Below are 51,068 nucleotides of genomic sequence, written 5' to 3'. Positions count from 1 at the left end.
CCGATCCCCGCTCCGAAAAGCGAATCCGCCGCAATCTCCGAAAAAGCGCACAGCACATACGAACGGAGACGCGAAAGGACGCGACCCGCTACGGATCAACTGGTGGTTCTCAGGGATTGGCCGCCCCGGGACCGTCCACGCTGTTGCGTGCTCGGTGCTCCCTGTCGGGCAACTCGAAGAACTTTACACACCATCGGGGTCGGGATCAAGTGGGACTTGGAAGGCCAGGACTGCGACGTCGTCGTCGTGCTCGGCGGTGACGCCGAGGGCGCGGAGGAGGCGGGCGCAGACGGTGTCGGGGGAGGCGACGGGGCCGGCCAGGGTGTCGGCGAGCAGGTCGAGGCCCTGGTCGATGTCCTGGTCGCGGCGTTCGACCAGGCCGTCGGTGTAGAGGACGCCGGTGGTGCCGGGGAGCAGGCGGAGGGTGTGGGAGAGGTGGCCGGCGCCGCCGGTGCCGAGGGGTGGGCCGTTCTGTTCCTCGCCGCGGAGGACGGTGCCGTCGGGGCCGCGGAGCAGCAGGGGGAGGTGGCCGGCGGAGGCGTAGACGAGGGTGGTGGTGGCGGGGTCCCAGACGGCGTAGGTGCAGGTGGCGATCTGGTTGGCGTCGATCTCCATGGCGATGCCGTCGAGCAGGGTCATGATCTCGTGCGGGGGGAGGTCGAGGCGGGCGTAGGCGCGGACGGCGGTGCGGAGCTGGCCCATGACAGCGGCGGCGCGCAGGCCGCGGCCCATGACGTCGCCGATGACGAGTGCGGTGCGTCCGCCGCCGAGGCCGATGACGTCGTACCAGTCGCCGCCCACCGCGGCGTCGGCGCCGCCGGGTTGGTAGGTGGCGGCGACGTGGAGGTCGGCGGGCTGTTCGAGCTTCTGCGGGAGCAGGCTGTGCTGGAGGGTGACGGCGGCCGCGCGCTGGCGGCGTTCGGCTTCGCGGAGGCGGCCGGCGGCCTGGACCTGGTCGGTGACCTCGGTGGCGAAGACCAGGACGCCGGCGGGGGTGGCGCGCTCCTGGGGGCCGAGCGGGACGCAGGCGATGTTGTAGTAGCGGTTGCCGCCGAGGCCGAGGATGCAGCGGGACTTCACACTGCGGGGGCGTCCGCTGCGCAGGACCTGGTCGAGCAGCGGGAGGACGCCGAGGGTGGTGAGTTCGGGGAGCGATTCGGCGGCGGGGCGGCCGGGGGTGCGGGCGCCGAACAGGTCGCGGTAGGCCTGGTTGGCGTAGCCGAGCAGGTGGTGCGGGCCGTGGGTGAGGGCGACGGGGGCGGGCAGGCGGCGGAGGACCTCGCGGAGGTCGTAGAGGTGTTCGGGGTCGCGGAGGTCGGCGGCGAAGGCTGGGTCGCGGGGGCCGGGGACGGTGACGGCGTCGTCCGCGGTGGCGGGGTCGACCCGCCAAGGGGCTCCGGTGAGCCGGGCGCTCCAGCGCATGAGGTTCAACGTCGGCCGCTTCCTCGGGGACTGATGGGGGTGGTGCCTGCTCGATGGACCGTCGCAGTGTGATTATCGCAATGTGTAGGCGATATGCCACTCTCCGCAATGGCCCCGTCGGGTCGATCCTGTCAGGCTCCGGCGCGATTCCGGAAGTCGCGCCCCCGGTACGGCGCGTCTGCTGACGCGCGCGCCGGGGATGTGCTTCGGGCTCCCGCCGAATTCCCCCGGAAGGCCGGACTCCCCCGGAAGACTGTGGATCAGCCGCCCGGACCGGTGGCGGGGTCGGACTCGAATCCGGACTCGAATTCGGCCCGCGGGTGCTCGATCGTGCCGAGCGAGACGACCTCGCGCGGGAACAGGCCGCCGAACAGCCAGTCCATCAGCACCCGGACCCGGCGCTCCCGGCTCGGCAGCCGGCGCAGCTGGCGGGCGCGGTGCAGCCACCAGGCGCGACGGCCGGTGAGCCGGGTGCCGCGTCTGGTGTGGGCGACGGCGCGGCGCAGGCCGAGCGAGGTGGAGCAGGCCGGGTGCTCGGAGCGGTAGCCGGTGAGTGGGCTCCCGGCCAGTTCGGCGGCCAGGTTCTCGGCGAGCAACTTGGCCTGTGCCAGGGCGTGTTGGGCGTTGGGGGCGCAGAGTTCGCCGGTCTGGTCGGGGACGGCGGCGCAGTCGCCGGCCGCCCAGGCGTCGGGGACGGCGACACCCTCCGCGTCCACCACCCGCAGGGTGGGCAGGCAGGTGATCCGGCCGGCGCGGTCGAGCGGCAGGTCGGTGAGGGAGAGCACCGGGGCCGGGCGGACCCCGGCCGTCCAGACCAGCGTGCGGGCGGCGAAGCGGCTGCCGTCGGAGAGCACCATGAGCCGGTCGGCGGCGGACTCCAGGGTGGTGCCGACCCGGACGTCGATGTTGCGCTCGCGCAGTTCGGCGTGGGTGTGGTCGGCGAGTTCGGGGGTCTCCTCGCCGAGGATGCGGTCCTTGGCCTCGACCAGCACCCAGCGCAGGTCGTCCGGTTCGAGGTTGTGGTAGCCCTTGGTCGCGGTGCGGGCCATGTCCTCCAGTTCGGCGAGTGCGCCGACGCCCGCGTAGCCGGCCCCGACGAAGACGAAGGTCAGCGCGGCCTGGCGGAGTTCCGGGTCCCGGGTCGAGGAGGCCAGGTCGAGCTGCTCCAGGACGTGGTTGCGCAGGGCGACCGCCTCGCCGACGGTGGCGAAGCCCATGCCGTGCTCGGCGAGGCCCGGGACGGGCACGGTGCGGGAGACCGAGCCGGGGGCCATCACCAGGACGTCGTACGGGACTTCGGTGGGGAGCCGGAGTTCGCCGCGCGGGGCGGCGTCCACCCAGGCGGTCCGGGCGGCGTGGTCGATCCGGGTGACCCGGGCGGTGAGCACCCGGCAGTCCGGGAGCGCGGTGCGCAGCGGGACGACCACGTGGCGGGGGTCGATGGAACCTGCGGCGACCTCGGCCAGCAGGGGCTGGAAGGTCAGGTACGGCTGCGGTTCGACGACCGTCAGTTCGACCCGACGGTCCTTCAGCTGGGGCCGCAGCAACTGCTGGAGGCGCAGGGCGGTGCTCAGTCCGGCGCAGCCGCCGCCGATGATCAGGACTCGAATGGGGCACCTCCGGCCGGCCCTCGCGCTGTGACCCGTTTCACGTTCCCCCTATGACGCACCCGAGGGCGGCCTCTTGTCCACACTCCGGGCCGGATCGGTCCGAATCCGGTCGCCGAAAAGGGGTGCTGGACACCGTTGCGCCGCCACTGCCGGGAGGACGGCGGGGGCGGCGCGACGGGCGGGGCCGGTTCGTCAGTGCGACCAGTACGGGGCGTCCTGCCGGCCCGCCGGGGTCTTGTTCGGGAGCGGCTCCGGAGCACCGGGATCCTTGAACGGGTAGAGCTCGCCGGGGTATTTCGTCCCGTCCACCCCGGCTTCGATCTCCGCCGTTCCTCCGCTGTCGACCTCCACCGAGACCCAGGCGTTGTCGGGGCGGTGCGCGGTCACGCTCCGGCTCCGGGCGTTCGTCTGCTCCTCCCCCACCGCGTACCCCTGGCCCTTCCAGTACGTCTCGACCTGGCCCAGCAACACCCCGGCTTTCGCCGGGATGATGCGCTCCTCCAGGTGCACGCGCTTCGACAGGTCGGCCTTCCCGTTTCCGCGCCCGAACCGGTCCTGCAGTTCCTTGGCCTCGTACGAGCCGTCACGCCGCTCCACCGCCGGGGTGATCGCGCCGATCGTCCCGTCCAACAAGGAATCAACGGCCCCCTTCGCCTCGACGGGCCTGCCGAGCGGCCCGTCGTCACCGGACGTGGAGCACCCGGCGGCGAGTGGGGTCAGCAGCAGGTCCGTTCCGAACAGCAGCGCCGCCCGGCGGCCTGACGGAATAACAGGTCTCATCGTTCCACCTCTCGGGTCGGGGTCAGTGCGACCAGTACGGGTCGTCCTGCTTGCCCGGGCCGGGCGTGGGGTCGACGGTCGGGTGTGCTGTCTCCTCGGACCGGAAGGGGTAGGTGCTGCCGGGGTCCTTCACCGGATCGACGCTGGCGCCGATGTAGGCGTTTCCGGCGTCGTAGAGCTCGATGAAGACCTGGGTGCCGTCGGGCAGGGTGGCGCTCACGGAGCAAGGGTTGCGCGCGGCGGGGTCCTCCTTGACGGAGTAGCCCTGGGCCTTCCAGTAGTCGCTGGCCTGTCCGAGCAGCACGCCGGCCTTCTCCGGGGAGATCATCGGGCCGAGGTCGCGCCGCTTCCGGAGCAGTGCCTTGCCGTCGGAGTCCTGCTTCCAGTCGACGTGCACCCGCGCCTCGTAACTGCCGTCGCGGTATCCGACAGCGGGCTTCAAGGCTCCGGACGTCCCGTCCAGCACGGCGTCGATGCGGGAACGAGCCTGCTGCAGGTCGATCACGGGCTTCTCGTCGCCCCCGAACGAGCAGCCACTGGTGAGCGCCACGAGCAGCAGGGCTGTTCCGAGTGGCACCGCCCGGCGGTGTGGCGGCATGACGGATCTCATCGTTCCTCCTCTCGGGTCGGGGTCAGTGCGACCAGTACGGGTCGTCCTGGGTGCCGGGTTCGGGGGTACCCGGCGGTCGCGGGGAGGTGGAGGTGTCCCGGAGGGGGTGGTCGAGAGGTGGCGTGACCACCGGGTCGATGCCTGCGGTGATCGTCGCGCTTCCTCCGCCGAGGAACGACACGCCCACCTTTGTCCCGTCCGGGGCGGTGGCGCTCACGCCTTGGACGCCGTTCCCGTTGTTGTCCTCGTGAAGGGTGTAGCCCTGGGCCTTCCAGTAGTCCTTGAGCTGCTGGAGCAGGACGGTCCGCTTGGGCTGGGAGATCATCGGCATGAGGTGACGCTTCTTCAGGACGAGCGACTTGCCGTCGGAATCGTGCTTCCAGTCCGTGTGCTCGCGGACGTCGTACAGCTCGTCGAGGTACTGCACCGGCGGTTGCACCGCGCCCACCGTCCCGGACAGCAGGGCCTCGATGCGCGGCTTGGCCTGCTCGGCCGTGATCGCGCCCCCGCCGTCACCGCCGAACGAGCACCCTGCGGTGAGCGGTGCGCAGAGCAGGACGGCAACGACGGCGAGTGCGTACCTGCGGGGCTTCATCGCTTCTCCTGTCGGCTGACGGCCCCACCGTGTCCGGTGACCACCTGGGCCATGTTGCTCAGCGAAGTGGAGGGCTCACGGGAGTAGGGATCGGAGTCCCAGTAGTCGGAGTGGGAGTCGAACCCGATCGGCCCGTCCGCGACCCGGAAGCGGTTGGCGCCGTACTCGTTGCTGGCCGGATCCTGGCCGAACCACAGTTCGTGTGGATCGGTGGTGTGCCCGACCAGCCCGCCGATGCCGAAACCGGTGGCCATTCCAGCCGGTCCCAGGCCTGCTCCGGCAAGGGCGCCGGCGGTGGCCCAGCCGGCTTCGTTCCCGCTCGGGAGGTGGGACACCGGGTCGTTCTCGGCCGCACCGACCCACACCCGGCTCGGATCGATGCCGAGCTGCCCGGCGTGCTGGACACCGGTTCCGGGGCTGCCGACGATGATGATGTCGTCCACCGGGATGCCGCCGGGACGCTGTGCCGCCTGGCTCATCGTGAACGAGCCGTAGCTGTGGCCGAGGGCGGTCATGTGGGCGGGCTGCCCCTCGTGGGAGGCCCGGAGTCCCTGCAGGAAGCCCTGGTACGCCTCCCCGCCCTGCTCGGCGCGTTCGGTGCCCGCGACGGCAAGGCTCTCTGTGCCGACCCCGTCCTTCTGCGGCGCGTCATAGCCCAGCCAGACGATCGAGGCGACCTGTCGGCTCGGGTCGACGCCCTTCGAGGCGGACCACAGGTCCTTCGCCCGGTTGCCGTCGCCCTCCCCGACGTTGCCCACCTTCGTGCCCAGGCCCGGCACGTAGGAGACCACGTCGTCGGCGGTGTCGGGATTTCCGAACGAGATGGCGGCACGGCCCTGGCCCGTGTCCTCCAGTGCGAGCAGGTATGCCTGCGGGTTCTCGCTCGGCGTCTTCGCGCGGTTGCCGTCCTCCTCGGCCAGGCGCTCCTTGATCCGTTGGAAGCCGGCCAGTTTCTCCTGGTCCGCCGGGGAGAGGGGGTGGCGGCCCTGCATGGTGGTGATGGTGCGGTCGAGGTTGATGCGGTTGGCCCGGTCGCGGGCCGGGGACGGGATGCCGTCGCGGTTGCCGATCTCCTCGGGGTGGTGCTGGATCAGGCGTTGCTGTTCTTCCGGGGGGAGGGCCTTCCACCAGGCGTTGACCTCGGTGGGGGAGGCGTTCTTGCCGGGGATGCCGGTGCTGACGAGGTTCTCGTCCAGGCCGGCGAGGGCGACGGAGGTCATGGCGTCGGTGCCGGCGGTGGCCTGGTCGAGGCCGGCTCCGGTGCGGGCGTTGTCGGTGTAGTGGCGGAGGCGCTCGGCGGTGACCTGGTCGGCGTGGGCGGCCTCCTGGAGGATCTCGCCGATCCGGCCGCCGATCAGGGCGGCGTTGGTGTTGCGGACGGTCTCCTGGATCAGGTCGGTGCTGTCGGAGGGCGGCCAGGAGACCGAGCCGTCCTCGTCGACCCGGTAGCCGTCCTCGGCGGCGTCGGCCAGGGCGGTCCTCAGCTTGGCCTGGGCGATCAGGAAGGCTTCGGCGCCCTCGCGCAGGATGGGCGCGATCCGGCCGAGTTCGGTGCGGGCGGCGCCGAGCTTGCCGGTGGTGGCGTGCAGGGAGGTGTCGGCCCGGTCGGCGGCGTTGCCCCGCCAGCCGGAGTTGCGGACGCCGCCCTCGACGCCGGACGCCCAGACCTCGCTGTGCTGTTCGAAGGCGGTGGAGAGCCGGGCGTAGGCGTCGGCGGCGGCGAGCAGGTCGTCGGGGCGGGCGTCGCGGAGGGTTCGGAGGTCCATCAACGGGCCCCTTCCCGGGAGTTCGCGGCACCGGTCGCACCGAGGAGGCGGGCGTCCTCGGGGTCGGCCGGGGCGGGCATGGTGCGGGCGCCCCGGAACCCGTGGTCGGACGGGGCGGGCGCGCCGCTCCCGGGCGCGGTGACCGCCCGGGAGGCGTCCTGTTCGCCGGTGCGGTAGTTGACTGCGGTCTGAATCAATTTGTCGCCCTGGGAGTCCATCTCGCGGGAGAGGTCGTCCAGCAGGCGCTTCCACTCGTCGGTGCAGGCGTTGAGTTCGCCGCCGGTCTGCCAGCCGCGCAGGCCGGCCTCTGCCGTGTCCGAGGCGCCGAGGACGCCGCGGGTCTCGCCGGGGACGGCTTCGGCCGTCCGCTGAGCCGTCCGTCCGGCCTGTTCGATTTCCTCGGGCACGACGGAGAATCCGTCGCCCCCGTTCCCCCCGGTTTCCACCGGTCGCATCATGACCCCCCATGAGTTTCGCGCAGGTGCGGATGTGCAGTTGTTGTGGAGCCGAATCGGTCACGCTAGCGAATGATGATCGGCCCGGTCAGGGAAACGCATACGTTCCATCCTTGCGGGAATGGGGAAGCGGGGGTTCCGGAGCTTCTGACGGAGCGTCAAGGACGAGCAAAGAAGGGCGACTCGGGAGGAAACGCGCGGCCGGGGGCGGTGACGGAGGGCTGTGACGGGTCTCACGTAGGGTGAAACTCCGGTTCGGCGAGGGTTTTGGCCGGGGTGGAGCGGGGATCGGTCCGATCCGGGGCGTGGAGTGGTCCACTTCTGCGGCGAACTTCCCTGAACTATGGTCGGATTGTGCTTCGGGCCGCCGATGGTGCCGGTCCGTTCGCCCGGTACCGGTGGCGTCGGCGCGGACTGCCCGGCGGCCAACCGGGGAAGGTAGTGCGCGGACGTCGGACCGGAGAATCGGTGTCGACCGCGCGCGCCAGGGCGCAGTAGCCGTGCGGGTGCCCACGACGGGGCGCCTCGGGGGAGGTATCGCATGTCGGATCAGGATCAGTTGGCGGGGCGGGTGCCGGTGTCTGCGTTCGGGAGGGCCGCGGTGGATGTGGTGCCGGAGCAGCGCGGCCCGGGCGGCCGGGAGCGGTACGCCTTCCCGTCCGGCGAGCGGTCGGTGGAGGCCGGGGGGCGGGGGGCGAACTCCCGGCTGCGGGTGGACGCCCGGCGGAACCTGGAGAGCGTGCTGCGCGCCGCGCGCGAGGTGTTCGGCGAACTCGGTTACGGGGCGCCGATGGAGGAGGTCGCCCGGCGGGCCGGGGTCGGCGTCGGCACGGTGTACCGGCGCTTCCCGAGCAAGGAGGTGCTGGTCCAGCGGATCGCCGCCGAGGAGGTCACCTGGCTGACCACCCAGGCCCGGGAGTCGCTGTACGGCGGGCTGACCGGTCCGTGGGACGCGCTGGCGGGCTTCCTGCAGCGGGCCGCCGCCTCGGGCGCGGGCCGGCTGCTGCCGCCGGAGGCGTTCCGGTACGCCGAGGAGATCGGCCGGGTGCCGGAGCAGCGCGGTACCGAACTCCGGCCGTTCGGCGGCCAGTCGGCGGCGGACCCGGCCGAGCAGAGCGCGGACCCGCGGCTGCTGCTGCAGCTGCTGGCCGCGCTGGTGGCCCGCGCGGGGGCGGCCGGCGAGCTGCGGCCCGGGGTGACGGTGGCCGACGTGGTGCTGGTGCTGACGGCGGCCGTGCCGGTGCACGCGGCGGCGGCGATGCCGGTCGGCGAGTCCGGCGAGGGCAGTGCCGGGGACCGGCTGCTGCAGATCCTGCTCCAGGGGCTGCGCGCCGCCTGACCGGGCGGCGGGCCGGGGTTCCGGCCCGGTCGCGGTGCCGAACCGGGGCCGGGGGTCGACGAATTGACGAGCGGTGCGGGACGATGGCCGGGCGGGGGGTTCCGGCCGGGCGCACGTTCGGGTGACGGGTCGGAGCGGTCCGCGCTGCGGGGAGCGATGCTGTGCGAGACCGTCCGAATACCCGCGGCTCCGGCGCTGCCCGGCTCCGAACACCTCGGCGAGCGGTTGCCCGGAAGAGTGGGCCCGGGCGGAAGCGGCTACCGGTGGTCGCTGCGCTATGCCATCCTTTGCCCGTGGTTGGAGCCATTGTCCCGTTGCGTACCGTGACCGCCCTCGACGTCGAGGGGCGGCCCGTTCCGTACGCCGCGCCGCGGGGCGGTGCCCGGTGAGTCCCGAGGAGCAGGGCGAGGTCGGGGAGTTCGGCGCCGGTCCGGTCGCGCCCGGGCAGGTCCCGGACCAGGGCGGCAGCCCCGCCCGGGAGTCGCTGAGCGGGCGGGTGCCGGGCCAGGCCCCGGCCGGCCTCGGCGGGGTCGCCCCGGAGGCGTTCGTCGGCGACGAGTCCTTCGTCCCCGACGAGTTGCAGGCCCGGGCCACGGTGCCCGCCCCCGCCGACCCGGTCGACGGGGAACGCCCGGCCTCGGACGCCGAGTTGACCGCCCGGGTGCGGGCCGGCGAGGACGCCGCGTACGAGGAGATCTACCGGCGGCACGCCGACGCCGTCCGCCGCTACGCCCGGACCTGCTGCCGGGACAGCTTCACCGCCGAGGACCTGGCCGGTGAGGTGTTCGCCCGCACCCTGCAGGCGCTCAAGGCCGGCAAGGGGCCGGAGTTCGCCGTCCGCGCCTACCTGCTGACGGCGGTCCGGAACGTCGCGGCGGCCTGGGCCCGCTCGGACCGGCGGGAGCAGCTGGTCGACGACTTCACCGGCTTCGCCGAGGGCTCCGCCGCCACCATCGAGTTCGACCTCGCCGACCCGGGTGCGGACGCCTGGGCGCTGGCGCTGGCGGACCGGCGGATGGTGATGCGCGCGTACGCCGAACTGCCCGAGGACGACCGGGTGGTGCTCTGGCACACCGAGGTCGAGCGGGAGTCGCCGAAGACCGTCGCGGTGATGCTCGGCAAGACCGCCAACGCGACGGCGGTGCAGGCCCACCGGGCCCGTGACCGGCTCGCCGCCGCCTTCCTGCAGGCCCACGTCTCCGGCAGCCAGGAGTCCGGCTGCGCGGCGTACGCCAACCGGCTCGGCGCGTACGCCCGCGGCTCGCTGCGCAAGCGCGCCTCCGCGGAGGTCGGCAAGCACGTCCAGGAGTGCGACCGGTGCACGGCCGCGTACCTGGAGCTGGCCGACATCAACCACAGCCTGCGCGCCGTGCTGCCCGGCGGGGCGCTGCTCTGGATCGGGACCGGCTGGTTCTCGGTCGCGGCCGCGGCGGTCGGCGGTGCCGCCGTCACGGGCGTGGCCGTCACCGGCGCGACCGTGGTGGGCGGCACCACCGCCACCGGTGGGACGGGCACGGCCGGTGCCGCGGCCGGGGGTACCGCCGCGGGCGGGGCCGGGTCCTCCGGCAGTGGCGGTGCCGCCGCGGCTGGCGAGGGCCTGGGCACCGCCGCGAAGGCGGGCATCGCCGCGGGCATCGCGGTGGTGGCCGCCGCGGTCGCCGCGTTCGCGCTCACCGGTTCGCCCGAGCCGGCCCCGCCGGTGGCCGCGCCGCCGGCCACCACGGCGCCGGACACCCCCGCGCCGGTGCCGAGCCCCGCGCCCACGCCGTCACCGACGTCCACGCCGACCCCCGAGCCGGAGCCGACGCCGACTCCCACCCCCACGCCGTCACCGACGCCGACCCCGACCCCCGATCCGAAGCCGTCCCCGACGCCCCGGCAGGTTCCCCCGCCCGCACCGGCGCCGGACCCCGCGCCGTCACCGACGCCGACCCCGACCCCGACTCCCACGCCGGAGCCGACGCCGTCGCCCACGCCGACGGTCAGCCAGTTCTGGTTGGACGAGCTGCCGCTGAACCGCGGGCACCGGGCGGCGGAGGCCGGTCCGACCATCCGCGGCGGCGGCCAGGTGCTGCAGCGGCCGGCGGCCTGGCTGCACGGCAACCGCTACCAGCACGTGCTGGCCGTCCCGGTGCCGGCCCGGGTCACCATCGACCTGAACCGGCCCTGCCGGTCCTTCGACGCGGTGGTGGGCCTCGACGACCTGGGCGTCTCGTTCGGCCGGGCGGTGTTCTCCGTCCAGGGCGACGACGGCACGGTGCTGTGGAGCTCCCCCGAGATGTCCCCGTGGGACCGCCCGGTGCCGGTGCACGTCCCGCTCGACGGCCAGTCCGCCCTCCGGCTGCTGGTCACCCCGGCCTCGGGCTCCGTCCCGGTCATCGACCTCGCGGACTGGGCCCAGGCCCGGCTGACCTGCTGACCGCCTGGCTGACCCGGGCCGGGCCCCGAAGCCGGGCCCCGGGGCCGCGGTCAGATCGCGCAGGTGCCGTCCTCGCAGGTGTCGGCGGCCGGGGCGAGCGGGACGATCTGCTGGGCGGTCTCGGCCTCGACCTGGCGGAGCACCTGGAGGAAGGTCTCGGCCTCCTGGCCGCCCTGGACGGCCCACTTGCCCTCGAAGACGAAGGTGGGGACGGCGGTGACGCCGATGGCGCGGGCCTCGGCGAGGGCGGCCCGGGTCTCGGCCTCGCCCTCGTCGCCGGCCAGGTAGGCGGCGGCGCGCTCGCGGTCGACGCCGACCTCGGCGGCGAGCTCGACCAGCGCCTCGGCGGCGCCGACGTTCACGCCCTCGGCGAAGTGGGCCTTGAGCAGGCGCTCCTTGAGCGCGGCCTGGACGGCGGGGCCGTACTCGGTCTCGGCGAGGTGGAGCAGGCGGTGCGCGCGGAGGGTGTTGACCTCCTGCACGGTGTCGAAGTCGTAGTCGATGCCGAGGGTGCGGCCGACCTCGGTGATCCGGGCGTCCATGGCGAGGGACTGCGGCCCGTAGCGCTCGGCGAGCCACTCGCGGTGCGGGCGGGCCTGCTCGGGGGCGTCCGGGACCAGCTGGTAGGGGCGGTAGACCACCTCGACGCCGTCCTTGCCCTCGAAGGCGTCGAGGGCCTGCTCGAAGCGCCGCTTGCCGACGTAGCACCAGGGGCAGGCGATGTCCGAGTAGATTTCGACCTTCATGGCGGGGATGACTCCTGTCGGGCGGTTCGCGGCGGCCGGCCGGCCTCCGCAAGGAAGGTGAACGCTCAACCATCGGGAGTCATTCCGGGCCGGACCGGGACGGATCGCCCCACCCCTCCTCGGCGGGCGGCGGCTCAGCCCTCCTCGGCGGGCGGCGGGACGACCAGCACCGGGCAGGTCGCGTGGTGGACGGCGGCGGTGCTGACCGAGCCGAGCAGCAGCCGGGCGAAGCCGCCGTTGCCGCGGGTGCCGAGGACCAGGGTGTGCCGTCCCCCGGCGGCCCGGAGCAGCAGGTCGACGACGTTGCCGAGGACGACGTGCAGGGTGAGCTCGCCGGCGTAGGGGCGGGGGCGGGCGGCCTGGACGGTGGCGACGGCCCGGCGCAGGCCGTCGGACATGCTCGCGGTCAGCCGTTCGGCGCTCTCCTGGACCAGGTCGGCCATGCCGGGCGGGTAGCCGGCCGGCGAGGGGTTGACCACGGCGAGCACGTGCAGTGGGAGGCGGTGCGCCTCGGCCTCGGTCATCGCGCGGTCGAGGGCCCAGAGCGAGGCGTCGGAGCCGTCGCAGCCGGTGAGGATCGCGGGGCCGGGCGGCGGCGGCTCGGTGCGGACGGGCAGCTCGGCGGTCATCGCGGGCCTCCGGGGGCAGGGGCGGGACGGGCACCGACGCTATCCCGGGGCCGTCCGCCCACCGCGCAGGCGCGCTAGCGAAACTGATGGGCAGTCAGGTGGCGAGCGCAGTGCGCCGGGGCGCGGGCAGGCCGGTCCAGGAGGAGCCGGGGCGGCGGGCGGCCAGGCGGCGCAGCCAGAGTTCCGTCCCGATCACCTCGGCGAGGGCGGCGAGCATGGCGGGGGACGCCGTCCGGGCGGGGTCGGCGGCGGCGGCGAGGGCCTTGCGGGCGGCGGGGGTGTCGAGCAGTCCGGCCTCGCCGAGCAGCGGGCGGTCGAGGAGTTCGGCGAGGACGGGGGCGGCGGCACGCAGGCCGCGCCGGGCCAGTTCGTGCCGGTCGGGGCCGGCGGTGCGGCCCCAGCCGGCGGGGAGGTCGGTGCGGCCGGCGCCGGCCAGCACGGCGGCGAGCAGGGCGGGGCGGGAGCCGGGTTGCAGCCGCAGGTCGTCGGGGAGCAGCCGGGCGGCGCGCAGCACCTGGTTGTCGAGGAAGGGGGCGTGCAGGCGCTGGCCGTGCTGTTCGGTGGCGTGCACCAGGGTGCGGTAGCGGGCGGCGTGCCGGTGCAGGGCGAGCCGGGCCCGGCGGGCGCCCGGGGGTTCGGTGGGGGCGGGGCCGCGGGCGGCGGTGCGCAGGTGCTGGGCGAGGGCGGCGAGCGGTTCGTCGGCGAGCAGGTGGGCGGCCGGGCCGGGGCGGTGCCAGGCGAGTTCGGCGACCGTGGAGTTGCCCATCGTCCTTCCGGAATAAGGCCCCTGACGGAGGGTCAGGCGCACGGCGAGGTCGTCGAGGGCGTCGGCGTAGCGGCCGCGGGCGAGGCGGCGGGCGGCGCGCAGCACGGTGACGGGGGTCTGCAGGGTGCCGGTGAGGGCGCCGGCGGCGGCCCGGTCGGCGCCGGCCAGGGCGGCGAGCGGGGCGAGCAGGTCGAGCGGGCGGCCGGCCCGGATCAGGTCGGAGAGCCGGGCGGGGTGGCCGTCGAGGACCTGGCGGGCGCCGTGGCCGGTGAGGTGGTCGGCGCCGCCGGCCCGGTGGGCGGCGGCGTAGCGGGCGGTCTCGGTGAGCACGGGGCCGGGTTCGTCGGTGAGCGGTCCGGCCAGCGGGTCGGCGAGTCCGGCGTAGGGGGCGACCGGGTCGAGGACGAGGTGGCGGAGCCGGGGGGCGTGCACGGCGAGGGCGAGTCCGGTGGCGTCGCCGAGGGTGACGGCGGGCAGCGGTTCGGGTTCGGGCGGGTCGGGGCGCCGGGCCCAGGAGCCCTTGACGGCGCCGGTGCGGGCGGCGGGCCGTTCGGGTCCGGCCCCGGGCCCGGGCCCGGTGTCGGGTCCGGGCCCGGCGGGCAGCGGGACGGCGGCGGCGAGCAGGGCGACGGTGGCGGAGGCGGTGCCGTAGGAGAGGTCGACGCCGAGCCGGGGCCGGTCGGCGGGGGCGGTGGCGCGGACCCGGCAGCGGACGGCTTCGAGCAGGGCGCGGGTGAGTTCGCGGACGGCGGGGGCCTCGGCGCGCTCCTCGGCGGGGTCCTCCGGGTAGGAGGTGTGGTCGGCGCGGCCGCCGCGGATGCCGAGGGCGTGGCCGGGCGGGACGCGGTGCACGCCGCGGTAGGGGGTGCGGTCGCCGAGCGTCTCGGGGGTCTCGGGGGTGGCGAGGCGGGCGGCGAGGTGGCCGGCGTCGACGGGGGCGCCGACCAGGTCGGCGAGCGGGAGGGCGGCGGTGGCGTAGGCGGTGCCGCCGGCGAACGGGGTGTGGAAGACGGGGCGGGCGCCGGCCAGGTCGGTGAGCAGCACGGTGGAGCGGGTGCCGGTGCGCAGCACGACGGTGTAGCTGCCGGGCCAGCGGGTGAGGTGGCGCAGGGCGCCGCCGCGGGCGGCGGCGAGGCCGTCGGCGAGTTCGCGGTCGGTGGCACCGCAGCGGCCGGCGACGACCAGGCGCAGGGTGGCGGGGGTGTCGTGGCCGGCGTCGTCGGCGGGGTCGCGCGGGTCGAGGGCGCCGCGGACGGTGGCGGGGCCGCCGGGGCGGAGCACGGCGAGGCGCAGTTCGTCGGGGCGCCAGTCGCCGACCGCCCAGAGCGGGCCGGGTCCGCCCCAGAGCAGGGTGCCGGCGATCGGGCGGACCGCGGCGAGGGTCGGGTCGGCGGCGGTCGGGCCGCTCCAGCCGGTGAGCCACCGCATCGCGCCTCCACCTGTGGTGCGGGCGCGCACGGCGAACGACCGGGCGGGCGTACGGGGTTGGCGCGCCGTCAGGAGACATCGTGCCACCACCGGGGCCGTCGGGCGCCGGCCTTTCCGGGGTCGCGGGGACGCACGGACCGGGCCTCCCCCTCCGGGGCCCGGGCCGTGCGGGTCCCGAACTCCCCTCCGGGGTACGGTCGGTGACCGGTCGCGCGAGTTCCGGCGCGGTCCGCGGGCGCCGTCGCCCGGCCGTTTTTGGCCGAAAGCCGCCGCACGGACCGGGAGGGCATCCGCATGCCCTCCCGGACCCGCCGCTGCCCGCGGGGATCGAGGCAGCGTTTCCCCCGGCCCGCCGGGTCCTCGACGGCGGGCCGATCCACGGGGTCCAGCGAATCGCCCACCTGCCGCTGCGGACAGGGAGCACGGGTGGCGCACGCGGGCACGGGCCCGGAGCACGGGCGTCCGGCAGGTGCCGGGGAACCGTGCCGCGGGCCCCCGGGCGCCCGGCGCGGACGCGGCGCGTTCCCGCCAACCGGAATGCGACCTCTTAACCCTGGGAAGGCGGGCGACTACGCTAGGTGCTGCAGTCCGGTGGCGTGCTGCTGTCCCAGCGCCCCGTCGCCATCCGCGCACGACGTCGCCAGGGGGTGCCACCGCCACCATGACCGTCAGCTCACGAGGGCCGAACGACCGGCTCGGGGCCCTCCTCGCGCTCGCCCAGATCAGCAACGCGGGGCTCGCCCGCCGGGTCAACGACCTGGGCGCGCAACGCGGCCTGACCCTCCGCTACGACAAGACCTCGGTGGCCCGCTGGGTGACCAAGGGGATGGTGCCGCAGCGCCCGGTGCCGCACCTGATCGCCACCGCGCTCGGCAACAAGCTGGGCCGCCCGGTGCCGCTGGAGGAGATCGGCCTGGCCGATTCGCACCCCACGCCCGAGCTGGGCCTGGAGTTCCCGCGCGAGGTCCCGGAGGCGGTCCGCTCCGCCACCGAGCTGTGGCGGGTCGACCTGGACCTGCGGCGCGGCCCCGGCGGCGGCCGGTGGAGCGACAGCCTGGCCGGCACCTTCTCGGTGTCCGCGTACGCCACCCCGGTCTCGCGCTGGCTGATCACGCCCGCGGACGGCTCGGTGGCCCGCGAGGCCGTCCCCGACCTGACGGGGTACCGAGTGGGGCACGTGGACGCGGCGAAGCTCCGCGAGGCCGCCCAGGAGGCCCGCCGCTGGGACTCCAAGTACGGGGGCGGCGACTGGCGCTCCTCGATGGTGCCGGAGTGCCTGCGGGTGGAGGCGGCCCCGCTGCTGCTCGCCTCGTACAGCGACGCGGTGGGCCGGGCGCTGTTCGGCGCGACCGCCGAACTGACCAGGCTGGCGGGCTGGATGGCCTTCGACACCGGCCAGCACGAGGCGGCGCAGCGCTACTACATCCAGGCGCTGCGGCTGGCCCGGGCGGCGGGGGACGTGCCGCTCGGCGGGTACGTGCTGGCCTCGATGAGCCTGCAGGCCGCCTACCGGTCCTTCCCGGACGAGGCGGTGGACCTGGCGCAGGCGGCGCTGGAGCGCAACCGGGGCCTGGCCACGGCCCGCACCATGAGCTTCTTCCACCTGGTCGAGGCCCGGGCGCACGCCAAGGCCGGCAACGCCCCCGCCTGCGGCGCCGCGCTGGCCGCCGCGGAGGCCGCGCTGGACCGGGCCCGCCCCGGCGACGCCGACCCGAGCTGGATCGACTTCTACGCCTACGACCGGCTGGCGGCGGACGCCGCCGAGTGCTTCCGCGACCTCGGAGTGCCCAGCAAGGTGCGGCAGTTCACCCGGGAGGCGCTGGCCCGGCCGACCGAGGGCTTCGTCCGCTCGCACGGCCTGCGGCTGGTGGTCTCGGCGATGGCCGAGGCGGAGGCCGGCGACCTGGACGCCGCCGTCGCGGCCGGGGAGCGGGCCGTCGAGGTGGCGGGGCGGATCTCCTCGCACCGCAGCCGCGAGTACGTGGTGGAGCTGCTGCGCCGGCTGGAGCCGTACCGGGACGAGCAGCGGGTCAAGGAGCTGACCGAGCGGGCCCGGCTGGTGCTGACCACGGGCTGACGGCCCGTCAACTCCTACGCGGGCCGGGCCCGCCCGTGGCACCATCGGGCGGGTCCGGTCCGAACGTTCGCAAAGGGGTGCGGGGTTGAAGCACGACGTCCAGGTCCTGGTGGTCGGCGGCGGCATCGTCGGCCTGTCCACCGCGTACGCGCTCACCCGGGAGCACCCCGGGCTGGGCGTCACCGTCCTGGAGAAGGAGACCTCGCTCGCCGCCCACCAGACCGGCCGCAACAGCGGGGTGATCCACAGCGGCGTCTACTACCGGCCCGGCTCGCTCAAGGCCCGGTACGCCACCGACGGGGCCCGCGAGATGGTCGAGTTCTGCCGCGACCAAGGCATCGCGCACGAGGTCACCGGCAAGCTGATCGTGGCCACCGACCGGGCCGAACTGCCCCGGCTGGCCGCCCTGGCCGAGCGCGGCCGGGCCAACGGCATCCCGCTGCTCGAACTCGACCCGGCCGGCATCCGCGAGCACGAGCCCGAGGTGTCCGGCATCGCGGGCCTGCACCTGGCCACCACCGGCATCTGCGACTACCCGGCGGTGGCCCGCCGGTACGCGGCGCTGGCCGGCGAGCGCGGGGCCGAGCTCCGGCTCGCCAGCACCGTCCTGGGCATCGCCCGGCGGTCCGACGGCGTCACCGTCACCACCCCGCACGGCGAGATCCGCTGCGCGGTGCTGGTCAACTGCGCGGGCCTGCACAGCGACCGGATCGCCCGGCTGGCCGGCGACGACCCCGGCGTCCGGATCGTGCCGTTCCGCGGCGAGTACTACGAACTCGTCGAGCACCGGCGGAAGCTGGTCCGCGGCCTGGTCTACCCCGTCCCGGACCCGGCCTTCCCGTTCCTCGGCGTGCACCTGACCCGGGGCGTGCACGGGGACGTCCACGTCGGGCCGAACGCGGTGCCGGCGCTGGCCCGCGAGGGCTACGACTGGCGGACGTTCATCCCCCGGGACGTGGCCGAGACGGTGCGCTTCCCCGGCGCCTGGCGGATCGCCCGCCGGCACTGGCGCTACGAGCTGGGCGAGCTGCACCGCTCGCTCTCCAAGCGGGCCTTCACCACCGCCGTCCGCCGCCTGCTGCCCGCCGTCACCGAGGCCGACCTGGTCCCGACCGCGGCCGGGGTGCGGGCCCAGGCGGTGGCCGCCGACGGCACCCTGCTCGACGACTTCGCCTTCGCCGGCTTCGACCCGGCGGACCGGCGCTCCCCGCGCCGGGTGGTGCACGTCCTCAACGCGCCCTCCCCGGCGGCGACGGCCTCGCTGGCAATCGGCCGCGAGGTGGCCCGCCGGGCGGTGGCGGCGCTGGCCGCGGGCTGAGCGCCGGGCTGCAGGCGGCAGGCGGCGGGCTGAGCGCCGGGTGCCGAGCGGGCCCGGTGGCGGCCGCGCCCGGCCCGTCGCGTCACCCGTTTAGACTGGTGCGATTGTGACCTCCTCCGCCCCCAGCACCCAGTCGTCCGCGTCGGCCCGGCTGTCCGCCGCCCCGGCGGGCTACCCCGCGCCCATGTACCCGCACAAGGCCACCGAGGCCCAGCACCGCGAGCAGCGCATCCGCAGCTTCCAGCCCCGCCGGGGCCGGATGACCAAGGCCCAGGCCGGGGCGCTGGACCGCGGCTGGGAGCGGTACGGCTTCGCCATCGACGGCACGCCGCTGGACGTGGCGTCGCTCTTCGACGGCCGCCCGGTGACGCTGGAGATCGGCTTCGGGATGGGCGACACCACGGCCGCGATGGCCGCCGCCGCCCCCGACGCGGGCATCCTCGCCGCCGACGTGCACACCCCGGGCCACGGCAACCTGCTGCAGTTCCTGGAGCGCGACGGCTCCGACAACGTCCGCCTGGCGGCGGGCGACGCGGTGATCCTGCTGCGCGACATGCTGCCGGACGCCTCGCTGGCCGGTCTGCGGGTGTTCTTCCCGGACCCGTGGCCGAAGCCGAAGCACCACAAGCGCCGGCTGATCCAGGAGTCCTTCCTGGCCCTGGTGCTGCCGCGGCTCGCGCCGGGCGCGCTGGTGCACTGCGCGACGGACTGGGAGCCGTACGCGGAGCAGATGCTGGCCGTCCTGGGGGCCTCGCCGGAGCTGGTCAACCTGCACCCGGAGGGCGACGGCTCGGGCTGGCTGGAGCCGGCCGAGCACCCGGCGGGCAGCGTGCCGGGCTACGCGCCGCGGCCCGACTGGCGTCCGGTGACGAAGTTCGAGCGGGCCGGCCTGGCCAAGGGCCACGTGGTGCACGACCTGCTGTTCCGCCGCCGCTGACCCGTCCCGCCGGGCCCGCCGGTCAGGCGGTGACCTTCCCATCGGTGATCTTCCCGGCGGCGATCAGCGCGGCCAGCGCCGTCCGCTGCGCGTAGGCCAGCAACCCGACGGTGACCGCGGCCATCAGCAGCCCGAACAGCAGGTGCCCGAGGACGCCGGTCACGGCCGCGCCCAGCAGCCCGAGCAGGAAGTGGCTGCCGATCCGCAGGCCGACCAGCGCGAGCGCGGTGTTCCGGGTGCCCTTGCCCCGCCACATCAGCTTGGCGAGCTTGAGCCGGCTGCGCATCATCGTCAGCGAGACCGCCAGGTTGACCGCGCCCAGGGCGACCAGCGCGGGCCAGGCGTCGGGCACCGCGCGCAGCAGGTCGAAGGCCCCGGCGAGGACGCCCTCGAAGCCGAAGAACCAGACCGGCAGCCGCATGTCGGCCGCGCTCGGCAGCTCCTCCGCGACGGGCGCCACGGGCTGCACGGGCTCGACCGGCGCCACGGGCTCCAGCGGCTTCACGAGCTCGACGGGCTTCGCGGGCCGCACGGGCTTCGCCAGGACGGCGGTGGTGGCGTAGGTGTCGATGGTGATGCTGCTCATGGTGTCCCCCGGTCCGTCCCCGTGACCCGCCCGGGCCCTTGCCCGGCGGTGGCACCACTCTGCCCGGGCGACCCCGCCCGGGCCCAGGATGCGCCGTCACCAGCTCCGCATGACGGATGTCACGAGCCTCCGGCCGCCGGGGGGATCACCGCCCCGGAACCGCCGGGGGCCGGGGGACGGCCGCCGCGCCGCGCTCGCCGATCTCATCGACCAACCATGCCTGGTAGGCGTGGAGTTGGCCCCGGTCGTCGAAGCCGCGCCGCCGCTCGTACGGCTCGGCGGCGTGCACCAGGACCCGGACCCCGAACCGGCGCCGGCCGCGCCCGATCCGGACCAGGCCTGCGATCCCCCACAGCAGCAGCGCGACCGGCACGATCACCAGGGCGACCGGGTGGACGAACGCCGCGTCCCAGTGGGACTTCCCCAGCGGGAACGGCTCCCGGAAGAACATCTCGATCCGTACGCCGTCCGGCCCGGTGACTTCCCGGCGCCCGGACGGCGGCAACTGCTCCGACGGCTTCTTCTCCCCCATGGCCCCAGGGTAGGGAGGCCGGGCGCCCGGCGGGACCCGTTCGACCGTGCTGACGATCCGTCACCCTCCGGGTGCGGATCGTACCGACCTCTCCCGGCGGAACGCGGGCTTCCCCTACCCTGCTGCAGGTGAGCAGTCCGCCCGGCGGCCGGGCCTCCCCCGGGCCGCCCGTGGGGGCGGCCGCCATGGCCGCCGAGTCCCCGACGCCCCCCACCGGCCTCCGGCCGATTCCGGAGCCGGCCGCGCGCCGGGCCTGCGGGCTGTTCCCGGGGCGGTCGCGGTCCCCGGCCTCCCCGGCGTCCCCGGCGTCCCCGGCGCCTTCGGTGCCCCCGGTGTCCTCGATGGCGGAGGGGCCGATCCCCCGGCAGCCGAGCGATCCCCCGCCGGAGCGGACGACCTCTTCGCCGGAGCGGGTGGCGCCCCCGCTGCTCCGCCGACTGTGGCCGCTGCTGCCCGCGCTCTCGCTGCTGCGCCGGCTGCGACTGCCGGCGCTCTCCTCGGCCCTGGCGGCGCTGGCGCTGGCCGGTTCGGGCGTGCTGATCCTGCACCTGGTGCAGCGGCAGACCGGGACCACGGGACTGCTGGTCGGACTGGGCCTGGCGCTGCTGCCGCTGCCGTTCGTGCTGGGCTCGCTGGCCTGGCTGAACCAGACCGCGCGGGTGCCGATCCGGCACACGCTGTTCTGCCTGGCCTGGGGGGCGTGCGCCGCGACCACGGTGGCGATCCTGGCCAACGGGTGGGCCAGCGACTTCCTGCTCGCCCACCAGGGCCTGCGCGGGGAGACCCTGGGCGCGGAGTTCGCCACTCCGCTGATCGAGGAGGTGGCGAAGGGCTCGGCGCTGCTGGTGCTGCTGCTGCCGCTGCGGCGCGGGCACCGCTGCGAGCCGGACCGCCCGTGCGGGTGGCTGCGCCGCCTGCTCTGGCACCGGCGCGGCCCCGAGCGGCCCGCCCCGCACTTCCGGCCCGCCCCGGCCGGGCGGCAGCGAGCCCGGTCGAGCCCGCGCACGCTGGCGGCGGGCACGGTGCTGGGCGGGGTGACGGCCTGCGGGTTCGCCTTCACCGAGAACGCGCTGTACCTGGGCCGGGCGTTCACCGCGGACCGGCAGGCCCGGATCGACGCGATCGGCCTGGGCCAGACCCCGAGCCTGCGGGACTTCGACGGGACGGTGCACACCTTCGTCCTGCGGGCCCTGCTGTCGCCGTTCGCGCACCCGCTGTTCACCGCACTGACCGGCCTCGGCCTGGCCGTCACGCTGACCACCGCCCGCCGCCTGCCGGCCCGACTCGGCGCCCCGGTCGGGCTGCTGCTGGCGATGGCCCTGCACGGGGTGTGGAACGCGGCGGCGGGGCTGGGCACGGACGGCTTCCTGCTGGTGTACGGCCTGGTGATGGTGCCGTGCTTCGCGGCCCTGGTGTGCTTCGCGGTCTGGGCGCAGACCCGCCGGACCCGGCAGCCGGCCGCGGGGCTGCCCGTCGGGGAGCCTCCCGGGCCGAGCACCGAGCCGCCTGCGGACCCCGGCGTGGACCGGCCTGCGGCCCCGGACGTGGACCCGGGCTCCGACCTGCGGTGACGCGTGTGGCGGTATTGGATTTCCCTTCTGCGCGGGACTCCCGTAGAGTCGTGTTTACCGACGCGGGGTGGAGCAGCTCGGTAGCTCGCTGGGCTCATAACCCAGAGGTCGCAGGTTCAAATCCTGTCCCCGCTACTCAGTAGCACGAAGGCCCGGAGGCACCGCCTCCGGGCCTTCGGCGTTCTCCCGTCCGGCCCCGCCGAATAAATCCGTTGCCCGGGGCGGTGGGCGGTGCTTATCGTGGCAGCACACTGAAAGGAGGTGATCCTGAGTTGAGTTCTTTCAGGATGCGTGAGGTGGCTGCTCGCTAGAGCCGCCCCTGCCTGTGCAGTGACGGGGCCTTCGGCCCCCGGCTCAGGCTAATTCCCAGCAGTCACCCGGCCCGTGGGCTCACCGGTACATCCCCGGTGCCTCGACCGCCGTCCCCGTCCGTCGGGGCCCGGCCCGAGGAGCAGCCCACGGGCCGTCTGCGTTTTCCGGACCCCGGGCGTCGGCGTCAGCGGGCGGGGCCCAGCACCAGGACGTGCTGGGCGGGGGCGGTGCTGAGCACCCGGCTGGCGATGCCGTAGTGGCGGAGCGCGGCGCGCAGTTCGGGCAGGTGCGGGCAGCGGCGGCCGAGGTGGTCGTAGAGCGGGAAGACCCGGGCCTCGCCGCCGGGGGTGGTGACCCGGGCGAGTTCGCGCAGGGCGCGGAGCTGGTCGGCGGGGGTGAACACGGCCGGGTAGGCGAACAGCAGGTAGGCGCTGAGGGTGAGGGCGAAGCTGCCGTCCGCGAAGGGGAGCCGGGGCAGCGCGGCGGCGACGTAGCGCTCGGGGCCGGTGGCGGCGTCGGCGGCGAACAGGCGGCGGGCCCGGTCCCAGCTGCGCAGGTACTTCTCGGGGCGGCGGTGGCCGGCCGGGAGGCGGCGGGGCGGGCGGCGGCGGAGGTCCTCGGCCATGGTGGCGCGGCCGGTGGCGGCGAGCGCGGCCAGCCGGTGCGGGCCGAGGGCGTAGCCGGGGTCGGCGGCGACCACCTCGCAGCCGAGGGCGCGGGCCTCGGCGGCGAGGGCGGCGGCGCCGCCCGGGCAGTCCAGGACGGGGCCGGGCAGCCGCCCCAGGGCGGCGCGGGTGAGGCCGAAGGCGGCGCAGTACTCGTCGAGCGGCCGGGAGGTGACCAGGACGGGTGCGCCGCCCGGCCGCTGACGGTGCGTCGGTCCGGTACTGGCGGCCGGGCTGGTCATGGGTGTCCTCCGGGCGTTCGGCGGGCCCGGGGTGCGGCCCGGGCCCGGGGTCATCCGACCACGGGCCCGGGGGTGTCGCACGTCCGGCGACCGTTCAGCGACAGTCCGGCGACCGTTCAGCGACCGGCCAGCAGGGCCCGGGCGGCGAAGCGGTTGGCGCCGGTGAGGGCGCGGATCAGCTGCGGGGTGACGAACAGGAAGACCAGGCCGAGCAGCGTGACGGCGGCGATCTGCCAGGTCTCGGTGATCTCGTAGACGTGCTGGACGCCGTGCGCGTCCGTCCAGTCGGCGATCCGGTAGCCGTTCCAGGGGGTGTAGCGGGCGAAGACCCACTGGTAGCAGGGGAAGAGCGCGAGCCCCCAGCCGGTGCAGACGAAGACGGTGGAGAGCGTAAAGCTGAGGACCGCCCAGGGGAACATCACGAACTGGTGGAAGGCGGCCTTCCAGCCGACCGGGTCGGCCAGCCGGGCGGTGATCGCGCCCCAGACGCCCTCCCGGGTGACCTTCAGCTCGGGCGGGTCCGGGAGTTCGAGGTCGAGCAGGGTGCGGACGCGGAGCCGCTCGGCCGCGCCGAGGCCGCGGGAGACCGCGAGCAGCAGGGCGAGCACGGGCAGGCCGAGCATGGTGACGACGAGGCCGAGGCCGGTGCTGAACAGCGTCACGACCAGGGTGAAGCCGAGGATCGCCAGCGGCAGGCCGCTGACCGTGTAGCCGTACTCGCGGTAGGTGTGTCCGGAGAACGGGGCGCGCCAGAACCCGGGTCGGCCGAGGTGGCGGGGGCCGCCGGGGGCGGCGGGGAACGCAGCGGTGGACATCCGCAGGCCCTTCGAGTGGTCGGGCGGCGCCGCCGGTCGGCGGTGCCGGGCACGCTTCCAAGGTGCCGCAGCGGGCCGGGTCGGCGGAATGAGGCCCACTACCGACTTCGGGGTGGGGTTAACCCCCGCCCGGACCGGGGGCCCGGCCACCCCGCGGGCGGGCGGGGCCCGGGTCCGGGAGCCCGGCGGGCGGGCGGGGACCGGTTAACGTACCTGGGTGGACGACGAAGACCTGCACCTGATCCCGCGCACCCGTGCCGCCGAACTGCTGTCCTGGGCGGCGGGGGCGGACCTCGACCCGGTGCCCGAGCCGGCGGTGCGGACCGTCCTGACCCTGCTGGAGCTGGGCGGGGCCCGGCTGCACGAGGGCTTCCCCGAGCTGTCCTCGCCGGTGCTGGAGCACCTGCTGTACGAGCAGCTGCACCTGTACGTCCAGCCGGACGGTGACCCGGCCCAGTACGCGGCCGCGGTACGGCTGCTGATCGAGCATCAGCGGGCGGCGCGGCGGCTGAACGCGAAGCGCCGGGAGAAGCTGCTCGCGGAGGCGGAGTGGCAGGGCGAGGTGCTGGTGTCGCTGCTGCGCCGGGCCGACCTGGTGACCTGGCCCCGGCTGTACGCGCTGCTGCTGCGCGCGGACGGGGTGCCGACGGACGACCTCGCGGCGGTCCGCGACTGGCTGGCGGCGTTCCGGGAACTGCCGGAGGAGGAGCGGCACGCGGCCTTCGACCGGGCCCCCGACCTGGACGGGGACGGCAACTGGGACCAGCCCGGCCGGCCGCTGCTGGTCGGGGTCTCCACCGACGGGGCGCGGCGGCTGCTGGAGCAGGGCCTGATGACGCGCTCGTACCGGAACCTGGCCGAGCTGAACGCCCGCGGCCTGCCGATGCCGACCGAACTGGCCGGTGAGTTCGAGCAGTTCGAGGAGGCGGTGGCGCAGGCGGCGATCGACCTGTGCGGGGAGTGGACGGTGCCCGGGCTGGCCCGGCTGCTGCTGGAGGAGTTCCCGGACCTGGCGCCGGAGGAGTACTGACCCCGGGGGCGGCGGTTCCGGCAGGAGGCTGCTCGGGTGGGCGGCGGTTCCGGTGGGAGGCCGCTCGGGCGGGTGGCGGTTCCGGTCGGATGTACCCCCGGCGGGGTAGGGCCGGGTCGGGGTGGGGTCGGGGGCGGGTCGGCCGGTCGGACGACCTACGGATCGACCTGACGGACCATCAACCGTGGCCTTACGGACGATCCGTGGGGGCCGGGGGCGGGGGCACTCTTGAGCCATGGACACGACGACCGCTCCGGGCGCGCACCCGGCCGCCCCGCTCTCCCCGCTCCCCCTGACCGCTCCGGTCCGCCGGGTCGCCGCCCTGGCCGCCGCAGCCTGGTCGGCGCTGTTCTCCCTGGTGCACCTGTACTGGCTGCTGGGCGGCCGGATCGGCCTGCCCGACGAACTGTCGGTGCTGGACAACACCCCGCTGCTGGTGATCGACATCGCGGCGGTGCCGATGTGCGCGGTGGCCGCCGCGCTGGCGCTGGCGCTGCTCCGGCCGCCGACGGGCCGAATACCGGCCCGGTGGCTGCTCATCGCGGCCCGGGCCACCGCCGCCCTGCTGGTGTTCCACGCCCTGCCGTCGATACCGGACTGGGCCGCCCTGGCGATCGGCCACCGCTCGGTGGACAGCCTGGACGCGATGGCCCGCTTCGCCACCTTCCTCTACGAGCCGTTCTTCCTGACCGGCGGCCTGCTGTTCGGCCTGGCCGCGTTCGGCCGCCGCAGGGGCGGCCGGAACCGCCGGGCCTGAATCACCGGGCCGGGGCGGACGGCCGGGAGCTGGCACGGGCCAGGACTGACGGGCCGGGGCGGACGGCCGGGAGCTAACGGGCGGAAGCTGGCGCGGGCCAGGACTGACGGGTCGGGGTAGATGGGTCGGAACTAACGGCCGGGAACTGACGCGCGGGAGCCGACCGGCCGAGGCCGGCGCGGGCCGGGGAAGCTGACAAGCCGAAGCCAACAGGGCGGGGCAGACGGGTCGAAACTGGTAGGTCGGGGTCGACGGGCTGAAACTGGCCAACCGGGGCCGACAGGCCGGGCCAGCACGCCGGAGCCAACAGGCCGGGCCAGCACGCCGGAGCCAACAGGCCAACGCCGACGCGGGCCGGGGCCGGAGCTTCCTCGGGGCCGTCGCTCCCCCGTCGCCGTTCCCGCCGTCCGCCGGGCGCGGCGACGGCCGGGGGCCGCCCTGGGCGTCTCCCGGCCGTCGGTGGGGCGGGGGTTACGGCTGGAGGCCGAGCTTCTGCAGCCAGGGCAGCGGGTCGATCGGCGCGCCGCCGCCGGGGCGGACCTCGAGGTGGAGGTGCGGGCCGGTGACGTTGCCGGTGGCGCCGACGGAGCCGAGGACGGTGCCGGGGGTGACCCTCCCGGTGGCGACGCTGATCCGGTAGAGGTGGCAGTACCAGATCTCGGTGCCGTCGGGCAGGGTCTGGATGATCCGGTAGCCGTAGGAGCCGGACCAGCCGGCCGAGGTGATGGTGCCGGCGCCGATGGCGACCACGGGGGTGCCGGTGCGGGCGGCGAAGTCGAGGCCGGTGTGCAGGCGCGACCAGTGCACGCCGGCCTGGCCGAACTCGGCGCTCAGGGTGTAGTCGGCGACCGGCAGGGTGTGCGAGGCGAGCTTGGCCTCGGCCTGCTGCGCGGCGCGCTTCGCCTCGGCGTCCTTGGCGGCGGCGATCCGGGCGGACTCGTCGGCGGCGGTGCGCTGGCCGTCGGCCTGCTGCTGGATGCGGGCGGCGAGGGCGAGCCCGGGGTCGGCGGCGAGCAGTCCGTCCGAGGCCTCGTCGGGGCTGACGATGGCGGGAGCGGCGGCCGGGGCCTGGGCGAAGGCGGTGGCTCCGAACGCGGCGGTCACCGCGGTGACGCCGAGCAGGGGTGCGCTGGAGCGGGAGGACTGGCGGGGCAGCCGGTGCCGGGCGCCCTCGTTGCCGGTCGGGTGGTCGAGCACCTGGGTGCCGGTGCTCTGGGGGTACGTCGACGCCACGGAGGCGTGCTCCTTCCTTCCCTGCCGCCGACCGGGTTAGCTGACGGGTTCGGAGGTGGAAGGTCTCCTACGGTCGGGCCCTGGGGCCGTTCCGATTCACCCCGGTGGAAAGTGGTTCCCCGGCTCCCGGGCCGCCCGGAGGCAGACCCGTGGGATTAGGCGTGGCGCACGGTGCCGCTTGGATACGGCGTTGCCGACCGCGCTGCGTTATCAAACGTTAATCCTATGGACCCCATGATTCCAAGCTCCTCCCGGGAGGCGATGAAAGTTTCCTGACGCCCTATGGGTGATTTGTGATGGTTCGCCAGGTGACCCACGGCGGCCCATGACGGATCGTGACGGGCCCGTTGAGTATCCGTACTCACGACCGGCCGCCACCTCCGGCGGGACCCTGGGGCCATGACCGCACCCGTGCCGCAGCGCACCACCGCCGCCTACTACCTGCAGTCCGTCGCCTCCTTCTCGCTGGCCACCGTCGCCCTCGCCCTCGGGATCGCCTACCTGCCGGTCAGCGCCTGGATGCGGGCCTTCCTGGCCGTCGGAATGATCTACCTGATCACCTCCGCGTTCACGCTGGCCAAGGTGATCCGGGACCGCCAGGACGAGGGCGCGATCACCAGCCGGGTCGACCAGGCCCGCCTGGAGAAGCTGCTCGCCGAGCACGACCCGTTCAAGGTCGACGGGGTCTGACGGGGTCCGACGGGGCGTCGGCGGGCACCGGCGCCCATGGGCAGCCCCGAGGGCCGCCTCGGCGGGACAGCCGGAGAGCGAGGCCGAGGGGTTGACGGCTAAGGCTATTAGCCTTAGCTTTATAGCTATCGGAAGCAGCCGGACCGCCAGGGCCCGGAGCGCCGGACGCCCGCCCAGGAGGCCCGCGATGAACAGCACCCTCGGCACCACCACCCGGTACCTCGACGTCACCGGCGGCCGGATCGCCTACGACGACGCCCCCGGCGCCGGCGTCCCGGTGGTGCTGCTGCCCGGCATGCTCGACAAGCGCTCCGCGTACCGGCACCTCGCCCCGCTGCTGACCGCCGCGGGCCACCGGGTGGTCACCATGGACCTGCGCGGCCTCGGCGAGTCCTCGACCGGGTTCGACGACTACTCCCCCGCCGCGATCGCCGAGGACCTGGTCGCCCTGCTCGCCCACCTCGACCTGCGCGGCGCGGTGCTGGTCGGCAACTCCTACACCGGCGCCACCGTGGTCCGGGCCGCCGAGCTGGCCCCCGAGCGGACCGGCGGTGTGGTGCTGATCGACGCCTTCATCGAGAACCTGCCGCTGAACGGCTTCCAGAAGGCCCTGTTCGGCCTGGTCGGCCCGCTGGTGGCGACCTTCCCCGGCCTGTGGGGCGCGCTGCAGAAGTTCTACTACCCGACCGAGCGCCCGGCCGACTTCGACGCCTACCGGGCCGAGCTGTCCGCGATGCTCCGCGAGCCCGCCCGGAAGGCCGCCCTGCGCGGTTACCTGGGCGGCGACTCGGCGCCGGTCGGCTGGTGCGCGGCGGTGGACGTCCCGGCGCTGGTGCTGATGGGCGACAAGGACCCCGACTTCCCGAAGCCCGAGCTGATCGCGGACCGGCAGGCCACCGCGCTGCGCGGCCGCAAGGTGATGATCGGGAACGCCGGCCACTACCCGATGGCCAGCCACCCGCAGGCGGTCGCCGACGCCCTGCTGCCCTTCCTGGCGGACCTGGCCGACGCACCGAACGAGCCGAACCAGGACGCCCGCTGATGCCCCGCGCCGGACTCTCCACCGCCGCCGTGGTGGACCACGCCCTCGAACTGGTCGACGCCCAGGGGCAGTCCGCCCTCACCCTGGCCGCGGTCGCCGCCCGGGCCGGGGTGGCCACCCCCTCGCTGTACAAGCACGTCAGCGGCGGCCTGCCCGAACTGCGCCGGCTGATCGCCGTCCGCACCACCGAGGAGCTGACCGAGCACCTGGCGGCGGCCGTCCTCGGCCTGGCCCGGGACGAGGCGGTCCGGGCGCTGCTGGCCGCCTACGCCGACTACGCCCTGACGTACCCGCGGCGCTACGCGGCACTGCCGCAGGCGCCCGAGCCGGACGCCGAACTGCAGGCCGCCGCCGAGCGGTTGGTGCGGGTGCTGTTCGCGGTGCTGCGCGGGTACGGGCTGGAGGGTTCGGAGGCGGTGCACGCGGTGCGGACCCTGCGGGCGGTGGCCCACGGGTACGCCTCGTTGACCACGGCGGGGGCGTTCCAGCTCGCCGAGGGCACCGACACCACGCTGGAGCGGCTGACCGGGGTGCTGGTCGAGGGCTTCGCCGGATGGCCGGGCGCGAAGGCCCCGTGACCTCCGGCCGGGGTGCCGCGTTCTACCCGGTATGAAGAAGCGCAGCATGCTCGCCTTTGCCTCCCTGGCCGTCGGCGTGGTCGCCTCGCTGACCGCGCCCAGCGCCGCCCACGCCGCCCCCGAGCAGATCGGCGGCGGCGGCGGCCCGCTCAAGGACGCCGCGTCCGCCCCCGACCTGCCGATCGGCGAGGACTTCGCGGAGACGGTGGCGCAGACCCCGCAGGCCTGACGGCCCGTCAGGAGTTCGTTCCCGGCTCCGCGTAACGCCGCGCACCGGTCGGGCGGTCATATCGCTCGGAGGCCCCGTACGGGTCCGACCGACGAGGACCGACGAGCACGGAGGACAGGGCAATGACGCAGCCGATCCAGTACATCGCGCCCGGGACCGTACTGGCGCCGACCCGGCGGCGGGCGCCCGGGCGGCCCGCTCCGGCGGTGCGCCCGCACCGGGGCCGGGCCGGGGGGCCGGGGTTGGCGGCCGCGGTGGCCCGGGGGGTCGTGGTGGCCTGGTCGTTCCGGTCCCGGCGGCCGGTGGCGGCCGGGTGCCAGCCGGGCTACGGCGAGGTCGACGGCCAGTAGGGCGGGGGCCCTCACCGGTGGCGCCGCGTCGGCTTGCCGCAGTGGTGGTGCCGCGCCGGGCCGGGGCGAAACGGTCGAATCACCACGTGTCGGGAAACCGCCCGTCCGCCCGGTGCGTCCATAAGATGGTCGGCACCGGGACGTCGAGCGGAAGGGCCGGGCGCTGTCCATGGACCAGAGCTCGCCCCGTGCCGTCGGCCGGGCCGAACTGCGTTGTGTGCGCGCCCTGTTGCGGGCGTCCGATCCGGCGGGGGTGCTGGCGGCGCTGCTGGCCGAGGGCCCGGCCTGGATCACCGGCGCGGGCTCCGCGCTGCACCTGCTGGACGCCGCGGGGATGCTGCGACCGGCCGCCGGGCCCGAACCGCCCGACCGGGCGCGGGCCGGGACCGGGGCGATCGATCCGGCCGGGGTGATCGATCCGGCCGGGGAGCTGCCCGCGGCACTGGCGCTGCGGCGGCGGAAGCCGGTGCTGACGGACGGCCCGGGTGCCGGCGGGGCCGCGTCCGTCGTGCTGCCGCTGGTGGCGGACGGCTTCCCGCTGGGGTCGCTGACGCTCGCCCCGGCGCCCGGGGGCACCGTCCCGCGCGGGGACGTCGAGCTGCTGGAGTCGCTGGCCGAGGTGGCCGCGCACCGGCTGGCACGGCTCAGCGATCGAGCCGGCGCAGCGCCGGCGGGCGGTGGACCGTCCGACGAGGAGCGCCGGTTGCTGTCGGCGGCGGTGCGCGCCGCCGGGGCGGGGACGTTCGTGCGGGACCTGGTCGGCGGCGAGACCCGGTGGGACGCGCAGGCGCACCGGGTGGTCGGCCGGGTGCCGGGGCCGGACGGCCGGGCGCCGGAGCCGGTGTCGGTGGTGCACCCGGAGGACCTGGCGGAGCTGCGGGCGGGGCTGGCGGAGGCGCTGGCGGCCGGCGGCCCGTACCGGCTGTCGTACCGGGCGGTGCGGCCGGACGGGTCGGTGGTCCTGGTGGACGAGGCCGGCGAGGTGGTGCTGGACGGGGACCGGCGGCCGGTGCGGGCGACGGGGCTGCTGACCGGGCGGGAGTGGCGGCCGGGTCCGCCGCCGGGGCCGACCGGGGAGGGCGCGCGCTCCACCCTGCTGCTGGCGCTGACCCGAGCGCTGACCCGGGCGGTGACGGTGCGCGAGGTGACGGCGGCGCTGACCGACGTGGTCCGGCCGGCCCTGGGCGCGTCCGGGGTGGTGCTGGACCTGGTGGACGAGGAACGGCTGCTGCCGATGGCCCCGGTGTCCCGGGGCGGCCGGTCCGGGGCGGACAAGTCCGACGGGGCGGCGGAGCACGCGGCCCGGGCGACGCCGCTGTTCAGCGAGCCGGGCCGGGGCGGCCCCGGCCCGGACGCGCCGCCGGCCTGGACGGTGCTGCCGCTGGTGGCCTCGGGCCGCCAGGTCGGCTCCTGCCTGTTCACCTTCGCCGACGGGCGCGGCTTCGACGCCGGGGACCGGACGACGTTCTCGGCGTTCGCGGGCATCCTGGCGCAGTCGCTGGAGCGGGCCCGGCTGTACGACGTGCACCACGAGCGGGCCGGTGAGCTGCAGCGGGCGATGCTGCCGCGCTCGCTGCCGGTGCTGCCGTCGATCGTCTCGGCGGCGCGCTACCTGCCGTCGACCGAGGGGATGCAGGTCGGCGGCGACTGGTACGACCTGCTGCGGCTGTCGGGTGGCCGGGTCGGGCTGGTGATCGGGGACGTGCAGGGCCACCACGCGGAGGCGACCGCGGTGATGGGGCAGCTGCGCTCGGGGCTGTGGGCGTACGCAACGGACGGCGACGGCGATCCGGCGGCGACCCTGGAGCGGACCGGCCGGCTGCTGTCCCGGATGGAGACCGAGCTGTTCGCCACCTGCCTGTACGTGGTGCTGGACCCGGCGACGGGGGTGCTGCGGGCGGCCCGGGCGGGGCATCCGCAGCCGGTGCGGATCGGCCCGGGCGGGGCGGTCGAGCTGGAGCTGCCGGGCGGCCCGCCGCTGGGGGTGCTGCCGGAGGCCCGCTACCCGTCGGCGACGGCCCGGTTGGAGCGCGGCGAGACGCTGCTGGCGTACACGGACGGTCTGGTGGAGACCAGGGGCGAGGACTACGACGCGTCGGTGCGGCGGCTGTTGGACGGGCTGCGGCGGTGGACGGCGGAGGCGGGCGGGGCGGAGCGGCTGGGGCGGCCGGGGGCGCTGGAGCGGCTGGCCGGTCGGCTGGCGCCGGACCTGGCGGAGCGCGAAGTCCGGCCGGACGACGTGGCGTTGCTGCTGTTGCACCGGTCGGCGCGATCCACGCCCGACCTTGACGTGATCTGAGCAGCAAACGGTCGTTCCGTTCATCCGCCAGTAGTATCTCCGCCCTAGAATTCGCGCGTGACGACCACTCAATGGTGCTTGGCAGCAGTCGCTTTGCTCGCCCTCCTCGCCCTCGGGGCCGCCGCCCGGTACCGGGCCGTCACTCGCACCCTGCGCGGCCGGCTGGCCGCCGCCGAGGGCGAACTGGCCGGGGTCCGGGCCGAGCTGGCGGCCGAACTGGCCGACCGGCAGGCCGGGGTGGAGGTGGTCCGGCGCGAGCAGGAGATCAACGCCGCGACCCGGCGGGCCTTCCTGACCGTGGCCCGCCGCATCCTGGTGATGGCGCACGACCAGCAGGCCGGGCTGGACGAGATGGAGCGCACCCACGACGACCCGGTGCTGCTGGAGGGCCTGCTGCGGGCCGACCACGCCGCCGCCCAGCAGGCCCGGCTGGCGCAGACCCTGGCGGTGCTGTGCGGCTCCCGGGCCGGCCGGCACTGGCCGGAGCCGGTCGCGCTGGAGGACGTGGTGCGCGGCGCGCAGTCCCGGATCATGCCGTTCCAGCGGGTGGTGGTGAGCAGCCGGCTGGAGACCGCGGTGCTCGGCGCGGCCGCCGAGGCGCTGATCCACGCGGTGGCCGAGCTGCTGGACAACGCGACCCGCTACTCGCCGCCCAGCTCGCAGGTGTACGTGTCGCTGCTGCCGGTGCACAACGGCGCGGTGATCGAGATCGACGACTGCGGCGTCGGCATGACCGCGAGCACGGTGGCCAAGGCGGCGGCGGCGCTGGCCGGCGACGGCGCGCTGGAGGTCTCCCGGATCGGCGAGGTCCCGCAGCTGGGCCTGGCCGCGGTCGGTCTGCTGGCCCGGCAGTACGGCTTCCGGGTCACCGTGCACTCCGCGCCGTCCCCGTACGGCGGGGTGCGGGTGGTGGTGCTGCTGCCGTCGGCGCTGCTGGCCGAGCCGCTGACGGTGGGCGCCGCGTTCCCGGCGGCGTTCCCGGCGGCCCCCGCCGCCGGACCGTCCGCCCGGCCGACCACCCGGCCGACCGACCGTCAGACCGACCGGCCGGCCCCCCGTCCGACCGACCGGCCGGCCGCCCCCCGGGCCTTCCCCCCGGCCGGGCCGGCGGCCGCCGTGCCCTCGCAGGGCGGCGGCCTGCCCCGGCGGGTGAACCGCCGGGGCGACGCCCCGCGGAGCTCCTTCCCGGCCCAGGAGCAGGCGGCGCCGGCGCGTTCGGCGCGCCAGGCGCAGGCGTTCATGTCGCTGTTCCAGTCCGGCACCGCCGAAGGCCGCTCGGCGGCCCGGCCGGACGCTTTCCCCGCTTCCCCCCAACTGCCCCAGCGCTCGGGAGACTCCCATGACCACCAACCCTGATCTCGGCTGGATGCTGGCGGAGATCGTCTCCGTCCCGGAGGTCCAGCACGCCGTCGTGGTGTCCAACGACGGTCTGGAGATGGGCCGCAGCCCCGGGATCGGCCGGGACGATGCCGAGCGGCTGGCCGCCGCCTGCTCCGGGCTGCAGTCGCTGTCCCGGGGGGTGGCGAGCGGGTTCGGCGACGGCACGACCCGGCAGATCGTGATCGAGTACGGCGGCGGCTACCTGTTCGTGGTGGCGGCCGGCGCGGGCACCCACCTGGCGGTGGTGGCGGGCGAGACGGTGGACGCGGGCCTGGTGGCGTACCAGATGCAGACCCTGGTCGGGCGGATCGGCAGCCACCTGGGCGTCGCGCCCCGGCAGGAGGCCGCCGGGGCGGGGGACCTGCGGTGAGCCGCGGGCCGGTCCGGCCGTACGTCATCACCGGGGGGCGCAGCCGGGCGGGGCGGGGGGCGCTGGAGTTCGAGAGCCTGGTGCGGACGGTGCCGGGGGCCGGGGTGGACCCGGTGACGGTCAACCGCGAGCAGCGGACGATCCTGGTGCTGTGCCGGGAGCTGCTGTCGGTGGCCGAGGTGGCGGCCCACCTGGGCCTGCCGATCAGCGTGTCGAAGGTGCTGGTCGGCGATCTGTGGGAGCTCGGGGCCGTTCAGGTGCTGCCGCCGGTGCGGCCGGCCGAGCGCGCCCCGGCCGGACTGCTGGAGGAGGTGCTCGTTGGCCTCCGCCAGCTCCGTTGAACCCGCGTACCTGCCGGACACCGTCCAGGGGGCGGTGAAGATCCTGGTGACCGGCCCGTTCGGGGTCGGGAAGACGACGCTGGTCGGCTCGTTGAGCGAGATCGCGCCGCTGCGCACCGAGGAGACGATGACCGAGGCGGGCGCGGGGGTGGACGACCTGACGGGCCGTCCACTGAAGAGCACGACCACGGTGGCGCTGGACTTCGGGCGGATCACGCTGTCCGAGCAGCTGGCGCTGTACCTGTTCGGCACGCCGGGCCAGCAGCGGTTCTGGCCGCTGTGGGAGGACCTGTCGCGCGGGGCGCTGGGGGCGATCGCGCTGGTGGACACCCGCCGGATCGAGGAGTGCTTCGACGTGCTGGGGCTGCTGGAGGAGCGGCGGATCCCGTTCGCGGTGGCGGTCAACGTCTTCCCGGACACTCCGGCGCACCCGGAGGAGGAGCTGCGGGTGGCGCTCGACCTGCTGCCCACGGTGCCGATCCTGTCCTGCGACGTGCGCGACCCGGACGCCGCGCACCGGCTGCTGGTCGACTTCGTGGACCACCTGTACACCGGCGCCCTGGAGCTGTCATGACCGTCCCCGAGCAGGCCGCGGCCCCGGGTTGCCCGTACACCCGCCCGGCGGGCGCCGCGCTGTACGGCCCGGCGGTGGCCGAGGACCCGCACGGCCTGTACGCCCGGCTGCGGGCCGAGCACGGGCCGGTGGCGCCGATCGAGCTGGAGCCGGGCGCGGAGGCCTGGCTGGTGCTGGGCTACCAGGAGCTGCTCGAACTGACCCGCAACGAGCAGCAGTTCTCCAAGGACTCGCGGCGCTGGCGGGTGCTGCGGGAGGGCCGGCTGCGGCCGGACTCGCACCTGGTGCCGATGGTGATGTGGCGGCCGACCCTGCAGAGCATGGACGGCGCCGAGCACCAGCGGCTGAGCACGGCGGTGGCCGACACGCTGGCCCGGATCGACCACCGGGAGCTGCGGGAGACCACCGAGGCCGCCGCGCTGGCGCTGATCGGGAGCTGGGGGCCGGACGGCACCGCGGACCTGGTCGCCCAGTTCACCCGGCAGCTGCCGCTGCTGGTCTTCACCCGGCTGCTCGGCCTGCCGCCGGAGGACGGCCCGCACCTGGTGCAGCTGATCACCGCGCTGGTGGACTCCGGGTCGGACTCGCACCGGGCCGCCGCCGAGTTCTTCGCCCTGCTCGCCGAGCTGGTCCGGCGGCGGCGTTCCGAGCCGGGCCAGGACCTGGTGTCCTGGCTGCTCGGCCACCCCGTCGGGCTGACCGACGAGGAGGTGGTGCACCACCTGATGGTGATCCTGGTGGCGGGCAACGAGCCGTGCATCAACTGGATCGGCAACACGGTGCGGCTGCTGCTGACCGACCGCCGGTTCCGCACCACCCTGACCGGCGGCCGGGCCACCGTGGCGGACGCGCTGGACGAGGTGCTGTGGCGGGACCCGCCGGTGCAGAACTTCCCCGGCCGGTGGGCGGTCTCGGACACCGTGCTGGGCGGCCAGTACATCAGCGCCGGCGACATGCTGGTGCAGGGCCTGGCCGCGGCCAACGACGATCCGGCGGTGCACGGGCCCGGGGGCATCGCCGGCAACCGGGCCCACCTGGCCTGGGGCTCGGGTCCGCACGTCTGCCCGGCCCAGGACCCGGCCCGGCTGATCGTCGAGACCGCGATCGAGACCCTGCTGCACTGCCTCCCCGACCTCCAACTGGCCGTCCCGGCGAACGAGTTGACCTGGCGCCAGTCACCCTGGTCGCGTGCCCTGGTCAGCCTCCCGGTGCTGTACAGCGCCTTCGTACCGACCCGCACCGAACCCGAGAGGACCCCATGGACCGCACCGCAGCGCCCGTCCCCCACAGACTCGACCCCCTCGGCGGGGACCAGCACGCCGAGAACCGACGGCTCCGCGCGCTCGGCCCGGCGACGCCGGTCGAGCTCCCTGGCGGCGTGGTGGTCTGGGCGATAACCCACCACGACACGCTGCAGCAGCTGCTCACCGACCCGCGGGTGGCCAAGGGCGCCGAGCACTGGCGGCTGTTCCGGGAGGACCGGCTGCCCGAGGGCTGGCCGCTGATGACCTTCATCACCATCCCCGGGATGACCACCGCCGACGGCGGCGACCACCGGCGGCTGCGCGGCCTGGTCTCGCAGGCCCTCACCCCGCGCCGGGTGGCCGCGCTGGCCCCGGCGATCGAGCGGCGGGTCGGCGAGCTGCTGGACGCGATGGCCGGGTGGGACGGCGAACGGGACGGCGAGCTGGACCTGCGCCGGGAGTTCGCGCTCCCGCTGCCGATGTACGTGATCGGCGAACTGCTCGGCCTGGGCGACCTGGAGAAGGACCGGCTGCACGAGCTGTCGAACACCCTGGTCAGCTCCTCCGCCACGCCCGGCGCGGGCGCCGTCGCCGCCCGCGACCTGGCCGGCCTGCTGGCCGGGCTGGCCGCCGCGAAGCGGGCCGAGCCCGGCGAGGACCTGACCACCGCGCTGATCGCCGCCCGCGAGGAGCAGGACCGGCTGAGCGAGCCGGAGCTGATCGGCATCCTGATGCAGCTGGTGGTGGCGGGCCACGAGACCACCCTCAACCTGATCTGCAACGCCGTCCGGGCCCTGCTCACCCACCCCGAGCAGCTGGCGCTGGTGCTGGACGGCACGGTCGGCTGGTCCGCGGTGGTCGAGGAGACGCTGCGCTGGGACAGCCCCGTCGGCCAGTTCCCGATGCGCTACGCCACCGAGGACATCGCGGTCGGCGACGTGGTGATCCCGGCCGGCGACGCCCTGCTGGCCTCGTACGCGGCGGCCGGGCGGGACGCGAACCACTACCCCGAGGCGGACCGCTTCGACCTGACCCGGGACGCCCGGCACCTCTCGCTGGGCCACGGGCCGCACTTCTGCATCGGCTCCTCGCTGGCCCGGCTGGAGGCCGAGACGGCGCTGCGCGAGCTGTTCACCCGCTTCCCCGGCCTGCGGTTCGCCGAGGGCGCGGAGCCGAAGCCGATCGCCTCCTTCGTCAGCAACGGCATCAGCACCCTGCCGGTGCGCACCTCCTGACGGGCCCTCGGGCGGCGTCGCCCCGCTCTGGTGGACGTGACCGGGCGGGGCGACGTGACCGGGCGGGGGCGACGCTCGTTGCACCTGCCATGAAGAAGTTCACCGCGCTCGCCGCCCTCTCGGTGGCCGGGCTGGCCCTCGCCGCCGCGCCCGCCTCCGCCACCCCGCTCGCCCAGGCCGGCGGCCTCGGCCAGGCCCAGGGCCTGGACACCGGCTACCAGGGCCCGCTGCCCACCACCACCGAGCTCTGCCACCGCGACCTCGCCCAGTACCCGGTGGCCGGTCCGCTGGTCGACTCCACCACCGGCGCCTGCGAGACGCTCGGCTCCGCGCTGTAGCGAGGCGGTCGGCCCGTTGCCCCTTTGCGCCCGATATGGTGCGTCATGTCCGGTCCGGTGGTGGTGCGTCGTGGCATGAGGTGGTCCTGTGGGCAGCGTGGCCGACCAGCTGGTGGCGGTCCTCCGGGAGGCCGGGGTCGAGCGGGTCTACGGGGTGGTGGGCGACAGCCTGAACCCGGTGGTGGACGCCATCCGCCGCACCGAGGGCATCTCCTGGGTGCACGTCCGGAACGAGGAGGCCGGGGCCTTCGCGGCCGCCGCCGAGGCCGAGCTGACCGGCCGGCTCGCCGTCTGCGCGGGCAGCTGCGGCCCCGGCAACACCCACCTGATCCAGGGCCTGTACGACGCGCAGCGCAGCGGCGTCCCGGTACTGGCGCTGGCCTCGCACATCCCGTCCGCGCAGATCGGCACCGGCTTCTTCCAGGAGACGCACCCGGAGCGGGTGTTCACCGACTGCAGCGGCTGGTGCGAGACGCTCACCAACCCGGCCCAGCTGCCCCGGCTGCTGCGGATCGGCATCCAGCACGCGCTGGGCGCGCCGGGCGTCGCGGTGCTGGTCTTCCCCGGCGACGTCGCCGCGCTCCCGGCCGCCGGGCCGACCGGCCGCAGCGCCCTGCTCACCGAGCGGGCGGTGGCCGCCCCGCCGTGGTCCCAGGTGCAGGCCCTCGCCGAGGCGCTGAACCGGGCCCGCACCGTGACGGTCTTCGCCGGGGCCGGCGTCCGGGGCGCGCACGAGGAGCTGATGCGGCTGGCCGGCACCCTGAACGCCCCGATCGGGCACTCGCTGCGCGGCAAGGAGTGGGTGCAGTACGACAACCCCTTCGACGTCGGGATGAGCGGCCTGCTCGGCTACGGCGCCTGCCACGAGGCCCTGCACGAAGCCGAGTTGGTGCTGCTGCTGGGCACCGACTTCCCGTACGACTCCTTCCTCCCGCAGGCCCGCACCGTGCAGGTCGACCACGACGCGACCCGGCTCGGCCGCCGCACCCCGCTGGAGCTCGCCGTGCACGGCGACGTCGCGGCCACCCTGCGGGCGGTGCTCCCGCTGCTGGAGCAGAAGACCGACCGGAGCTTCCTGGACGGCCTGCTCGCCCGGCACTGCAAGGCGCTGGAGACGGTGGTCGGGGCCTACACCAAGGACATCGGCCGGCACCGGCCGATCCACCCCGAGTACGTGGCCGCGACGCTCGACGAGGTCGCCGCGGACGACGCCGTCTTCACCGTCGACACCGGCATGTGCAACGTCTGGGCCGCCCGCTACCTCACCCCCAACGGGCGGCGCCGGGTGATCGGCTCCTTCCTGCACGGCTCGATGGCGAACGCGCTGCCGCACGCGATCGGTGCCCAACTCGCCTTCCCCGGGCGGCAGGTGGTGTCGCTCTCCGGGGACGGCGGGATCGGGATGCTGCTCGGTGAACTCCTCACCGTGGCGAAGTACCGGCTGCCGGTGAAGACGGTGGTGTTCAACAACGGGGCGCTCGGGATGATCAAGCTGGAGATGCTGGTCTCCGGCTACCCCGAGTCCGAGATCGACAACGGCGACGTCGACTACGCCGCGATCGCCCGCGCCTGCGGCATCCCCGCGAAGCGCATCACCGACCCCGACCAGCTCCGCACCGCCCTCACCGAAGCCCTGGAGCGCCCCGGCCCCGCCCTTCTCGACGTGGTCACCGACCCCAACGCCCTCTCCATCCCCCCGCACATCACCGCCGCCCAGCTCAAGGGCTTCGCCCTCGCCGCCGGAAAGACCGTCCTCAGCGGCGGCGTCGGCAAGATGCTCGACCTGGCCCGCTCCAACCTCCGCAACCTCCCCCGCCCCTGAGAGCCTCGCCGGCCGGCACCGACGGCACGAGCAGAGCCGGAGGCAAGGCAGAGAAGCAAGCAGAAGAGAAGCACGCCGAAGGCCGCACAGCGGCGCAGCCGCACAGAACACGCCGAAGGCCGCACAGCAGCGCAGCCGCACAGAACACGCCGAAGGCCGCACAGCAGCGCAGCCGCACAGAGCACACCGAAGGCCGCACGGCCGGGTGTGGCCCTGGGCGTGGGTGGTGGCGGGGGCCGTGGGGGGTTTGCCAGGGAGGCAAGTTTGTTGCCGCTGGGGCAGGGAGGGTGTGGACTGGGCCTCATGACGGAAAGCCCACTCGGTGCGGAGCAGGAGGTCGCGGGCCTCGGTGCGCGGCTGCGGGAGCGGCGGGGTTCCAGCAGGTTGACGCTGGAGGCCGCGGCGGCCCGGGTCGGTCTCTCGCCAGCGTACCTGTCGCGGTTGGAGACCGGGCGGCGGCAGCCCTCGTTGCCGGTGCTGCTGGGGCTGGCCCGGGCGTACGGGACCAGTGTGGCGGAGCTGCTCGGGGAGCAGGCCGGTGCGCCGGACCCAGTGGTCCGGGGCGGGGCGATCGAGCCGGGGCGGGCCGGCGGCTGGGGGTACCGGCGGGCCGGTGCCCAGGGCCGGGCCATGCAGGCGCTGCGGGTGCACGTGCCGCCGAGCGTGCAGGACGCGGTGGTGCGGGTGCACCCGGGCGAGGAGTGGCTGTTCGTCACCAAGGGCCGGATGCGGCTGACCCTGGGCGAGCGGGTCCACCTGCTCGACGAGGGCGACTCGGCGCACTTCGACTCGTTGACGCCGCACTGCATCGCGGCCGACTCGGCGTCCGGCCTGGACCTGATCTTCGTCCACACCCTGGTGCAGAGCCCGGGCGGCGACCTGTGCCTGGGCGACGCCCCGCGCCTGTAGCCCACACCCCCACCAGTGTCAGGAGACCGTGCCATGGCCGACTTCGCCGATCCCCGGGCCCACGCCCGCGCCGCCGTCCCGAAGTACAAGGAGACCGTCGACGCGGGCTACCGCGCCTCGAACCGGGTGTGGATCAGGGTCTGGATCTACATCGTCTCGGGCCACGTGTTCGTGGGGTTCCTGTTCCTGCTGTTCTTCGTGGGAAGCAGGCACCACTGACGCGCCGTCAGGGTGCGAGCAGCGCGCAGAGCGCGTCGAGCGCGGCCTCGAAGGCGTGGTCGGGCGGGGCGCCGTAGCCGATCACCAGGCCGGGCGGCCGGGCCGGGGACGGTGTCGCGCCGGGGGCCAGGCTCCGGCCGAGGGTGTCCAGGGCGAGGCCCGATCGCCGGGCCCGGTCGAGGAGTTCGGCCTCGCCGGGGCCGTCGGCGGGCAGTTCCAGGACGGCGTGCAGGCCGGCGTTGAGGCCGGTGACCCGGACGGCGGGGGCGCGTTCGGCGAGGACGGCGACCAGGCGGTCGCGGCGGCGGCGCAGCAGGTGCCGGCTGCGGCGGACGTGCCGGTCGTAACCGCCGGAGTCGATCAGTTCGGCGAGGGTGAGCTGTTCCAGGGCGCCGCTCTGGCCGTCGGCGCGGCGCTTGTGTCGGGCGACGGGTTCGACCAGGTCGGCGGGCAGCGCGAGCCAGCCGAGCCGCAGGCCGGGGGCGAGCGACGTGGCGGCGGTGCCGGCGTAGACGACCCGTTCGGGGTCGAGGGCCTGCATGGCGCCGATCGCGTGCCGGTCGTAGCGGAACTCGCCGTCGTAGTCGTCCTCCAGCAGGTAGCCGCCGGTGCGCCGGGCCCAGTCGACGGCGGCGGCCCGGCGGGCGGCCCGCAGCGGGACGCCGGTGGGGAACTGGTGGGCGGGCGTGAGGACGGCCAACCCTGCGCCGGTGCGGTCGAGTTGGTGCGTGTCGGCGCCGTCCTCGTCCAGCGGCAGCGGGCGGACGGCGAGGCCGTGCGAGGCGATCACGGCGTGGTGCGGGGGCAGCCCGTACTCCTCGACGGCGACGGCGGTGGCGCCCTGTTCGCGCAGGGCGGTGCAGAGCAGGCCGAGGCCCTGGGTGTAGCCGGTGCAGATCAGCAGGCGTTCGGGGTCGGTGCGCACGCCGCGGACCCGGGCCAGGTGGCCGGCCAGGGCGTGGCGCAGTTCGATCCGGCCGCGCGGGTCGCCGTAGCCGAGTGCCTCGTTCGGGGCGGCGGCCAGCGCCCGGCGGGCGGCGGCCAGCCAGGCGGTGCGCGGGAAGCGGCCGAGGTCGGGCGTGCCGGGCCGGAGGTCGTGCCGGACGGCGGGGCCGGGTGCCGGGCCCGGCGGCGGGGCGGCGGGCGCGGGTTGCGGTCCGCGGGCGGCGACCACGGTGCCGGAGCCCTGCCGGGAGGTCAGCCAGCCCTCGGCGGTGAGCCGGGTGTACGCCTCGGCGACGGTGTTGCGGGCCAGTCCGAGGTCGACGGCCAGGGCCCGGGAGGAGGGCAGCCGGGTACCGGCCGCGAGCCGGCCGTCCCGGACGGCGGTGCGCAGCGCGTCCTCCAGGGCGGCCCGCCGGCCCAGGCCGCGGCCGCGCCCCGCGTCGAGGTCGAGGTGCAGGTCGCCGCCGAAAGTGGCCCAGGAACTCATGCCTCAAATGAACCATACTTCTGGTCCAAAGCGACCCTGCGGCGGGCCGGACGACCGACCGTGCGCCTGCTGCCGCTCCTACCCCGAATCCGTCGGCGCAGCCGGAGCGGCCGGGGCGGGCGCGCCTCGGGCCGCCGTCCGGGTCGCGCGGGTAGCGTCCGGGGGCATGGACGTGGTGATCGCAGGTGGACACGGCAAGATCGCGCTGCTGCTCTCGGGGCTGCTCTCCGCGCGCGGCGACTCGGTGACGGGGCTGATCCGCGACCCGGCGCAGTCCGGGGACCTGCGGGCGGTGGGCGCCCGGCCGGTGGTCTGCGACCTGGAGCGGGTCTCGGTCGAGGAGCTGGCGGAGCACCTGGCGGGCGCGGACGCGGTGGTGTTCGCGGCGGGCGCGGGCCCGAACAGCGGGGCGGCCCGCAAGGAGACGGTGGACCGGGCCGGTGCGGTGCTGCTGGCGGACGCCGCCGAGCGGGCCGGGGTGCGGCGCTACCTGCTGGTGTCCTCGATGGGCCTGGAGCGGATCGGCGACCCGGAGCTCACGCCCGAGTTCGACGCCTACCTGAAGGCCAAGTGGGCGGCCGAGGAGGCGGTGAAGGACCGGCCGCTGGACTGGACGGTGCTGCGGCCCGCCGCGCTGACCGACGCCCCGACCGAGCGGCACCCGCACCTGGCGCCGCCGCCGAACCGCTTCGGCCAGGTCTCCCGCGCGGAGGTCGCGCACACCCTGGTGCGGCTGCTGGACGACCCGACCACGATCCACCAGACCCTGGAGCTCACCACCTGACGAGGTTGCCCGGCCCCCGGCGCGGCGGGATCGTGGGGGTGAGGTGAGTGCGATGGCCGAGATCGCCCTGCAGTTCGACGTCGCGGCGTCCCCGGGCCGCCTGCTGGCGGCCCTGGACACCCGGGAGGGCCTGACCGCCTGGTGGTCGACGGGGGTCGAGCGGGACGGCACCGACCTGCTGGTCACGGTGCCGGACGCGGCGCAGCCGCTGCGGCTGCGCCGGGAGCGGGCCGACCTGGAGCGGGTGGCCTGGCGCAGCGTCGGCCCCGAGCCGGCCGGCTGGGCCGGGACGACGGTGACTTGGGACTTCTTCGACCACCCGGACGGGCCGCGGCGCACCTCGCTGCTGCTGCGCCACCTGGGCTGGTCGGCGGGGGCCGCGACGGCCGTCCCGGCGGTGGCGGGCCGCTGGGCGGAGCTGGCCGTCCGCCTGAAGGACTGGGCGCAGAGCGGGCGGGTGCAGCCGCTGTTCGTCCTGGACGGCCACCCGCATCCGGGGGTGCACGCGGAGGCGGACTGACGGCCCGTCGGCGGTGCGACGCGCCGGTTCCGGGGATGACCGGCATGGAGCGGCGCGCGCGGGTGAGACTGACAGCATGTGGGGACTCCCGGACGGCATCCATGCCTACCTGTTCGACCTCGACGGGGTGCTGACGCAGACCGCCAAGGTGCACGCCGCCGCGTGGAAGGACATGTTCGACACCTTCCTGCGCGCCGAGGCGGAGCGCACCGGCGGGGAGTTCGTGCCCTTCGACCCGGTCTGCGAGTACGACCGCTACGTGGACGGCCGGCCCCGGCTGGACGGCACCCGGTCGTTCCTCGCCGCGCGCGGCATCGTGCTGCCGGAGGGGACGCCGGACGACCCGCCGGGCGCCCGGACGGTGAACGGGCTCTCCAGCGCCAAGAACGAGACGGTGCTGCGGATGATCCACGAGCAGGGCGTGCAGCCGTACCCGGGCTCGGTGGCGTACCTGCGGCGGCTGCGCGAACTGGGCCTGCCGCGCGCGGTGGTGTCCTCCAGCGCGAACTGCCGGGACGTGCTGCGGGCGGCCGGCATCGACGACCTGTTCGAGGTGGTGGTGGACGGGCTGACCGCCGCCCGCGACCACCTGGCGGGCAAGCCCGCGCCCGACACCTTCCTGGCGGCGGCCCGGCAGCTGGGCGTCGCCCCGGAGCACGCCGCGGTGTTCGAGGACGCGCTGGCGGGCGTCGCGGCGGGCCGGGCCGGCGGCTTCGGCGCCGTGGTGGGCGTGAACCGCACCGGACAGGCGGACGCGCTGCGCGAGCACGGCGCGAGCCTCGTGGTGGACGACCTGTCCGAGCTGCTGGAGGAAGGTTCATGAGTCCCTCGGAGGCGTTCACCGTCGACCCGTGGGGCATCTCCGAGCTCGGCCTGGACCTGCCCGGGCAGGCCCGGGCGGAGTCGGTGTTCGCCCTGTCCAACGGCCACATCGGGCTGCGCGGCAACCTGGACGAGGGCGAGCCGCACGGCCTGCCCGGGACGTACCTGAACGGCGTGTTCGAGCTGCGGCCGCTGCCGTACGCGGAGAGCGGCTACGGCTTCCCGGAGTCCGGGCAGAGCGTCATCAACGTCACCAACGGCAAGCTGGTCCGGCTGCTGGTCGACGACGAGCCCTTCGACCTGCGCTACGGCGAGCTGCGCGACCACCGCCGCAGCCTGGACTTCCGGGACGGCGTGCTGCGCCGGGAGGCCGAGTGGACGTCCCCGGCGGGGCGGACGGTGCGGGTGACCTCGGCCCGGCTGGTGTCGCTGACCCAGCGGGCGGTCTGCGCGATCGACTACACGGTGGAGGCCGTGGACGGGCCGGTGCGGATCGTGCTGCAGTCCGAGCTGGTCGCCAACGAGCAGCTGCCGGGCGGCGCGGGCGACGGCGACCCGCGGGCCGCGGCCGTGCTGGAGGCCCCGCTGGCCTCGGAGCTGCACCACGCCGACGGGGTCAAGGGCGTGCTGGTGCACCGGACCAGGTTCTCCGGACTGCGGCTGGCCGCCGCGATCGACCACGTGGTCGACGGGCCGGAGCGGATCGACACCACCGCCGAGTCCTCCGACGACCAGGCCCGGATCACCGCGACCACGGTGCTGAACGCCGGTCAGAAGCTGCGCCTGGTCAAGTACCTGGCGTACGGCTGGTCGGCGACCCGGTCGCTGCCCGCCGTCCGGGACCAGGTGGAGGCGGCGCTGACCGCGGCCCGGTACACCGGGTGGGACGGGCTGGTCGCCGAGCAGAAGGAGTTCCTGGGCCGGTTCTGGAGCGAGTCCGACATCGAGATCGACGGCGACGTCGAGCTCCAGCAGGCGGTCCGCTTCGCGCTGTTCCACGTGCTGCAGGCGGGCGCCCGGAGCGAGGAGCGGGCGATCCCGGCCAAGGGCCTGACCGGGCCCGGCTACGACGGCCACTCGTTCTGGGACACCGAGACCTTCGTGCTGCCGGTGCTCACCTACTGCCTGCCGGACGCCGTCAAGCAGGCGCTGCGCTGGCGGCACACCACGCTGCCGATGGCCCGCGAGCGGGCGGCCCAACTCGGCCTGGCGGGCGCGGTGTTCCCGTGGCGGACGATCCGCGGCGAGGAGTGCTCCGGGTACTGGCCGGCCGGGACGGCGGCGTTCCACATCGGCGCGGACATCGCGGCCGCCGTGGTCCGCTACGTCCGGGCCACCGGCGACACCGAGTTCGAGCGCACCCAGGGGCTGGAGCTGCTGGTGGAGACCGCCCGGATGTGGCGCTCGCTGGGCCACCACGACGCCAAGGGCAACTTCCGGATCGAGGGCGTCACCGGCCCCGACGAGTACTCGGCGGTCGCCGACAACAACGTCTTCACCAACCTGATGGCGCAGTCCAACCTGTGGAACGCGGCGGACACCGCGCTGAAGCACCTGCACGAGGCCGGGCAGCTCGGCGTCGACACCGAGGAGGCCGCGGCCTGGCGGGACGCCGCCGACAAGATGTTCGTCCCGTACGACCCGCAGCTGGGCGTCCACCCGCAGGCCGACGGGTTCACCGACCACCAGCTGTGGGACTTCGAGGCCACCCCGCCGGAGAAGTACCCGCTGCTGCTGCACTACCCGTACTTCGACCTGTACCGGAAGCAGGTGGTCAAGCAGGCCGACCTGGTGCTGGCCATGCAGGTCCGCGGGGACGCCTTCACGGCCGAGCAGAAGGCCCGGAACTTCGACTACTACGAGCGCCTGACGGTCCGTGACTCCTCGCTGTCCGCCTGCACCCAGGCGGTGGTGGCGGCCGAGGTGGGCCAGCTCGACCTGGCCTACGACTACACCGCCGAGGCCGCCCTGATGGACCTGCACGACCTCGGCGGCAACACCCGGGACGGCCTGCACATGGCCTCGCTGGCCGGGGCCTGCATCGCCCTGGTGGCCGGGTTCGGCGGCCTGCGCGACCACACCGAGCAGCTGTCCTTCCGGCCCCGGCTGCCCGCCGGGCTGCGCCGCCTGTGCTTCTCCATGACGGTCCGCGGGCACCTGCTGCGGGTCGAGATCACCCACACCGCCACCACCTACACGCTGCGGCGCGGCAACGTGCTGCCGATCCTGCACGACGACGAGCCGCTGCGGATCGAGGCCGGCAAGCCGGTCTCCCGCCCCACCGCGAAGGCCGCGTCGAGCGCCGAGCGCCCGACCCAGCCGCCCGGCCGCGCGCCCGCCCGGCGGCACGGCCAGGTCGGCGGCGCCACCCGGGTCGGCACCGTCGACCATCTGCCGGCGGAGTGACCGCGGCCCGGGTGGCGTTCACCCGGTGCGCGCCGCTCGGCCGTTCGCCGCTCGGCCGTTCGCCACTCCGCCGCCCGCCGCTCAGCTGTCCTCGTGCCACTCCGTGCTGAGGACGCCCATCTGGACCTGGTCGTGCCAGGAGCCGGCGCGGAAGACGGCTTCGCGGCGGCGGCCCTCCTCGGTGAAGCCGGCCCGGCGGTAGGCGGCGAGGGCGCGGGTGTTGTAGCCGTTGACGGTCAGTTCGACGCGGTGCAGGCCGAGTTCCTGGAAGCCGTAGCGGATCGTGGTGCGCAGCACGTCGGTACCGAGGCCGCGGTCCTGGTGGGGCGGGCCGATGATGATGGCGAGGGTGGCGCAGCGGTCCTTGGGGGTGGCGCCGTAGAGGGTGACGTGGCCGGCCAGGTCGCCGCCGTCGAGGGTTTCGACGGAGAGGCCGAGGTCGGTGCCGTCGTTCTGGCTCCAGGCCCGGAACATGTCGGCGAGCCGGGCGTCGGGCTGCGGGTGGACGGGGCCGGTGACCTGCTGGATGGCGAGTCCGGGCTCGCGCCACCAGGCGGTGAGCAGCGGGAGGTCGGCCTCGCGCAGTTCGCGGAGCCGGACGAGTCTGCCGGTGAGCGGGTCGGTCATGCGGGGGTCCTGTTCTGCCGAAGGGTGGGCGGTCAGGCGATCTGGGCGGCCTGGAGTCCGGCGTAGGGGCCGCCGGTGCGCAGGAGTTCGGCGTGCGAGCCGATCTCGGCGATGCGTCCGTGCTCCATCACGACGATCCGGTCGGCGCCGCGGACGGTGGAGAGGCGGTGGGCGACGACGAAGACGGTGCGGCCCCGGACCAGGCGGGCCAGGGCCTCCTGGACCAGGGCCTCGGAGCGGGAGTCGAGCGCGGAGGTGGCCTCGTCCAGGACCAGCACGCGCGGGTCGCGGATCAGCGCGCGGGCGATGGCGAGGCGCTGCTTCTGGCCGCCGGAGAGCCGGGCGCCGCGTTCGCCGACCACGGTGTCGAGGCCGTCGGGGAGGCGTTCGATGAATTCGAGCGCGTTGGCGTCGCGGAGCGCGGTGCGGACGGTCTCCTCGGGGACGTCCTTGAGGCCGTAGGTGACGTTCTCCCGGATGCTGCCCTCGAACAGGATGGACTCCTGCGGGACGACGGAGAGGAAGGTCCGGTAGGAGCGCAGGTCGAGCTCCTCCATGTCGCGGCCGTCGAGCAGGATGCGGCCCTCGGTGGGGCGGAGGAAGCCGATCACCAGGTTGAGCACGGTGGACTTGCCCGCGCCGGACGCGCCGACCAGGGCGACGGTCTCGCCGGGGCGGACCGAGAGGTCGAAGCCGGTGACGGACGGGGCGTCCGCGCCGGAGTAGCGGTGGCCGACGCCCTGGAAGTCGATCCGGCCGGTGACGGCGGCGACCTCGGCCTTGCCGGCGTTCTCCTCCAGGTCGGGGGCCTCCAGCAGTTCGCCGACCGAGCGGACCGAGGCGAGACCCTTGCCGAGCTGCGGGGCGAGGGTGAGCAGGGTGGTGACGGAGCCGGTGAGGGAGGAGAAGTAGGCGCTGAGCATGACGACGGCGCCGGGGGTGACGTCCAGCCAGCCGTAGTAGGCGACCAGCGCGGAGCCGGCCAGGCAGCCGACGCCGAGGGCGTTCAGCAGGATCCAGGCGAGCGAGCCGAAGCGGCCGTTCAGCAGGTCGAGCCGCAGGCCCTCGTCGAGGACCCGGCCGAGGGTGCGGTCGACCCGGCGCAGCGCGGTGCGTTCCAGGCCGTGCGCCCGGGTGATCGGGATCAGGGTGGTCATCTCGCCGATCCGGGAGGAGAGGTGCTCGACCTCGCGGCGGAAGGACTCGTTCCGGGTGCGGAGCCGGTCGCGGAGCCGGACCACCAGCAGGGCGCCGGCCGGGACGAGGACCAGGAAGACCGGCAGGAAGGCCGGGGTCTGCACGGCGATGACGACCAGCCCGCCGAGCAGGGTGGCGATCGCGGCCAGGCCGTTGTCGGCGGTCTGCTGGGCGGCGGTCTCGATGCCCTCGACATCGCGGATCACCTTGGTCTGCAGGACGCCGGCGCTGACCCGGGAGTGGTAGCCGATGGAGAGCTGCTGCATGCGGTGGCACAGGGCGGAGCGCAGCCGGGTGCCCGTGCGGCGGATCGAGCCGTGCATCCAGTGCACGTAGAGCAGGTGCAGCGGCAGGTTGAGCAGCAGGATCACCAGCAGGACGGCGGAGTTCCACCAGAGCACCGAGATGTCGCGGTGCTTGACCACCACGTCGACGATGTTGGCGGTGATCAGGGGCAGCAGCCAGACGGGGGCGTGCTTGGCGAAGAAGACGGCGACCGCGCCGAGCACCCGGGGGCGGTCGGGGCGGAACAGGAAGACCAGGGTGCGGACGGGGTGCTCGCCCCGGTAGCGGTGGCTGAGCGAGCCGTCGGGCAGGGCCATGGGGGAACTCCAGTGCGGGGCGCGAACAGGCGGTGCCGTCCCATCCTTCCAGCGGGCGGGGCCGGTGGAGCTGTCCGCTACCGGACAGCGGACCGGCCCCCGCCGAGTGCTCCCGGTCCGGGATGAAACATCCTGGACGCCCCGGGTCGTCATAGGGCGGACACGGTGAGGGGAGTGGGAGAACGTGGTCGCAACTCGACGGCGGGCCGCCATGGAGGAGGAGTTCGTCGCGTTCGCGGCGGCCCGGTCCGGGCCGCTCTACCGCTCGGCGTACTACCTCACCGGGGGTGACGGGTTCCTGGCCGAGGACCTGGTGCAGGAGACCCTGGGCCAGATGTACGCGCACTGGCACCGGCTGCACCGGCCGAGCTGGGCGGGGCGGATCGACAACCCGGCCGGGTACGCGCAGACGGTGCTGGTGCGGGCGTACCTGACGCACCGGCGGCGGCGCAGCAGCAGCGAGCGGCCGAGCCAGGTGCTGCCGGAGGTGGCCGAGGACGGGCCGGACTCGGCGCTGCGGCTGGCGCTGGTCGACGCGCTGGCCCAACTGCCGCCCCGGGACCGGGCGGTGGTGGTGCTCAGGTACTGGGAGGACCGCAGCATCGAGGAGACCGCGGCGATCGTGAAGGACAGCTCGGCGGCGGTGCGGACCAGGTGCACCCGGGCGCTGGCGAAGCTGCGCGGGCTGCTGGGGGCGGACCTGGCGGAGCTGGTGGCGCGATGACCGGGGTACGGCGGGACGGACCGGACGGACCGGGCGGACGGGGCGGACGGGGCGGCGGAGTGGACGGCTGGGCACGGCGGAACGGGCGGAGCACTGAAGTGGACGGCGGGGACGGGGAGTTCGAGGTGCGGTTGGGGAAGGCGTTCGGGCAGGCCGGGAGCGGACCGGACCCGGAGCTGACGGCCCGGCTGGTGGACGGCGGCCTGGCGACGGGGCGGCGGCTGCGGCGGGCCAGGCGGCAGCGGACGGTGCTGCTGTCGGGGCTGCTGACGGCGGCGGTGCTGGCGGGCGCGGGCGTGCTGACGGTGCCGCACGGCCTGCCGGGCGGCACCTCGGCGGCGCTGGAGGCGGCGCACGCCTCCGACACCCCGGCCCCGGTGGACGGCGGGGTGACGGTGCTGCTGGTCGGCCTGGACTCGGCGGTGGACGCGCAGGGCCGGCCGGTGTCGGACCCGAAGCTGCCCGGAGGTCGGTCGGACGGGGACCTGGACCGGGCAGACACCCTGCTGCTGGTGCACGTGGCGGCGGACGGCGAGGAGGTCCGGCAGCTGTCGGTGCCGCGGGACGTGCTGGTGGCGGACGGCGGCGGGCAGGTGACGATCGGCCAGGTGTACGCGGACGCCGAGCGGGCCGCGATGGACCGGCTGCGCGGGTCCGGGGTGTCCGGCCCCGCGTTGCGGATGCGCGGGCGGGAGGCCGGGCGGCAGGCGCTGCTGGGCGCGGTGGAGCGGTTCGGCGGCCTGCGGGTGGACCACTTCGCGGAGGTGTCGATGGCGGGCTTCTACCGGGTCGCGGAGGCCCTCGGCGGGGTGCCGGTCTGCCTGAACCGGCCGGTGGACGACCGCTTCAGCGGGGCGCACCTGCCCGCCGGGCCGCAACGGCTTTCCGCCGCACAGGCGTTGGCCTTCGTCCGGCAGCGGCACGGCGTGGGCACCGGGGCGGACCTGGAGCGGACCCGGCGGGCGCAGGCCTTCCTGGCCGGGGTGCTGGCCGAGCTGCGCGCGGGCGGGGCGCTGACCGACACCCGCAAGCTCACCGCGCTGTACGGGGCGATCGGCGACGACCTGGTGGTGGACCGGGGTTGGAGCCCGGTGGACTTCGTCCGCCAGGTGCCGGCCTTCGTGGCGGGCCGGGGCACGGCGACGACGCTCCCGGTGGTGGTGGACGGCACCCGGCTGCGGGCCGAACCGGGCGCGGTGCGGGGGCTGTTGACGGGGGACGCGGTGGCGTCGACCGCACCCTCGGTGGCCGCCCCTGCCGCGCCCGCCGCCTCCGGACCGGACGGGGTGCCCTGCGTGGACTGAACCCGCTTGGAGCTGCTTTCTGTTGACGATCCGTCAGCCGAGGGCGGTCCAGCCCCAGGGGCGGGGGCCGTGCTCGCCGCGCAGGCAGGCCAGCCGGTAGCGGGCCTGGGGCAGGTGCCGTGGTTCGGCGGCGGCCTGCTGCAGGGCGTAGCAGGTGAGCCGGAGTTCGCGGACGGCGGCGAACACCGGGTAGCCGGGGCGTTCGGTGACGTCGGCGCCGTAGGCCGCGCAGAACTCGGCGTAGCCGCGGGCGGCGAGGGCGCCGAAGCTGCGGTGGCCGACGGCGGTGGTGGTGAGGTCCCACTCGGGCGGGCCGAGCGCGGTGCGTTCGAAGTCCAGCAGGTGGGCGGCGTCGGCGGTGACGGCCAGGTTGCCGCTCCAGGCGTCGCC

The 51,068-nt window shown here is 75.3% G+C and carries 48 protein-coding genes, 1 tRNA gene, 1 pseudogene and 1 riboswitch (1 of these 51 running past the window's edge); of the genes and pseudogenes, 31 read left to right on the top strand and 19 right to left on the bottom strand.

The window, feature by feature from the left end; all coding sequences use genetic code 11:
* Positions 1-192: 192 nt before the first annotated feature.
* The 7 genes and pseudogenes from ACIOHG_RS32080 to ACIOHG_RS32050 form a co-directional block, all read right to left on the bottom strand.
* Positions 193-1,431, bottom strand: a pseudogene (locus tag ACIOHG_RS32080) (PP2C family protein-serine/threonine phosphatase); the annotation flags it as partial.
* A gap of 251 nt (positions 1,432-1,682) precedes the next feature.
* Complete coding sequence (locus ACIOHG_RS32075) at positions 1,683-2,969, bottom strand: NAD(P)/FAD-dependent oxidoreductase (RefSeq protein ID WP_400955831.1); 1,287 nt, start codon at positions 2,967-2,969, stop codon at positions 1,683-1,685.
* A 255-nt stretch (positions 2,970-3,224) separates the two neighbouring features.
* Complete coding sequence (locus ACIOHG_RS32070; RefSeq protein ID WP_400955829.1) at positions 3,225-3,812, bottom strand: hypothetical protein; 588 nt, start codon at positions 3,810-3,812, stop codon at positions 3,225-3,227.
* Positions 3,813-3,834: 22 nt separating this feature from the next.
* Positions 3,835-4,410 carry a hypothetical protein gene (locus tag ACIOHG_RS32065; protein WP_400955827.1) on the bottom strand — a complete coding sequence of 192 codons (576 nt, stop codon included), beginning with the start codon at positions 4,408-4,410 and terminating at the stop codon, positions 3,835-3,837.
* Between the two features lie 34 nt (positions 4,411-4,444).
* Complete coding sequence (locus tag ACIOHG_RS32060) at positions 4,445-5,017, bottom strand: hypothetical protein (RefSeq protein WP_400955826.1); 573 nt, start codon at positions 5,015-5,017, stop codon at positions 4,445-4,447.
* The gene (locus tag ACIOHG_RS32055; RefSeq protein WP_400955825.1) at positions 5,014-6,783 is read right to left on the bottom strand and encodes an alpha/beta hydrolase; all 1,770 of its coding nucleotides are present in this window, start codon (positions 6,781-6,783) and stop codon (positions 5,014-5,016) included. Before ACIOHG_RS32055 ends, ACIOHG_RS32060 begins: the two co-directional genes overlap by 4 nt.
* Positions 6,783-7,190, bottom strand: coding sequence for a hypothetical protein (locus tag ACIOHG_RS32050; protein WP_400955823.1), 408 nt, complete (start codon positions 7,188-7,190; stop codon positions 6,783-6,785). The genes ACIOHG_RS32055 and ACIOHG_RS32050 overlap by 1 nt, the downstream gene beginning before the upstream one ends.
* 589 nt (positions 7,191-7,779) lie before the next feature.
* Between ACIOHG_RS32050 and ACIOHG_RS32045 the strand changes: the two genes are divergently transcribed.
* Complete coding sequence (locus tag ACIOHG_RS32045) at positions 7,780-8,577, top strand: TetR/AcrR family transcriptional regulator (RefSeq protein ID WP_400955821.1); 798 nt, start codon at positions 7,780-7,782, stop codon at positions 8,575-8,577.
* 385 nt (positions 8,578-8,962) lie between these two features.
* Complete coding sequence (locus tag ACIOHG_RS32040) at positions 8,963-10,996, top strand: sigma-70 family RNA polymerase sigma factor (RefSeq protein WP_400955819.1); 2,034 nt, start codon at positions 8,963-8,965, stop codon at positions 10,994-10,996.
* A 50-nt stretch (positions 10,997-11,046) separates the two neighbouring features.
* Here the strand turns inward: ACIOHG_RS32040 and ACIOHG_RS32035 are convergent, their stop codons facing one another.
* The 3 genes from ACIOHG_RS32035 to ACIOHG_RS32025 all read right to left on the bottom strand — a co-directional run bounded on the left by ACIOHG_RS32035 (position 11,047) and on the right by ACIOHG_RS32025 (position 14,565).
* The gene (locus ACIOHG_RS32035) at positions 11,047-11,742 is read right to left on the bottom strand and encodes a DsbA family oxidoreductase (RefSeq protein ID WP_400955818.1); all 696 of its coding nucleotides are present in this window, start codon (positions 11,740-11,742) and stop codon (positions 11,047-11,049) included.
* A gap of 134 nt (positions 11,743-11,876) precedes the next feature.
* Complete coding sequence (locus ACIOHG_RS32030; RefSeq protein WP_400955816.1) at positions 11,877-12,371, bottom strand: universal stress protein; 495 nt, start codon at positions 12,369-12,371, stop codon at positions 11,877-11,879.
* A gap of 94 nt (positions 12,372-12,465) precedes the next feature.
* Positions 12,466-14,565, bottom strand: coding sequence for an asparagine synthase-related protein (locus ACIOHG_RS32025; protein WP_400955814.1), 2,100 nt, complete (start codon positions 14,563-14,565; stop codon positions 12,466-12,468).
* Between the two features lie 661 nt (positions 14,566-15,226).
* On the opposite strand from ACIOHG_RS32025, the gene ACIOHG_RS32020 reads away from it, so the two are divergent.
* The 3 genes from ACIOHG_RS32020 to trmB all read left to right on the top strand — a co-directional run bounded on the left by ACIOHG_RS32020 (position 15,227) and on the right by trmB (position 18,897).
* Positions 15,227-16,642, top strand: a complete 1,416-nt coding sequence (locus ACIOHG_RS32020) for an MFS transporter (protein WP_400955813.1) — start codon at positions 15,227-15,229, stop codon at positions 16,640-16,642.
* 85 nt (positions 16,643-16,727) lie between these two features.
* The gene (lhgO, locus tag ACIOHG_RS32015; protein WP_400955812.1) at positions 16,728-17,960 is read left to right on the top strand and encodes an L-2-hydroxyglutarate oxidase; all 1,233 of its coding nucleotides are present in this window, start codon (positions 16,728-16,730) and stop codon (positions 17,958-17,960) included.
* 106 nt (positions 17,961-18,066) lie between these two features.
* Entirely contained in the window at positions 18,067-18,897 is an 831-nt protein-coding gene (trmB, locus tag ACIOHG_RS32010; RefSeq protein ID WP_400955811.1) for a tRNA (guanosine(46)-N7)-methyltransferase TrmB, read from the top strand.
* A gap of 22 nt (positions 18,898-18,919) precedes the next feature.
* Here trmB and ACIOHG_RS32005 read toward each other — a convergent pair whose 3' ends face one another.
* Both ACIOHG_RS32005 and ACIOHG_RS32000 read right to left on the bottom strand, forming a co-directional pair.
* Complete coding sequence (locus ACIOHG_RS32005) at positions 18,920-19,483, bottom strand: hypothetical protein (RefSeq protein WP_400955810.1); 564 nt, start codon at positions 19,481-19,483, stop codon at positions 18,920-18,922.
* A gap of 145 nt (positions 19,484-19,628) precedes the next feature.
* Complete coding sequence (locus ACIOHG_RS32000) at positions 19,629-20,015, bottom strand: hypothetical protein (RefSeq protein WP_400955809.1); 387 nt, start codon at positions 20,013-20,015, stop codon at positions 19,629-19,631.
* A 341-nt stretch (positions 20,016-20,356) separates the two neighbouring features.
* Here ACIOHG_RS32000 and ACIOHG_RS31995 point away from each other — a divergent pair, with 341 nt between their 5' ends.
* Positions 20,357-21,586 carry a PrsW family intramembrane metalloprotease gene (locus ACIOHG_RS31995; protein WP_400955836.1) on the top strand — a complete coding sequence of 410 codons (1,230 nt, stop codon included), beginning with the start codon at positions 20,357-20,359 and terminating at the stop codon, positions 21,584-21,586.
* A gap of 61 nt (positions 21,587-21,647) precedes the next feature.
* Positions 21,648-21,721, top strand: a tRNA-Met gene (locus tag ACIOHG_RS31990).
* Positions 21,722-22,082: 361 nt separating this feature from the next.
* Here ACIOHG_RS31990 and ACIOHG_RS31985 read toward each other — a convergent pair.
* Together ACIOHG_RS31985 and ACIOHG_RS31980 are read right to left on the bottom strand one after the other, a co-directional pair.
* A complete protein-coding gene (locus ACIOHG_RS31985; protein WP_400955808.1) occupies positions 22,083-22,805 on the bottom strand; it encodes a class I SAM-dependent methyltransferase in 723 nt (240 codons plus the stop codon).
* A gap of 116 nt (positions 22,806-22,921) precedes the next feature.
* On the bottom strand, positions 22,922-23,620 hold the full coding sequence (locus tag ACIOHG_RS31980) for a sensor domain-containing protein (protein ID WP_400955807.1): 699 nt from the start codon (positions 23,618-23,620) through the stop codon (positions 22,922-22,924).
* A gap of 217 nt (positions 23,621-23,837) precedes the next feature.
* Between ACIOHG_RS31980 and ACIOHG_RS31975 the strand changes: the two genes are divergently transcribed.
* Both ACIOHG_RS31975 and ACIOHG_RS31970 read left to right on the top strand, forming a co-directional pair.
* Complete coding sequence (locus tag ACIOHG_RS31975; RefSeq protein ID WP_400955806.1) at positions 23,838-24,650, top strand: hypothetical protein; 813 nt, start codon at positions 23,838-23,840, stop codon at positions 24,648-24,650.
* Positions 24,651-24,885: 235 nt separating this feature from the next.
* A complete protein-coding gene (locus ACIOHG_RS31970; protein WP_400955805.1) occupies positions 24,886-25,407 on the top strand; it encodes a DUF3995 domain-containing protein in 522 nt (173 codons plus the stop codon).
* A 471-nt stretch (positions 25,408-25,878) separates the two neighbouring features.
* Here the strand turns inward: ACIOHG_RS31970 and ACIOHG_RS31965 are convergent, their stop codons facing one another.
* Positions 25,879-26,640: a M23 family metallopeptidase gene (locus ACIOHG_RS31965; protein ID WP_400955803.1), complete on the bottom strand. Its 762-nt coding sequence runs from the start codon at positions 26,638-26,640 to the stop codon at positions 25,879-25,881.
* 10 nt (positions 26,641-26,650) lie between these two features.
* A riboswitch (cyclic di-AMP (ydaO/yuaA leader) is annotated at positions 26,651-26,812 on the bottom strand.
* A 227-nt stretch (positions 26,813-27,039) separates the two neighbouring features.
* Here ACIOHG_RS31965 and ACIOHG_RS31960 point away from each other — a divergent pair.
* The 16 genes from ACIOHG_RS31960 to ACIOHG_RS31885 all read left to right on the top strand — a co-directional run bounded on the left by ACIOHG_RS31960 (position 27,040) and on the right by ACIOHG_RS31885 (position 40,260).
* Complete coding sequence (locus ACIOHG_RS31960; RefSeq protein WP_400955802.1) at positions 27,040-27,330, top strand: YiaA/YiaB family inner membrane protein; 291 nt, start codon at positions 27,040-27,042, stop codon at positions 27,328-27,330.
* A 187-nt stretch (positions 27,331-27,517) separates the two neighbouring features.
* A complete protein-coding gene (locus ACIOHG_RS31955; protein WP_400955801.1) occupies positions 27,518-28,372 on the top strand; it encodes an alpha/beta fold hydrolase in 855 nt (284 codons plus the stop codon).
* Positions 28,372-28,950: a TetR-like C-terminal domain-containing protein gene (locus ACIOHG_RS31950; protein WP_400955800.1), complete on the top strand. Its 579-nt coding sequence runs from the start codon at positions 28,372-28,374 to the stop codon at positions 28,948-28,950. Before ACIOHG_RS31955 ends, ACIOHG_RS31950 begins: the two co-directional genes overlap by 1 nt.
* 31 nt (positions 28,951-28,981) lie before the next feature.
* A complete protein-coding gene (locus tag ACIOHG_RS31945; protein WP_400955799.1) occupies positions 28,982-29,179 on the top strand; it encodes a hypothetical protein in 198 nt (65 codons plus the stop codon).
* A 122-nt stretch (positions 29,180-29,301) separates the two neighbouring features.
* Positions 29,302-29,529 (top strand): hypothetical protein, encoded by a 228-nt coding sequence (locus tag ACIOHG_RS31940; RefSeq protein WP_400955798.1) that lies wholly within the window; start codon positions 29,302-29,304, stop codon positions 29,527-29,529.
* A gap of 169 nt (positions 29,530-29,698) precedes the next feature.
* Complete coding sequence (locus tag ACIOHG_RS31935) at positions 29,699-31,828, top strand: SpoIIE family protein phosphatase (RefSeq protein WP_400955797.1); 2,130 nt, start codon at positions 29,699-29,701, stop codon at positions 31,826-31,828.
* Positions 31,829-31,885: 57 nt separating this feature from the next.
* A complete protein-coding gene (locus tag ACIOHG_RS31930) occupies positions 31,886-33,184 on the top strand; it encodes a sensor histidine kinase (protein ID WP_400955796.1) in 1,299 nt (432 codons plus the stop codon).
* Complete coding sequence (locus tag ACIOHG_RS31925) at positions 33,168-33,578, top strand: roadblock/LC7 domain-containing protein (RefSeq protein WP_400955794.1); 411 nt, start codon at positions 33,168-33,170, stop codon at positions 33,576-33,578. The genes ACIOHG_RS31930 and ACIOHG_RS31925 overlap by 17 nt, the downstream gene beginning before the upstream one ends.
* A complete protein-coding gene (locus ACIOHG_RS31920) occupies positions 33,575-33,919 on the top strand; it encodes a DUF742 domain-containing protein (protein WP_400955792.1) in 345 nt (114 codons plus the stop codon). The genes ACIOHG_RS31925 and ACIOHG_RS31920 overlap by 4 nt, the downstream gene beginning before the upstream one ends.
* On the top strand, positions 33,897-34,493 hold the full coding sequence (locus ACIOHG_RS31915) for a GTP-binding protein (RefSeq protein WP_400955790.1): 597 nt from the start codon (positions 33,897-33,899) through the stop codon (positions 34,491-34,493). The genes ACIOHG_RS31920 and ACIOHG_RS31915 overlap by 23 nt, the downstream gene beginning before the upstream one ends.
* On the top strand, positions 34,490-35,890 hold the full coding sequence (locus ACIOHG_RS31910; RefSeq protein WP_400955789.1) for a cytochrome P450: 1,401 nt from the start codon (positions 34,490-34,492) through the stop codon (positions 35,888-35,890). The genes ACIOHG_RS31915 and ACIOHG_RS31910 overlap by 4 nt, the downstream gene beginning before the upstream one ends.
* Entirely contained in the window at positions 35,875-36,972 is a 1,098-nt protein-coding gene (locus ACIOHG_RS31905) for a cytochrome P450 (protein WP_400955787.1), read from the top strand. Before ACIOHG_RS31910 ends, ACIOHG_RS31905 begins: the two co-directional genes overlap by 16 nt.
* Before the next feature lie 89 nt (positions 36,973-37,061).
* Positions 37,062-37,310, top strand: coding sequence for a hypothetical protein (locus ACIOHG_RS31900; protein WP_400955786.1), 249 nt, complete (start codon positions 37,062-37,064; stop codon positions 37,308-37,310).
* An 88-nt stretch (positions 37,311-37,398) separates the two neighbouring features.
* Complete coding sequence (locus ACIOHG_RS31895) at positions 37,399-39,132, top strand: pyruvate dehydrogenase (protein ID WP_400955785.1); 1,734 nt, start codon at positions 37,399-37,401, stop codon at positions 39,130-39,132.
* Between the two features lie 303 nt (positions 39,133-39,435).
* On the top strand, positions 39,436-40,041 hold the full coding sequence (locus ACIOHG_RS31890; RefSeq protein WP_400955783.1) for a helix-turn-helix domain-containing protein: 606 nt from the start codon (positions 39,436-39,438) through the stop codon (positions 40,039-40,041).
* A 33-nt stretch (positions 40,042-40,074) separates the two neighbouring features.
* The gene (locus tag ACIOHG_RS31885) at positions 40,075-40,260 is read left to right on the top strand and encodes a DUF6126 family protein (RefSeq protein WP_400955781.1); all 186 of its coding nucleotides are present in this window, start codon (positions 40,075-40,077) and stop codon (positions 40,258-40,260) included.
* A gap of 7 nt (positions 40,261-40,267) precedes the next feature.
* Here ACIOHG_RS31885 and ACIOHG_RS31880 read toward each other — a convergent pair whose 3' ends face one another.
* On the bottom strand, positions 40,268-41,692 hold the full coding sequence (locus ACIOHG_RS31880) for a PLP-dependent aminotransferase family protein (RefSeq protein ID WP_400955780.1): 1,425 nt from the start codon (positions 41,690-41,692) through the stop codon (positions 40,268-40,270).
* 166 nt (positions 41,693-41,858) lie between these two features.
* On the opposite strand from ACIOHG_RS31880, the gene ACIOHG_RS31875 reads away from it, so the two are divergent.
* The 4 genes from ACIOHG_RS31875 to ACIOHG_RS31860 all read left to right on the top strand — a co-directional run bounded on the left by ACIOHG_RS31875 (position 41,859) and on the right by ACIOHG_RS31860 (position 46,224).
* On the top strand, positions 41,859-42,476 hold the full coding sequence (locus ACIOHG_RS31875; RefSeq protein WP_400955779.1) for an SDR family oxidoreductase: 618 nt from the start codon (positions 41,859-41,861) through the stop codon (positions 42,474-42,476).
* Between the two features lie 52 nt (positions 42,477-42,528).
* Positions 42,529-42,996: an SRPBCC domain-containing protein gene (locus tag ACIOHG_RS31870; protein WP_400955778.1), complete on the top strand. Its 468-nt coding sequence runs from the start codon at positions 42,529-42,531 to the stop codon at positions 42,994-42,996.
* Between the two features lie 76 nt (positions 42,997-43,072).
* Complete coding sequence (locus tag ACIOHG_RS31865) at positions 43,073-43,819, top strand: HAD family hydrolase (protein ID WP_400955777.1); 747 nt, start codon at positions 43,073-43,075, stop codon at positions 43,817-43,819.
* Complete coding sequence (locus ACIOHG_RS31860; protein ID WP_400955775.1) at positions 43,816-46,224, top strand: glycoside hydrolase family 65 protein; 2,409 nt, start codon at positions 43,816-43,818, stop codon at positions 46,222-46,224. Before ACIOHG_RS31865 ends, ACIOHG_RS31860 begins: the two co-directional genes overlap by 4 nt.
* Before the next feature lie 81 nt (positions 46,225-46,305).
* On the opposite strand, the gene ACIOHG_RS31855 is transcribed toward ACIOHG_RS31860, so the two are convergent.
* Positions 46,306-46,851 carry a GNAT family N-acetyltransferase gene (locus tag ACIOHG_RS31855; RefSeq protein ID WP_400955774.1) on the bottom strand — a complete coding sequence of 182 codons (546 nt, stop codon included), beginning with the start codon at positions 46,849-46,851 and terminating at the stop codon, positions 46,306-46,308.
* A 32-nt stretch (positions 46,852-46,883) separates the two neighbouring features.
* Entirely contained in the window at positions 46,884-48,650 is a 1,767-nt protein-coding gene (locus ACIOHG_RS31850; RefSeq protein WP_400955772.1) for an ABC transporter ATP-binding protein, read from the bottom strand.
* Positions 48,651-48,861: 211 nt separating this feature from the next.
* On the opposite strand from ACIOHG_RS31850, the gene ACIOHG_RS31845 reads away from it, so the two are divergent.
* Together ACIOHG_RS31845 and ACIOHG_RS31840 are read left to right on the top strand one after the other, a co-directional pair.
* On the top strand, positions 48,862-49,374 hold the full coding sequence (locus ACIOHG_RS31845) for a SigE family RNA polymerase sigma factor (protein ID WP_400955834.1): 513 nt from the start codon (positions 48,862-48,864) through the stop codon (positions 49,372-49,374).
* A 98-nt stretch (positions 49,375-49,472) separates the two neighbouring features.
* Positions 49,473-50,678, top strand: a complete 1,206-nt coding sequence (locus ACIOHG_RS31840; protein WP_400955771.1) for an LCP family protein — start codon at positions 49,473-49,475, stop codon at positions 50,676-50,678.
* 33 nt (positions 50,679-50,711) lie between these two features.
* Here ACIOHG_RS31840 and ACIOHG_RS31835 read toward each other — a convergent pair whose 3' ends face one another.
* A protein-coding gene (locus tag ACIOHG_RS31835; protein WP_400955770.1) for a phosphotransferase family protein crosses the window boundary here: on the bottom strand, positions 50,712-51,068 show its end. The gene runs 525 nt beyond the window's last position; the window shows 357 of its 882 coding nt (coding positions 526-882); the start codon falls outside the window, past its right edge; it ends in the stop codon at positions 50,712-50,714.

Source organism: Kitasatospora sp. NPDC088134, from assembly GCF_044741705.1.
Taxonomy (GTDB): domain Bacteria; phylum Actinomycetota; class Actinomycetes; order Streptomycetales; family Streptomycetaceae; genus Kitasatospora.
Note: the sequence above shows the minus strand (reverse complement) of the source record. Positions and strands in the feature narration are given on the sequence as shown.

Excerpts from the sequence above, each read along its gene's own strand:
- ACIOHG_RS32070 (WP_400955829.1), bottom strand. The coding sequence starts at position 3,812 with ATGAGACCTGTTATTCCGTCAGGCCGCCGGGCGGCGCTGCTGTTCGGA.
- ACIOHG_RS32065 (WP_400955827.1), bottom strand. The coding sequence starts at position 4,410 with ATGCCGCCACACCGCCGGGCGGTGCCACTCGGAACAGCCCTGCTGCTC.
- ACIOHG_RS32060 (WP_400955826.1), bottom strand. The coding sequence starts at position 5,017 with ATGAAGCCCCGCAGGTACGCACTCGCCGTCGTTGCCGTCCTGCTCTGC.
- ACIOHG_RS32055 (WP_400955825.1), bottom strand. The coding sequence starts at position 6,783 with ATGGACCTCCGAACCCTCCGCGACGCCCGCCCCGACGACCTGCTCGCC.
- ACIOHG_RS32045 (WP_400955821.1), top strand. The coding sequence starts at position 7,780 with ATGTCGGATCAGGATCAGTTGGCGGGGCGGGTGCCGGTGTCTGCGTTC.
- ACIOHG_RS32035 (WP_400955818.1), bottom strand. The coding sequence starts at position 11,742 with ATGAAGGTCGAAATCTACTCGGACATCGCCTGCCCCTGGTGCTACGTC.
- ACIOHG_RS32030 (WP_400955816.1), bottom strand. The coding sequence starts at position 12,371 with ATGACCGCCGAGCTGCCCGTCCGCACCGAGCCGCCGCCGCCCGGCCCC.
- ACIOHG_RS32025 (WP_400955814.1), bottom strand. The coding sequence starts at position 14,565 with ATGCGGTGGCTCACCGGCTGGAGCGGCCCGACCGCCGCCGACCCGACC.
- ACIOHG_RS32020 (WP_400955813.1), top strand. The coding sequence starts at position 15,227 with ATGACCGTCAGCTCACGAGGGCCGAACGACCGGCTCGGGGCCCTCCTC.
- ACIOHG_RS32005 (WP_400955810.1), bottom strand. The coding sequence starts at position 19,483 with ATGAGCAGCATCACCATCGACACCTACGCCACCACCGCCGTCCTGGCG.
- ACIOHG_RS32000 (WP_400955809.1), bottom strand. The coding sequence starts at position 20,015 with ATGGGGGAGAAGAAGCCGTCGGAGCAGTTGCCGCCGTCCGGGCGCCGG.
- ACIOHG_RS31995 (WP_400955836.1), top strand. The coding sequence starts at position 20,357 with ATGGCGGAGGGGCCGATCCCCCGGCAGCCGAGCGATCCCCCGCCGGAG.
- ACIOHG_RS31985 (WP_400955808.1), bottom strand. The coding sequence starts at position 22,805 with ATGACCAGCCCGGCCGCCAGTACCGGACCGACGCACCGTCAGCGGCCG.
- ACIOHG_RS31980 (WP_400955807.1), bottom strand. The coding sequence starts at position 23,620 with ATGTCCACCGCTGCGTTCCCCGCCGCCCCCGGCGGCCCCCGCCACCTC.
- ACIOHG_RS31970 (WP_400955805.1), top strand. The coding sequence starts at position 24,886 with ATGGACACGACGACCGCTCCGGGCGCGCACCCGGCCGCCCCGCTCTCC.
- ACIOHG_RS31960 (WP_400955802.1), top strand. The coding sequence starts at position 27,040 with ATGACCGCACCCGTGCCGCAGCGCACCACCGCCGCCTACTACCTGCAG.
- ACIOHG_RS31955 (WP_400955801.1), top strand. The coding sequence starts at position 27,518 with ATGAACAGCACCCTCGGCACCACCACCCGGTACCTCGACGTCACCGGC.
- ACIOHG_RS31950 (WP_400955800.1), top strand. The coding sequence starts at position 28,372 with ATGCCCCGCGCCGGACTCTCCACCGCCGCCGTGGTGGACCACGCCCTC.
- ACIOHG_RS31945 (WP_400955799.1), top strand. The coding sequence starts at position 28,982 with ATGAAGAAGCGCAGCATGCTCGCCTTTGCCTCCCTGGCCGTCGGCGTG.
- ACIOHG_RS31940 (WP_400955798.1), top strand. The coding sequence starts at position 29,302 with ATGACGCAGCCGATCCAGTACATCGCGCCCGGGACCGTACTGGCGCCG.
- ACIOHG_RS31935 (WP_400955797.1), top strand. The coding sequence starts at position 29,699 with ATGGACCAGAGCTCGCCCCGTGCCGTCGGCCGGGCCGAACTGCGTTGT.
- ACIOHG_RS31925 (WP_400955794.1), top strand. The coding sequence starts at position 33,168 with ATGACCACCAACCCTGATCTCGGCTGGATGCTGGCGGAGATCGTCTCC.
- ACIOHG_RS31910 (WP_400955789.1), top strand. The coding sequence starts at position 34,490 with ATGACCGTCCCCGAGCAGGCCGCGGCCCCGGGTTGCCCGTACACCCGC.
- ACIOHG_RS31900 (WP_400955786.1), top strand. The coding sequence starts at position 37,062 with ATGAAGAAGTTCACCGCGCTCGCCGCCCTCTCGGTGGCCGGGCTGGCC.
- ACIOHG_RS31890 (WP_400955783.1), top strand. The coding sequence starts at position 39,436 with ATGACGGAAAGCCCACTCGGTGCGGAGCAGGAGGTCGCGGGCCTCGGT.
- ACIOHG_RS31885 (WP_400955781.1), top strand. The coding sequence starts at position 40,075 with ATGGCCGACTTCGCCGATCCCCGGGCCCACGCCCGCGCCGCCGTCCCG.
- ACIOHG_RS31880 (WP_400955780.1), bottom strand. The coding sequence starts at position 41,692 with ATGAGTTCCTGGGCCACTTTCGGCGGCGACCTGCACCTCGACCTCGAC.
- ACIOHG_RS31875 (WP_400955779.1), top strand. The coding sequence starts at position 41,859 with ATGGACGTGGTGATCGCAGGTGGACACGGCAAGATCGCGCTGCTGCTC.
- ACIOHG_RS31870 (WP_400955778.1), top strand. The coding sequence starts at position 42,529 with ATGGCCGAGATCGCCCTGCAGTTCGACGTCGCGGCGTCCCCGGGCCGC.
- ACIOHG_RS31865 (WP_400955777.1), top strand. The coding sequence starts at position 43,073 with ATGTGGGGACTCCCGGACGGCATCCATGCCTACCTGTTCGACCTCGAC.
- ACIOHG_RS31860 (WP_400955775.1), top strand. The coding sequence starts at position 43,816 with ATGAGTCCCTCGGAGGCGTTCACCGTCGACCCGTGGGGCATCTCCGAG.
- ACIOHG_RS31855 (WP_400955774.1), bottom strand. The coding sequence starts at position 46,851 with ATGACCGACCCGCTCACCGGCAGACTCGTCCGGCTCCGCGAACTGCGC.
- ACIOHG_RS31850 (WP_400955772.1), bottom strand. The coding sequence starts at position 48,650 with ATGGCCCTGCCCGACGGCTCGCTCAGCCACCGCTACCGGGGCGAGCAC.
- ACIOHG_RS31845 (WP_400955834.1), top strand. The coding sequence starts at position 48,862 with ATGGAGGAGGAGTTCGTCGCGTTCGCGGCGGCCCGGTCCGGGCCGCTC.